This is a genomic window from Gluconobacter japonicus (genome assembly GCF_015244665.1).
Taxonomy (GTDB): domain Bacteria; phylum Pseudomonadota; class Alphaproteobacteria; order Acetobacterales; family Acetobacteraceae; genus Gluconobacter; species Gluconobacter japonicus.
Genome location: NZ_JABCQN010000003.1, coordinates 496989 through 554659 on the forward strand (window position 1 = coordinate 496989; position 57671 = coordinate 554659).

Consider the following 57671-nt stretch of genomic DNA (forward strand, 5'->3'; position numbering starts at 1 on the left):
AAACGTTGTTGATGTTGCGGTTTTCCAGCATTTTTGCTGAAATAACACTAATGGATGTTCCGATGTTCTGCGGACTGTCAGCCTTACGTTCAGATGTTACGACAACATTCTCCACACGGGATGCTTCGTGATCCTGCGGTTTAGAAGCTGGACGTATGTGAGCGGTTTTAGAGGGAGACGCCTCCCCCTTACGCGCACTCACATGTGCTGGCTTTTTGGTTGAAGCACTATCGTCCGCAAATGCTGCAACACTCCAGAACGGTAGCAATGCTACAGTGGAGACAAGAGCAATTCGCCCACGACCGAGGAGGGCATTTCTGCGGTACGGAGCAGTGTAAACGTCGTGCATCGGTTCCGCCTAACAACTAAGTTTATTAGTTATTTTATAAAACAACTATTTAATTGCGTTTAAGGGATAGAAAAACGATTCACAACAGGTTATGTTGTGAGGGCAACATTTTTTTGTGTTTCTGACAGCGATAAGCAAGAGATCGAACGTCTATGGCTCCCCAGATGAAACTCGCCGCATTCCTTCTCCCAACCGGCCATCATGCGGCAGCCTGGCGCCATCCTGGCTCAGATCCTGATGCGGGTAGCAACTTCCAGCGTCAGCTAGAACAGGCACGCCTTGCCGAGCGCGGGCTCTTTGATGCTGTATTTATCGCTGATTTTACAAGCTCCATCGACGAAGCAACAATCGATGGTTTCCGCCGCATGACCTATGCCGCATCCTTTGAGCCTCTGACTCTTCTTTCGGCTCTTGCTGCCACAACCAAGAAGATCGGCCTGATAGGTACTGTCAGCACGACTTATTCCGTACCCTATCATCTGGCTCGACAGTTTCTGTCCCTCGATCAGATCAGCGGCGGCCGTGCGGGATGGAACCTTGTCACGACCGCCAACGTGAAAGAGTCCATTCATTATGGCCGACCAAGCCATGTCCCTCATGCGGATCGCTATCGGCAGGCTCGCGAATTTGCCCAGATCGTGCAGAATTTCTGGGATAGCTGGGACGACGATGCCTTTCAGAGAGACACGGAAAGCGGAGAATTCTTCACCCCGGAAGGCCGACGCCCCTTTGATTTCAAAGGTGAATTTCTTTCAGCCGCAGGGCAGATCGACATTCCCCGCTCTCCGCAGGGCAGGCCTGTGCTCGTTCAGGCCGGGTCTTCCGAGCCGGGCCGTCAGCTTGCCGCAGAGACTGCTGAAATGGTCTTTACGGCCCAGCAGACTCTTGAGGAAGCAAAGGCGTTTCGCCTCGATCTGCATCGCCGTATGCAAGAAATTGGTCGAGACCCGGCGTCTCTGAAAGTCATGCCGGGCGTCTATCCCCTCGTGGGGCGTACACAGATGGAAGCGGAAGATCTGCGGGCGCAGCTCGATGATCTGACACATCCGGATGTCGGCCTGTTTCTTCTGGGGGGCATGACTGGCACTGATCTGCGTGGATTGCCTCTTGATGGCCCGCTCCCAGACGCTCCGGCCGACTTCAACGGCAATCGTAGTCGGCAAACTCTTCTGGTCGAAATGGCAAAACGTCGGAACATGACATTGCGTGACCTGTATCTGGAAGTCAGCGGCGCACGCGGTCACTGGTCCATTTATGGGGGCCCAAAGGAAATTGCGGATCAACTGGAAGAATGGTTTGTGGAAGGGGCAGCCGATGGGTTTAACGTCATGCCCCCTATTCTGCCGCAAAGTCTGGAGCTGTTCGTGGAGCATGTTGTGCCTGAACTACAGCGTCGCGGCTTGTTCCGCACTGCCTATGAAGGCTCGACCCTCCGTGAGCATCTGGGCCTGAAACGTCCGGCACCTGGCGAGACCCCATGAAGTCGTCTTCCGTTCTGATTGTTCTGCTGGGCCTCGGTCTGGCACCGCAAGCCTCGGCTGACCCGCGTGATACCATGAGCATCGGTGTCTCCATTGAACCACCCGGTCTGGACCCGACCCGCACACCGAGTGAAGCCGTCGGAACGATCACTTACAACAATATCTATGAAGGCCTGACGCGTTTGGACCGTGATGGTCATGTTCAGCCTCTTCTTGCGCGCGAATGGACGGTCTCAGACGACGGACGCGTGTATCATTTTACTTTGCAGGATAATGTTCGTTTTCACGATGGATCGCCCCTCACCTGCGAGAATGTCCGTTTTTCACTTCTGCGCGCAGGAGCAGCTAACAGCACAAATCCGGACCGCAATTTCTTCACGAATATTGCCGATATTGCTTGCCTGGACGCGTCTCATGCGGATGTGACGCTGAAAAAACCTCATGGCAGCTTTACCTATGAACTGGCGTGGAATGACGCGTCCATCCTGTCACCGGCATCCGCAGACAAAAATGTCAGCCACCCGATTGGAACCGGTCCTTTCAGGTTTGAGGAATGGCAACGGGGCGATCATGTCACTTTGGCACGAAATCCCGACTATTGGGGAAAAGCCCCTGTTCTGAAGACGGTGACGTTCCGCTTCATGCCCGACCCTCTTGCCGCAAGTAATGCGCTTCTCGCCGGCGAACTGGATGCCTATCCGTCTTTCCCTGCTCCGGAAGTTCTGAGCCGCTTCATTGATCATCCGAGTATCCGGGTTGTGCGTGGCACTTTCCCGTTCAAAGCTATTCTGGCTCTGAACAACGCTCGCAGACCGTTTAATGACATTCGGGTCCGTCAGGCGATTGCATACGCGATTGATCGCAAGGCCCTTGTTCAGGCTGGCGCGGAGGGCGAAGGGACAGTTCTGCAGTCGCACATGGCGCCTAACGATCCGGAGTATGTGTCACTGCCTGATCGATATTCCTACGATCCTGAACATGCGCGCGCACTTCTAAAGCAGGCAGGCATTCGGCCGGGCACGCAAATCACCCTCTCCTACCCGCCTATCACATACGCTCGGGATACCAGCGAAATCGTCGCCGCGTATCTTGAACAGGTCGGGCTGATCGTGACGCTACAGCCTCTTGAATGGTCCGCATGGTTGGGTCAGGTCTTCGGACAGGGGAAATTTGACATGACGGTCATCGCCCATACCGAACCTCATGATATCGGCATCTATGACAGGGATTCCATATATTTTCATTACAAAAGTACAGCGTTTCACACTCTGTTTGAGCAGTACGAAGCAACGGAAAACCCGGAAGAAAGACATCGTTTGTCAGTTGCCATGCAGGACCGTCTTGCACAGGATGAACCCAATGTTTTTCTGTTTTCCCGCCCCCGGGACACGGTCATGAACCGCCATATTCTCGGCCTCTGGACCGACCAGCAGATCGCGGCCTGCCCCATGGCTGATGTATCCTGGGCACCATGATGATCGGGGTTGCTCAAACCGTTTTAGGGCGGATTTCTGTACTGGTTGTGGCCAGTATAATTGTTTTTGCGCTGCTCACCATTCTTCCGGGTGATCCGGCGACTGTTATGCTGGGTCTGGACGCCAGCCCCGAAAGCATTGCCGCTCTTCACCATCAGCTTGGTCTCGATGCGTCTCCTGTCACCCGCTATTTTCGTTGGATTGTCGGTCTTTTCCATGGAAATGCAGGAACGAGTTACGTCTATGACGTGCCGGTTTCCGGACTGATTCTGGAACGATTCCAGAGCACTTTGCCCCTCATCATCTTTGCGACCTGCCTGGCCCTTCTCATCGGCTTGCCCATTGGATCTATCGCTGCGACCCATCGTGGGAAACGGCTGGATCTGGCGCTCATGGCGCTTCTTCAACTCCTGAAATCCATTCCGGATTTCTGGCTGGCCATGATGATGACTTTTCTGTTTTCCCTGACCCTTCAATGGTTTCCCGCAGGGGGTTTCAGTGGCTGGAACCATGGTGTGTTCTCCGCTCTTCGCGCCCTGACCTTGCCAGCCGTCGCCCTCGCGATCCCGCAAGCAGCGATTATTGCGCGATTCATGCGGTCATCCCTGATTGACACATTGGAGCAGGATTTTATCCGCACCGCCCGCGCCCAGGGATATAGCCGCCAAGGTGTTCTCTGGCGGGTCGCACTCCCGAATGCTGTTATTCCCGTTCTGACGCTGATCGGCATTCAGCTTCCCGTTCTCGTGACAGGGTCCATCATTGTTGAAAACGTGTTCAACATTCCTGGATGCGGCAAACTGCTTCTTGAAGCCGTCAATCAGCGAGACATTCCGGTTGTGCAGAACCTTGTCATGCTGATTGTGGCGGGTGTTCTTGTGCTGAACCTGTTCCTTTCGCTCATCATTCGTTGGCTGGACCCGCGTCTTGCAGGAAGTGACGCATGAAATTGCCCCGTGCCCCAAAGAGCCTGATCGCCGGAAGTATCCTGCTTCTTGGATGCCTGCTTCCCGCAACGATTGTCTGGATCTGGCATGGTGGTCATGCGCCGTTCATTGACATCCCGAACCGCTATGCTCCGCCTTCTCTGACCCACCCGTTAGGAACCGACCCTTTCGGGCGTGACCTTGCCAGCTATGTTCTGACGGGAGCTTTCAATACGACGGCGATTGCATTGCTTTCCGTCACGCTTGGGACCGTTATTGGAACCATTCTCGGACTTGTTGGTGCGAACGGTGGAAAGCGGGGATGGGCCGTGATGAGCGCTGCCGATCTTGGGCTGGCCTTTCCTCCCATTCTTATCGCGGCCATGCTCGTGACCGCACAGGGCGCATCCGCGACGGGTGAGATCCTGGCGATCGCCCTGTTCGGTATTCCCGCACAGATCCGCATTACGAAACAGGCTGCACAGTCTATTCTGGTGCTGGATTATATCTCCGCCGCGCGTATGGCGGGCTTTGGTTCCGTAGCTGTCATGATCCGCCATGTTCTCCCCAACATCGCACCGATCCTGATTGTTCACGCTTCAACGTCTCTTGCTCTGGCAATTCTGTCCGAAGCAGGTTTGTCTTATCTTGGACTGGGCGCTCCGCCGCCTCAACCGGATCTGGGGCGGGCTCTGGCGTCCTATCAGATCCATATTTTCGATCATCCTTTTCTGGTTGCTGCACCGGGCATTACGGTCATGGCGCTCGTTCTCGGTTTCAACCTGATGGGAGATGGATTGAGAGATCTTCTTGAGCGCCCCTTCGCCCTTAACGAGGAGCGCCTGTCATGACGGTATGCCTTTCTGTGCAGAAACTGTCGGTTTTGTCGGGCGCGAAACTCATTCTTCACCCCCTATCCTTTACGGTAAGTGCTGGCGAAACAGTTGCCGTGACAGGAGAGTCCGGTTCCGGAAAGTCAACTCTGGCCCGCGCGTTGATGGGGCTACTTCCAGATGGCTTCGAAGCTTCAGGACAAGTGACTTTTGAAGGCCAGAATCTGACCACTCTTCCCGAACGGGCTTTCCGTGACCTGCGCGGACGACGCATTGCCATGGTGTTTCAGGAGCCCATGACCGCACTCAATCCGATCCGCACTATCGGTAAACAGATCGGTGACACATTTAGACTGCACGGCACGGTTTCGTCGCGAGACATTTCGGCGCATGTCCAGCAGTTGCTGGATCGTGTCGGCCTGAGCAATGCTGGTGTCTCGGCAGGAGCATATCCCCATGCCCTGTCTGGAGGACAGCGTCAGCGTGTTCTTCTGGCGATGGCGATTGCCTGTAAGCCTGCCCTTCTCATTGCAGATGAATTTACAACCGCCCTGGATAGCAAAACGCAGGCGGAGATGATGGATCTTGTTAAAGACCTTGCGGTTGATCATGGGATGGCCGTCCTCATGATTTCCCATGATCTGGGTATCATCAGGCGTCATGCGCAACGTGTTCTGGTTCTTCAGCAGGGCTGCCTTGTCGAAAGCAATGAGGCAGAACAACTCTTTAATGCGCCTCGGCATCCTTATACACGGGCACTTCTGAGCATGTCCCTGCATGGAACCAGCCACCCTCCTTTGACGCGCATTCCTGTTCCTTCAGATGCCACTGAAGGCAGCCAGCTATGAGTATTCTTCTGGAAGCGAAACACATTCAGTTCAGTGTGTCCGAACACAAATCTTCCTTTTTCGCACCTCCCAGAAAAACCGTTCTGCAGGATGTCAGCCTTCATGTGGCAGAAAGGGAAACACTCGGTATTGTTGGATCTTCAGGGAGCGGAAAATCCACACTTTCCCGTATTCTGACAGGGCTTCTGAAACCGGAAAAAGGAGAGGTTCTCTTTCAAGGCCAGGCTCTGCGTGATGCTGCGGGGCAAGTCAGGAAAGACGTTCGGTCCCATATCCAGATGATTTTCCAGGATCCCCAGGGAGCGCTCGATCCTCGCCAGACCGTACGACAGATCGTGAAAGAGCCTCTTCATCAGACGCTCCTGAGCACCGAGAAAAAGGAGCGTCGGGTTCGTCAGGTCCTGACGGATGTCGCCCTTCCGGTGGATGCGGCTGATCGTTATCCAAGAATGTTCTCTGGTGGGCAGCGGCAACGCATTGCCATTGCACGAGCCCTTGTGACACGTCCTTCCGTCATCATCGCGGATGAGGCAGTGTCCGCTCTGGATGTGTCGACACAGGCTGTCGTTCTCAACCTGCTGATGGACCTGCAAAACCGATACGGTCTCTCCTACATTTTTGTCAGCCATGATCTGGCGGTTATACGCCATATTTCTCATCGTGTTGCCGTCCTCGACGGGGGCAGGATCGTGGAAACCGGCCCAACTGTCTCTGTGCTGGACCATCCTCAGCATTCCACGACCCGCACTCTGATTGACGCCAGTCTTTGAAACGATTTGAACCATGATTTCCCAATCGCTCAATAATCTCGTGACAGACGTGCCCGGTATCCGCGTCGGCAATGTTCAGAACCTCGATCAGCGGACAGGTGTCACAGCTCTCCTTTTTGATCGACCTGCAATAGCGTCTGGCAGCTTTCTCGGAGGTGCACCGGCATTACGGGAAAACGCGCTGCTGGAACCTGAAATGCTGGTGGCCGGTATTGATGCCATCGTTCTGTCAGGTGGCTCCACCTATGGTCTGGATGCGACCGCCGGCGTGCAGGCATGGCTACGGGAACAGGCTGCAGATCTGCCAACCCCCGACAATCAGGTTCGTGTCCCTATCGTCGTTCAGGCAAGCCTTTTCGACCTTGTGAATGGAGGCAACAAAGAATGGGGCCGGTATTCCCCGTATGCCGAACTCGGCTACCAGGCTGCACAGGCAGCCCGTAAAGGGCAGTTCGCTCTTGGGACCACAGGAGCCGGAACCGGAGCGACGACTACCCTGCTCAGAGGAGGGCTGGGTTCTGCAAGCACCATCACGCCATCAGGGCATACCGTTGCCGCACTGATGGTGGTCAATGCCGTTGGGACTGCGACAGTTGGCAATGGCCCTCATTTCTGGAGCGCTCCGTTTGAACGGGATAATGAATTCGGCGGCTTAGGATTTCCATCACACCTCATGGAAAACGACCTGGCTTTGCGCATGAAGCCAAACTATGTGGCGGGTACCACGATCGGTGTTATCGCCACTGACGCGATTTTGACAAAGGCCGAAGCCAAACGTCTTGCCATCCTAGCGCAGGATGGTATCGCCCGCGGGGTCTTTCCGGCCCATCTGCCGCAGGATGGAGACGCAGTCTTTGGTATCTCTACAGGTCATGCACCAGCCCCTGCCTCTGTAGAAATCTGGACGGAAATCCTGCACGCCGCGACGCAGGTTACAGCTCGTGCCATCGCCCGTGGCGTTTATGAAGCCTCACCATTGCCAGGAAAGCCCTTCCTTCCAACATGGAAGGAACGATTTGGTGACGTGAAACAGGGAAATGTGGATCATGGCTGATATTCTGCCTGCCCCGGCCAATTTCTTCCGCGTTCCCGGGCGACGACTAGCCCTTTCCACGCTTCAAAAAGGTAGCGATACGACACTGATCTTTGTTCATGGATTAGGCGGCAACCGACAGCAGTGGCGTTTGCAGTGGGAACATTTTTCTCAGGAGAACGTCAATCTTATTGCATGGGATGCTTACGGCCATGGCGACAGTGCGCGTTCTCACCATGAACAGGCGTTCGTAAGCTCCTATGCCGTTCAGGATCTTGCTGCAATTCTGAAGGCTTATCCGTCATCAAAGCGCATTCTTGTTGCACATTCCTTTGGATGTCGCGTGACGTTAGAATGGGTTGCGGGTCTGTTGAAGACGGAACAGGCGGTTCCGATTGATGAACTTATTCTTCTTGGACCCGCCTCTCTTGCTCCATCTCTGAAGGGCCCCATGTTTGGAAACTGGATGGACCGGCTACCCTTCTGGTTGTCATCCTTGGCGCGGCCATTTTTGCAGAAACGTTTTGAAGCTCTGGCCTGGGCTCCAACGGTTGATCCAAACCTTCTGAAGGCCGAACGCAAGGCTACAAAACGCAATAGTCTTTTCATGATCAATGCTGTCCGTGCGGGAGCACGGCCCATTGATCATGATGTTTTGAGACAGTTTGAAAAGCCAGTTCACATTCTTGCTGGCCAGCAGGATGGCATCGTACCTCTCGAAGAAATAAAGAAACTTCAATCGCTTATACCCGAAAGTTCCCTGAACATTCTCCCGGAGTGTGGGCATCAGATCATGCTGGAACAGCCTGCAACCGTAAATCGCTGCATTGAAACTGCTCTCAAACACCTTTCCTCTGGGCAGGAGGCGCGCTCATGAGCCAGGACGTTCTCGGCAACGCAGTGTCCACAGACGACAGCAGAGCGTTAAAAGGTATCAACGCTTTTATTCTCGGTTATCTCGGCTACGACCTCAAACTGGTGGATATTCTTGGTGTCGCGGATCAGTCCGATGACTGTCTGGCGAATACTTATGCAGGACTTCTCTGGATGTTGTCCGAAACAGGAGATATCCCTGCTGAAGCATTGCGCTATCGGGACCGGGCGAGCACCTCTTTTGATCGAGCCCTTCCGCGTGAAAAACTGCTCTTTTCGGTTCTGGAAGCTTCGATAGCAGAAGATCCGGATCGAATTATCGCTCTGACGGATACGATCCTGACCGAATGGCCGCGGGATCTAGTGACACTGAAACTCAGGCAGTATCATGATTTTATTCGTGGACGGTTCACGGATATGCTGGCTATCGCCCTGAAGAGCGAAGATGCTGCGGGAGATATTGCCGCACTGCATGGAATGCTGGCGTTTGGTTTTGAACAATGCCACGACTTGGCTGCGGCTGAACGCTCCGCACGAAGCGCTCTTGAGATGGACCCCTCCGAGCCATGGGCGCAACATGCTCTTGCGCATGTTTTCCTGACGCAGGGACGGATTGAAGAAGGTATTGCCTTTCTGGAAGAGCGGTCGGTTGGCTGGGAGCACCTGACCTCTTTCATGTACACGCATCTCTGGTGGCATCTCGCTCTATTCTATCTGGCTCAGGGCCGGGTAGCGGACGCGCTTGATATTTACGATCAGCATTGCTGGGGACGGGAGCGGAGTTTTTCGCAGGATCAGATAGGTGCCGTGTCCCTGCTCGTCCGTCTTGAACTGGCAGGTGCGGATGTGGGGCAGCGCTGGGATGATCTTGCGGAATGGCTTGCCCCCAGGCAGGAGGATGTCAGTCAACCGTTCCTGAGTTTACAATATCTCTATGGCCTTCTGAAAGCACGCCGCCCCGAGGGGGGGCATCTGCTCCAGCGTATAGAGAACCTTTCAGACAAAAACCTTCCAGATCAGCAGGCCTGGACTTTGGTCGGCATTCCTTTGGCTCGTGGCCTGAAGGCTTATCTGGACCATGATCCTGTCACAGCCCAGCGATACTTTGAAGCTGCCCTCCCTCACCTTCAGGATATTGGTGGCAGCCATGCGCAACGTGATCTGTTCATGCAGATCCACAAAGATATCGTCCGTCAGCTAGTCAACCTGTCGCCCTGAAACTTCGACTCGGATTTTAGCTGCAAGTTCGAGAGATCGACACCGGCTGTCATGATCATGAATCGGGACAGCAATCATGAGTTCGTCAGGTTTGTGGCGATCTGCAAAAGCTTGAACCTGCGTAGAAACGCTTTCTCTTGAACCCGAAAACGTACAGGCCAGCGTTTGCCCTAGCATATGCTGCTCTTCTGCTGACCAGGGAGAAGGACCGCTGTTCACAGGCGGTGGAAAGGCGATCGGGCGGCCACGTCTTAACGCCACGAAATATTGATAAAGCGATGTCGCGAGACGTTTGCCTTCTGCTTCCTCATCAGCTGCAATAATATTCACTGTCAGCATCACATGTGGTTTGGCGCATCGTTCAGACGGTTCAAATCTTGACCGATAGAGCGCAATCGCTTCTTCCATCTGTGCAGGGGCGAAATGGGACGCAAAGGCATAAGGAAGTCCCAAATGAGCTGCCAATGAGGCAGAAAACAGAGACGACCCCAAAATCCAGACCGGGACATGAAGGCCCGCTCCAGGCACAGCCCTGATGAGGTGCGTGTCCTCTTCAGAGGACGGTTCGAAATAATGCAGCAGTTCCACAACGTCTTCAGGGAACCTGTCAGCCGCAACTGGATCACGTCGAAGCGCCCGCGCTGTTCTTTGGTCTGCCCCGGGAGCGCGCCCCAGCCCAAGATCAATTCGTCCGGGGAAAAGGGTTTCCAGTGTTCCGAACTGTTCGGCAATCACCAGCGGAGAGTGATTGGGCAGCATGATACCACCTGATCCCACCCGGATACGGGTTGTCGCACCTGCTACCTGCCCGATTAGCACTGCCGTTGCGGCAGATGCAATGCCAGGCATTGCATGATGTTCAGCAAGCCAATACCGATGGAAGCCAAGGCTTTCCGCCCGTTTGGCAAACTCAATCGAATGTCGGAACGCTTCCCGCGGACCCGAACCCCGTGTGATGATCGAAAGATCAAGAACAGAAAATGGAATCATGGTCTTTATCCTCGACAGTCTGTGAGACCAGACAGATCAAAGGCGCACGCACCCGTCACTGCATCCTGATGCTCGTCCATCACATGTGTTGCGTTAAACATCCTGTCATCGCTTAAGTTTTCCGCAAGGCATTAAGGAGCGATCAAAATACCAGAAATATTTGAAGAAACAGTGCTCTTCCATATTTTCTGATGCCTGATCTTCAGCCATTCTGAGGTGTCGATCCCGTTTTCCTGATCCTCATGACGCAGACTTTATAGCGGAATTCGGTTCATCAAAGGATATGGAAAATGATGCTGGCAATCTTCGCGGAGGATCTGATTCCGTCGTTCTTTCACTTTCGTTCCTGACCCTCTTTCTCGTTCTGACGGGGCTGCGTTCCACATGACAACAACCTTTGCCATTCTTCTTGCAACATCTGCGATCATTGCCGTGGTCGTCCTGATTGCGCGTTTTCGCCTGAACCCGTTCATTGTTCTCTTTAGCGTTTCACTTCTCCTTGCCCTCTGCGCCGGTATGCCTCCCAATCAGGTGGTGGCGTCTTTTGAAGCCGGTGCAGGACATGTCCTTGGGCATGTGGGAACCATCATTGCTCTGGGAACCATGCTCGGCAAAATGCTTGCTGAATCCGGAGGTGCGGACCGGATTGCCCTGACCATTTCAGAACGAGCCGGACGGCAGAGAATTGACTGGGCCATGATGGTGATCGGGCTACTGGTTGGTTTGCCGGTCTTCTTTGAAGTTGGCGTTGTTCTACTGTTTCCGCTGGCCTTCGTACTGGCAGCGCGAACCAACACGTCCATTCTTCGGGTGGCTCTCCCCATGGGAGCGGCGCTCTCCGTCACCCATGCCATGATCCCGCCCCATCCAGCGACACTTCTTGCGCTCTCCGCCTATCATGCGAATACAGGAACGACGATTTTCTGGGGGGTCATCCTCGGGACGCCTATTGCAGCCATAGCCGGCCCGCTTTTTGCGCGCTTTATCAGCCCGCGTGTTCCCATCACCGAGACAAATCCGCTAGCAGCGCAGTTCGTGAGTCGCGAAATTCCCGCAAATCTTCCGGGCTTTATCATTACTGTCCTGACCATTACGTGCCCTGTCATCCTCATGCTGATCGGGTCTGCGGCTGATCTGTTTACGACGCCCAGGAGCGCGCCCAATACGTTCCTGCATTTCATTGGAAACACCGATATTGCCCTGCTGCTGGCAACAGTCATGTCCTTTTATGTTCTGGGTCTAGCGCGTGGCTTTTCCCGTGAGACAATCCTGAGATTCACCAATGAATGCCTCGGGCCAACGGCGCTCATCATGCTCCTGGTTGGTGCGGGTGGTGGCTTCGGGCGCGAACTGATCGACAGTGGCGTTTCAAAAGCCATCACGGATGCTGCTGTTAGCGCACATGTACCCCTTCTGGTTCTGGCTTGGCTTTTGGCAGCAATTGTCCGTGTTGCCTGTGGTTCATCCACTGTCGCCATGAGCACGGCTTCCGGTATCGCAGGCCCTATTTTGGCTCATTCACAGGGTGTGTCACCTGAACTGATGGTGATTGCGACGGGTGCAGGATCTGTCGCTTTCGGTCCTATGAACGACGCCGGGTTCTGGCAGATGAAGGAATATCTTGGCCTGACCGTCCCTCAGACCATCAAAACATGGTCGGTTCTGGAAACGATTATTGCGGTTCTGGGGCTCCTGTTCTGCCTCGGGGCGTCCATGGTCATCTGACAGCATCGATTACAGATATACACAGGGAAAAACTCCACCATGAGTACTACTCTTTTCGATCTGACGGGCCGTCGTGCTCTCGTAACCGGCTCATCTCAGGGAATTGGTTTCAGTCTGGCCCAAGGGCTTCAAGCTGCGGGAGCCGAAATTGTTCTCAACGGTCGTGATCCTGAAAAACTGCTTGCTGCGGCTGAGAAACTGGGCGGTGTGAAAACACTCCCTTTCGACGTTACGGATCATGCTTCTGTCAAAGCTGCGATTGATCGCTTTGAGGCTGAAACTGGCCCGATCGACATTCTCGTCAACAATGCCGGAATGCAGCATCGGGCGCCTCTAGAGGATTTTCCGCCGGAGATGTTTCAGAAGGTTCTCCAAACAAACCTGACATCCATTTTCAATGTTGGTCAGACTGTCGCAAAACATATGCTAGGTCGAAAGAGCGGAAAGATTATTAATATCGCGAGTGTGCAGACAGCCCTCGCCCGCCCGAATATTTCGCCGTACACTGCAACCAAAGGGGCCGTTGGAAACCTGACAAAAGGGATGGCCACGGAATGGGCCAGACATGGCCTGCAATGCAATGCAATCGCGCCTGGGTATTTTGATACCCCTTTGAATGCCGCCCTCGTCAATGACGCAGAGTTCTCACAATGGTTGGAGAAGCGCACTCCTGCCGGACGATGGGGTCAGCTGGATGAACTGACCGGAGCCTGCATCTTCTTGGCATCCTCGGCGTCCTCTTTTGTAAATGGTCACGTTCTGTATGTGGACGGCGGGATCACCGTCTCGCTTTAAGAGAAGCTTATCGGCGCAGGAGCAGAGCCAGTAGAAATGCTGCGCCGATTGCTGAAATTACAATCCCGACTGGCAGTTCCTGAGACGGTAACAGGCACCGGCTCAGGATATCTGCCAGGACCGTCAGCATCCCTCCGGCAACCACAATTGGCATGAAACTTCTTTTCAGAGCGCTGCCCCAGCGTGGACGAACAAGATGTGGAATAATCAGCCCGACAAAACCGATAGGACCACACAAAGCGACTGTCATGGCACAGCCAAAAGCGCAAACTACTAGAACACAAAGCCTAAGTTTCTGAACATGGATGCCAAGTGAAGCAGCCGTTTCTTCACCAGCCATCAGGGCATCAAGATCTCTGCGATAGATCAGACCGCCCAATAAAACTGTCAGAAAACCAAGACCGACGATTGGAATTGCTGCCCACGACCCACCGGAAAAACTTCCCATCGTCCAGAAGAGTACGGATTGTGCCGTATTTCGGTCGCCCCAGAAAATCAGAAGATTGGTCAGTGTTGAAAAAACAAATGAGACCGCAAGCCCCGAGAGCAAGACACGCTCAGTCGAGATCACACGATTTTTCTTCCTTCTGACAGCAATCAGCAGAAGCAGGGTAGCCGTAGCAAACAATGCCCCCGTTGAAGCTCCAACTGCTGCTGTCCAGATTCCGAGCATGTCACCACATAAAACGATGACCGCAACGGCCCCTGTTGCTGCCCCAGAGGACAGACCAAACAGAAAGGGATCGGCCAGAGGATTTCGTGTTGCGGCCTGAAGAAGGGCACCTGCCCCGGCAAGCGTAGCCCCTGTCAGAAAAGCGAGAAAAAATCTGGGTATCCGTAATGACCATATAATGCGTGCAGCAACGTCATGACTGTAAGGCCCTGCGCAGAAAGCCGCTTTTAACGCCTGCCAGGATAACGACGCGCTACCAAGCGCAATTTCCAGAAAACAAAGTCCTACAATGATAGGTATGGCAACACAAAGACTATTCTTCCGAATCATGGCTTAGTCTCGGGATGCAGAAATACTGATATTTTTTCAATGGCATCAATATTGGCTGGAGAAGGCGTCATTTCATCATAACGTACAGCCATAATACGATTAGCTTTTAACGCCGCAATATCAATCAAAAGAGGATGACTTTTCAAAAACGCCAGGCTTTGTTGAATACCGTCACCGTAATCGACGATCAAAATAGCTTCCGGATCTCTGACGGCAACGCTTTCCCATGAGGCAGGTCCCCAGTTTGTCGGCAGATCGCTGAAAATGTTCTGCCCACCTCCCAGATGCATCAATTCTGTCGCAAGGGCATATTTCCCGGCCGTAAAAGGACGATCCCGGCCACTATCATAAAGAAACACGCGCACAGGAGGACGCCCTGCCAGCTGCTTCTGAACAGCTTGAACTCGTATTTTCCAGCCATTTACAAGGCTTTGAGCTTCTGCCGTGCGATCAAAAACCTGTCCCAAACGGTCTTCATCACCATACAGCAGGTCCAGCGTCGGAAGAGCAGAGACCTGTCCCGCCCTCATGCAGCTCTCGGAGAGAACAAGCGTCGGAATACCCTGTGCGGCCAACGTCTCCGGTGTGACGTCCCCTCCCACGTGCATTCCATAGTTCCAGCCCGCAAAGAAAAAATCCGTTCCAGCGTTCAGAAGCTGCTCAAGCGTTGGATAATGTGTAGCGATTTCCGGAAGATCGCCGAGCTCTTTCTCGAATACGGGTGTTCGCTTGTTCCAGCCAGAAATTCCGGTCACTCCCGTCATGAATGGCTGTAAGTGAAGCGCAAAAGCCATTTCTGCCATGTTGACATCATGAATGACGGCATGGGTTGGCCTATGCGTTATGGTTACTGGCTTACCACAGCTTTGGATCGTGACCGGATAAGAAAATGCGCTCTGAATACTCAGAAGCGTGCCCAGACCAAATGCTTTCAGACAGTTTTTCACGGCTGTATCGGTCTGAACAAAAGCGACACATGTCCATCGTCGAGCGTAACCTGATGCGCTTTCTGGTTAAATGCCAGCTCGAACATCGGCGAAAACAGAACCTTCCGTGACGCGTCATCCATAATCAGACGTCCCTCTTTCAACAGGAGCGTTCTATCTGCAAAATCAGGAACAAGAGAAAGATCATGCAAAACAGCAAGAATAGTCATGGGAAGCGTTCGAAGCAGGTTCAGCAGTTCTGAACGTGCAGATAAATCCAAATGATTGGTCGGTTCATCCAGCAGTAGGATACGAGGGGTTTGCGCCAGACAGCGCGCCAGCATAACACGCTGGCGCTCTCCGCCTGACAGGCCTCCCATGGTTCGTGGCATTAACGAATTGATACGACAATGATGAATGGCAGTCTGTATTGCGGTCTTCCCTTCCGCCGAATCTTCAATCCCTTGAAAGGGCAATCGGCCAAGAGCAACGTAATCAGAGACAAGAAACTCTGATGCAACATCATCGCTTTGGGACAACCATGCAATCTGCCGAGCAATTTCTCGCCGTGTCAGATTGTGGAGTGGTTGGCCAGCAAGTGTGACGCAGCCACTAGAGGGTTTCAACAAGCCTGCCAGGAGTTTTAGCAAAGTGCTCTTGCCGGCACCGTTCGGCCCGATAATCGCAATATGCTCACCAGCCCTGACGGAGAAATCCGCCAGAGCCAAGGCCTCCTCGTATCCTAATCCTTCAGCCTGCAGCATGATGTCTGACACTGTCAGAAGCCGGCCTGAAGGCTGATGGAAAAGGATCGTGGGGCTCCGAGCATCACTTCGCTTGGATAGCTTGTGTCAGCCCATTGGATGAAGTGCTTGTTACCCACATTGTCAATCCGGCCATACACCGTGACACCACGATAAGCGTGCCATGCAGCAAAAAGATTAACCAGAGCATAATCTTTCAAACTCAGTGTGTTAGCATAATCTCCTTGACGTGCAGAGACGTACCGCATTCCTGCTCCAAGATCGACGGGTAGATCCGCAATGCGGGACCAGACACCCCAGAGATTAGCCGTCACCGCAGGAACATTCGGGACTTGATTGCCTGACGCATTCACCGATGCTGACGGATGGAAAGAGCCATATCGCGACCACGTGTATGCGACGTTTCCGGAGAGGCTCCAGTGTTTGCCAAGTGCCAGATCCCCCTGCCATTCCACACCACGGGATTTCTGCACACCTGCCGTCGCAACGGTATCGACCCCTGTTGCGACCAGAACGTGGGTTCGCCGGATATCGTAGAGGGATAACGTCGAGGTCAGATGCCCTTTCCAGAACGACCCCTTGGCTCCGATTTCGCCCTGTCGAGAGCGGCTCAACTGACTGAACTGATCTTTGTTGACGAGGAAAATATTAGAGCCTGGTGGGTCCTCGGCGGTCGTATAAACACCATAAAGACTGATGTTGTCCGTCAGATCATAAACAGGGCCAATACGGAAATTGGCAGGGTGGTAGGTGCCTTTGAAGCTTGTTCCCGCGTTAAAAGTCCCATTCTGCCTGTAATTCTGACGATCCAGTTTCAGCCAGTCATAACGAAAGCCTCCTACAACCCGAAAGTTATCGCGGATTGTCAGCACATCCTCCATGAAGATACCGGCATCAACCATTGTTGTGGGTGACTTTGTGTAAGGATACTCGCCGGCAAAGCTACCCGTTTGCGTCCGTTCCGGGCTGGCCAAAGAAACGCTGTCTGCATAATTAGCATCAGGAAACCCACGGTTTCGGATCAGCCGTACATAATAGGCATCCCCGCCGACCACGAGACGGTTTTTCATTCCAAAGAGATGGAAATCAAACTGTCCATCCACGTTGTCTCCAACCTGATGCTGGTTCATGTAAACATAGAACCGATCACGACCGACGCGTCCTGGAGCGATTGCGTTTCCGCTCGCATCTGTCTGGCCCGGGGTGCTGATATAGCTATAGGACTCAGTATTGTTCCATGTACGATTGGCATACACGACATAAGTTTTGTTATGAAAAGCTGTATTTACAGTGGGTTGCCACGTTAAATGCAGTGTGGGTGTTACGTTGACAGAGCCTGCTTTGGCGTCCTTTGTATTGTAATATCGCCATAGTGAAGACCGGCTGACCCCAAGCCCTTTGGAGGAAGACAGCAAACCGCCGACCCCATCATGCACCTGGGAGAGTGGAACAAGAGGCGTTCCGTAATAGGTTGAAAGCCGATCTGTGAGATAGTCCACACTCAGACGGGCTGTGAACTTCTTAGACGGATGCCAGAGCAATGTAGTTGTAAAATCGTTACTGTGCGGGTCAGCCCCTGCGACATACCCGTCTGAGGACGTGCGGCTGAAATCACTGCGGATTGCCAAGGTATTGGTGATAGGAACAGAGCCTCCAACACCTGCATTCCAGGTATTAAAGCTGCCATAGGACACAAGCGCATTCGCATGAGGACCATCGAATGCAGGGTCGCGTGTTCGCATGTCCACAGTCCCGCCCACAGCACCCTGTCCGTACAGAACGGATGATGGACCTTTAAGAACCTGAACGCTCTCCAGATTAAAGCTGTTAAGTGGACGGTTCACCATGGTGGTTGGGCCATAATAGATCCCGTCCCGCAGGATCAGAACCTGATTCCCACTGAAGCCACGCATCATCATCTGGGCCGGACTTCCGGGAGAGCCACCAGATGACACGCCCGGAGCACTATCGGCGGCCTCTTCAGCATGAGCATAGCCCCGCTGCTCCATAACGCTTCGCTGGATGACGTTGATGGTTGCAGGGTTATGCTGAACCGTTAGTCCAAGCCGTCCGCCAATTGCCGCTGTGTCTTTAAGAGACTGTACCCGGCCATGTGCGGTGATGTGCTCTTCTTTTGCTTTTGTTTCGGTCTTCCGAACATCTTCCGTCTGGGCAAATGCTGGTTGGCACACGGTGAGTGCTGCGACAGGCAGTACACCAACAAAACTCTTTTTCCTCATGGATAACGCAAACTTCACTCAACAATGCGTCACTACGATGAGTGAGAGAAAGAGACCCTCACTGCGTCCGGTGCACCCCGCCCTTCCGCTTCGTCTGTAACCATTTTCGATGGCAGGTCTCCTGGCTCGCGGATCAATGACAGGTCACAAACCTTCCCAAAGCAGGCGCTCCAGTGGTCGGGCGTAAAAGCCTCCGTGTGGCCTGTCTCACCACTTACAGTTGCGGGGGCAGCCACAGCATTTCACTGCGTTCCCTTTTCATCCCCTCTCGGGGAACCATCCGTGAGCAAGGGACATAACCGAAACTCCAGAACAGTCAAACATATATGTTATAACATAACAATATGCTTTTTTGAATTAAATTTAGTTTTGCTATTGCAATATTGACGAAGTGAGACAAGCCAGCGCGGCAGACCTGCTCTGAACGATTCCCCTATGGGGTATATATATCAAAGGTTTTCCAAGGCTTATGATACCTCTGAAAACTCTTGGAAAATCGCTTCGCAACACTTCTATATTGAAAAAACATTTAACTTTCATATTGCTCTTTCTGAGAATGAGTATCATCTTCATAAAAAGTTCGCAGAAATATATGTAACATTCCCGCGAACACTCATTCTTGCTGGAGGTAGTCAGACCATTCCATGAAACCTGTCCTGTCGGGTTCCTTACCCCGGAAGAAGCTTTATCCTGCGTTGTTCACAGCTTTTTTGCTGTCCGGGTCATGGACTGGCGCATTTGCCGCTACGTCTGATGATACTGGGAAACCTGAAGACGGACATAAAAAACTCCTTCCCACGGCTTCGGCCAAAACCCCTTCCGTTCACCAGGACAGCAAAACACAAGCGCATTCGAACGCCCAGGACGACAACCAGCTTCCCGGAAGCATCGAACAACTTCTTGTAGAAGGTCACCGCAAGGACGCATCTACGGATGGGACCGGCACCTATACTGTCTCGGCTGTTTCTACGACCAAGATGCTGCTTAAGCCCATGGACGTTCCTCAATCCATCTCGGTGCTTAGCAGCCAGCAGATGAAAGATCAGAATCTCAATACGGTTGATGCTGCGCTCAAACAGGTCGCTGGTGTCAACGTCAACATGTATGGAGACGGAACTGGCGGATACACAGCGCGTGGATTTACTCTGCAGGCGCAGTATGACGGCGTTCCATCCATGGGGGGACTGACCCTCAGCCAGCAGTATGATCTGGCAATCTATGACCGTATCGAGGTTCTACGCGGGCCAGATGGCATGCTACAGGGCTCCAGCACACCTGGTGGTAGCGTCAATTTCGTGCACAAGCGTCCAACCAACGATTTCCAGGGAAATGCCTCGTTCTCTGCCGGGTCATGGAATAACTATCACGCCACACTGGATGTGGGTGGACCCATCGCACATTCAAAGATCATCTCTGCCCGTCTCGTATTTGCAGGGACTGATCGCAATCAGTTCTACAACAACGCCTACGACCGTCGTTGGACGATTTATGGCGTGACAGATGTCCATCTGACCCGCCGTGACACGCTGACTGTTTCAGTCACATCCCAGACCAACGACACAACGCGCTACATGGGTCTTCCCCGTGCCAGCAACGGTGCGGATTTGAAGCTGCCAACCAGTACGTTTGTTGGCGCAAACTGGGGGAAATCCGAAGTACCCATGACGGAAGTAGAAGCTCAACTTGAGCATCTGTTTTCACATGGATGGCGCGGGCGCATCAACTATCGGCACCGAACAGCCGATACAATGCTGCAATATGCATATCTCAATGCCTATAACGCTACGGCCCGAACCGGAAATTTTGTCGTCGCCAATACTCGGTATGACGAAACAAATGATGGTCTGGATGCCTATGTCACGGGGCCAGTTCATCTTTTCGGGCAACGACATACCCTGATGATGGGCGCCAATTATGACCGCTACGCCTATGAAGGTGGCGGAGCCAGCGTAAATTCCCGCAGCTATGCTGCGTTGGGAGGAATTCCGCTGACTGCCTCAGGCTCTATTCCATCCCTTGCGCTTCCTACGATCAGCAATCGCTATTGGGAGCCCTCGACCCAGTGGGGCGTGTACGGCCAGGCACAAATCAAACCGATTTCACCTTTTGCTATTCTGATTGGCGGTCGCGTCAGTGGTTACGTCAGCAAGACACGTCGTATTTCCCCAACCGTTGGCACAACCAGCACCGACATTGATCAACAAGGTATTCTGACCCCTTATATCGGCGGCGTTCTCCATCTGCGTCCAAACGTCACGGCTTATGTCAGCTATGTTTCTACCTTCTCCCCGCAATCGGCTTTCGACACAACGGGGCGCCTTGCCCCTGTTCGAGGCAATCAGCTTGAGGGTGGTATCAAGGGTGAGTTCTTTAAAGGCCATCTGGGCATGACCCTGTCAGGCTACAAGATCATCCAGAAGAACGAAGCAATCTACAACAGTACGATTGGTGCCATCTGTGGCCCGGGTGGGGTGGATGACTGTTATGTCGCTACCGGAAAGACCCGCAGTCAGGGCGCTGAAGCCGAACTGATTGGTCGCCCGCTGGAAGGATGGGACATCAACGCCAGCTACACATATAACGACAACAAGATCGTCAATAATGGAAATGCGACCCAAGCCGGCCTAACCTATGCCGGGAACTCACCCAAGCACTTGTGGAAGCTGTGGACGCATTATCGCTTTGAACCTTATCATGGAGCACAGAAAAACATTTGGAGTATCGGAGGTGGTCTGAATGCCCAGACCGGCACTTTTGGTACCAACCGCACCGTCACTCAGGGCGGCTATATCATTGGATCTGTTCAAGCCAGCTATCAGTGGAACAAATATCTGTCCCTGTCTGCAACATTGAACAACATCGCCAACAAACGTTACTACCAGCGCCTCGGTAATCTTTACTACTATAACTACTACGGAGAGCCGAGAAACTTCATGTTTACGCTCCGATCAAACTTCTGACGCCGGCTTTAGGCTGCTCTACAAATTGACTGAAATACACCGTGGCTCAAAGGATACGGAGGCACGGTGTTAAGCGCCTGGGGAGCAGTTTTCTCTGTATGTGTGCCTGCCCCTACCGTACCGGGATCGGTTTGCTTGGACCACATCAACAGCATGATGAGAGCTGCGAGAACGATAATAATTGTTAGAAGAACCCAACGTTTTTCCATGATCTTTCTCCGGCTGCCGCTGGAACACGAGGAATGTATAGTCCTCCATGAAAGAAAACACTCGGGAGAGATAAGTTTTCTTCACACAAAAGAAAATAATGCCTCTTAATACAGGATCGCCTTTTTGCATGAGTGCACGCTTGGGGCAGATCGCACAGACGGAGAAAGTACCGTGTCAGATCTCGTGACATGATACTCCACTCCCCTGGCGACCACGCAGATATCCTTTATCGTTGCCAAAGGATGAAAGGCGCCTCCAGAGGAACGCACAGACCGTCCATAACGGGTATGATACGAAGCGTATAATCAGAGATTTCTCCCTCCAGATTCACATCTGTCTCGTAAGCGATCCACCCATCCTGAAGATCTTCAGTTCGATGGAGAGGCACGATCCGCGCCTTCCCCTCTATTGGTTCGGCATAAAGCTGAACATCGAGCAATTTTGGATCGATCGTTCCGGGATGGATGAAAGCATGAGGAAATGTACCACTCTCCTTATCAGGAATAACCACCTCTCCAATCCGGAGGCTGCTCCATCCTGCCTGAAGCATTTTACTACGGTCAAAAATATCGGGGGCAGAGGAGCTATCGATCTGGTGCCGCTCTCTGTAGCGCTCTGACAGAGGCAGATAGAACGTCTCCGTATATTCGCGAACAGTGCGGTTTGCAGAAAAATGCGGTGTCAGACGAGCCATGCTCTCCCGGATTTTGGCGATCCAGGCCCGAGGAATGCCTTGTTCATCCCGCTCGAAAAACTCTGGCAAAACGTGTTCTTCCAGCAGTCGATACAGTTCCTGCGCATCGGTATGATCGAAAGCCGGGTCGCCTCCATGCTCCAACCCGTCCCCCAAAGCCCATCCGACTTCGGGGGTATAGGCTTCCGCCCACCATCCGTCCCTTTCAGAAAGATTCAGGCCACCATTCACCAGAACCTTCATGCCGCTTGTGCCGCTGGCTTCCCACGGACGACGCGGCGTATTCAGCCAGAGGTCTACGCCCTGGACCATCTTCTGTGCGAGAGCCATATCGTAATCTGCCAGAAAGACGACTTTGCCCACGATATCCTGACGCTGGCAAAAATTGACCCAGCGCGTAATCATGGCCTGCCCCTCCATGTCTTTGGGATGAGCTTTTCCAGCCAGAATGATCTGAACAGGGCGGCTTTCGTCTTTCAGAAGTCTGACAAGTCGTTCCTCATCATGCAGAATAAGATCCGGGCGCTTGTAAGTCGCAAATCGTCTGGCAAACCCGATCGTAAGTGCGTCTGGCCTGAGAGTGGGGGTTGGCAGGCACCACAATCCATCCTCTCCGACGGTACATTGTCGGGATGGAAGCTCTTCGGATAACGCCTGAAGAAGACCACGCCTTGAGGCGTATCTCATCTGCCATAAACTTTCGTCATCCAGATGACGGACAGCGTCTCCCAGGCCTTCGAGCGTTCCCTGCCAGCGTCCCTTCCCCGCTATTCTGGTCCAGAGATCGTCCGCTGCAACAGAATCCCACGTAGGGGTATGAACGCCATTGGTAACGAAGGAAACCGGAACTTCTTTTTGCGGCCAACGAGGAAACAACGGAGCAAAAAGGGAGCGGCTCACCTCTCCATGCAGCTGACTGACACCATTCACGGCACAACTGCTTTTCATGGCCAGATAGGCCATGTTGAAGAACTCATCCGTATTCTCCGGATTGAGTCTGCCGAGGGCCAGAAACTCCTGAATGGGGAGACCGAGGCGCTCTTCAGAATAAAACGTCAGATGGCTTTCGATCAATTTGGGCGGGAAAAGGTCAAATCCGGCAGGAACAGCGGTATGGGTGGTAAAAAGTGTCCCGGCCCGAGCGATAATCTGTGCTTGTGAAAACGGAATATTCAGGTCTTCTGCAATGCAGCGCGCTCTTTCCAATGCGGCGAAGGCTGCATGGCCTTCGTTCAGATGGCAGATCTCTGGTCTATGTCCGAGAACATGCAGAAGCCGCCAGCCTCCAATACCCAGAACCATTTCCTGACGCAGTCGAAGCTCGGCATCCCCTCCGTAAAGCTGCGTGGTAATGCAACGAATAGCCGGAGGGTTGGCAGGGTCATTCGTATCCAGAAGATACAGGGTTGCCCGTCCAATGACGGCCTTCCAGGCGCGGAGCCAGATTTCACCCGTCGCAGTCTGGACGGACAGGCGAAACCACTCCCCCTCAGGGGTTAGAACAGGCTGGATAGGAAGATGGGCGGGATCATTAAAGGGATAAAGGGCTTTTTGCGTACCTTCAGGCGTGATTTCCTGCCGGAAATATCCCTGTGCATACAGGAGCCCTACCGCGACAACTGGTACACCCAGATCACTGGCGGCTTTCAATTGATCGGCGGCTACATTTCCCAACCCACCTGAATAAATGGGAAGAGCCTCGCTAAGCATGAACTCCATGCTGAAATAGGCGACTTCAGACAGACTGCTGTCCGGGTGTTTTTGAGTAAACCAGGTGCGCCGTTCAAGCTCGTACTTCCGGCGCGCCATACTGGCTTTTATCAATGCCTTGGTGTCAGGGTCACTCAGAGCTGTTGCAAGGTCTGATTTGGGCGTTCTGGTCAGCGTAATCCAAGGATTGCGCGTTTTCTCCCAGAGGTCAGGATTGATACTTTCCCACAGAAGATCGGCTTCATGGTTCCAGGTCCAGTGAAGATCTAGGGCGAGAATTTTCAAAGCTGTTTCTGTCGCCCGTGACGGACGGGGTGATGTTGCAGTCATCAGACCGGAACTCCCATGGCTTTTGCCTGAAGGACATTGCCTCACGCAAGCACGTTGACCAGAAGTATAACGCACCAAAGCCAAAGAAAGACGCTTTCAGAACATCACAGACATACTTCGTGATGTCATGCTTTATTCCCGGAAGGAAAATCATATTTTCGACCACTTGCGGCCAGTTTCTCTCCAGTAATCAAGTCACGAACTACACAACGCAGGACTATTCTTGAGCGAGATCCTTCGCAGCCAGAAATGCGTAAAAGCTATTCCTGAAAGGAAAAATAGAAAATAACGCACGGCGTTCCCCTTTTCAGAGGTGATTATGAAGCACAAATCTGTCAGATATATGCGGGAACCGTGGCAAACGTGCTTCCGTGCGTGAAAGTTTCTTTTTTAGGTTGGGAGAAAACAGCATGTCGCTTGGGGTTATTATTGTTATTAGCCTTGTCGCCGCCCTGTTTATTCTGGGACCAATTCTTGTCGCTGTTGGCGCAGCGGCCTGGATCAATGATCGTTTTTTGACCCGCAAGTAATTTCAAAATCTGATTTTTCAGGAGGAAGAGAGAGGGTCTGAAGACGCCAGTGCGTCCGGTAAGAAAGAATGTTCCAGCTTGTCGGTGCGACATCCAGTAGATTTTCCCAAGTCACATCCAATCCAAGACAGACCAGAATCAGGAGCCGGACGATATCGGCGTCCGCCATTACCGCCACTGTCTCATCTTTTGTCTGGATCTTCCGAAGCCACTGCACCACGCGATGATAGACCATGCTGCGGCTTTCTCCGGCCGGCGGCACAAACTTCGGATCATGAAGCCATTTCTCCAGATCTTCTGCTGACATTGTCTTTAAAGGGCGTCCGCTCCACGCTCCATAATGACGAGAACACAACTCCGGAGCGACCGTAACTGGCTGTCCGATAGTTTCTGCCAGTTGTTCTGCTTCTTCTTGTAAAGTCCCTACAACCCATTGATCAGCCCTCGGCAATGCGAGATTTCTTAGCCCCGAGAAGTTTCGCAGAACCTTTTCGTTAGGGAAAACGCTCTGTTTTAGGCTTGGCGACATCGGCAATGCGAAACAGAAAAGCTTCATTTGGGCCGGGACGCCCAGTCAGACAGTGCTCTTTCCAACCGGTGCCACTCTTCCCCATTACGGGGTACTCCCAGCCTCAACTCGACGGGGCGTTGTGGGAAAACGCGCGTCACAATGCCTTTTTGGCACAGGAACATCCAAAGTTCAGACGCCTGTTCTGTATGGATCAAAGTAAACAAACGGGTTGATCCATACACAAGCAGTCCAGCACTGATCAGAGCGGCGTTAAGCCTTGTTCTGTCATCATCAAGACGCTTCTTGATACGGGTAATCCATGTCGTATTGGTGAGCGCCTGATACCCGACGGTCAGTGCGGGAGCACTGACAGCCCAATCACCCATAAATGTGCGCATTTGATCTGCAAGATTCTTGGAGGCCACCAAAAAACCAAGCCTTATCCCTGGCAATCCGTAGCTTTTCCCAAAAGATCTCAAAATGATCAGGCTCGGAGAAGGAAGAAGAGAAACTGTATTTTCTTCTTCAAAATCTGCAAAAGCCTCGTCTACAATCAGATAAGACCCTGATTTAGCGCATCTTTCTGAGAGCTTTCGAAGGTGTGCAATCGAGAGGTATCGTCCGTCTGGATTATTAGGGTTGCAGAGAACACAGACTTGATTCGGCTGATCAGCGGCATTTTCAAAACTGGAACAATCCGTCACGATTGAAACGTCTGCTCCTGCATTACGCCAGGATTGCTCATGTCCAGAGTATGTCGGGCCAAAAATCGTGACACGGTTAGCCTGCAATACTACTGGCAACAGCGCGATAAGCATCTGTGTTCCCGGTCCGGCAACAATCATATCGGAAGATGCAGCGCCGTAAGCTTGAGCAGCAGCCCGCCGGAGCGCTTCTTCTGCTTCCGCTTCTGGTAATCGTGTCCAATCCCCTATCGCCGCCTGATCGACAGGGTAAGCGTAAGGACTGATTCCAGTTGAAAGATCCACGAAGGGCAATGGCGCTTCGGGAAAAGATCGCATGATCTGACGAACCTGCCCGCCATGGGCTGGCATATTTTTCAGCATGGCTGCCGTCATGCTAGATCACGGCATCCGGATGAAATATGCAGGTCCATGAGCGTCTCCTTTCTCTCCCACACGATTTCCGTTGCCTGTCTCGCCTGCGCAATCGAGGCCGTTTTTGGCTATCCGGCCTGGCTGTTTCGTCTGATTGGCCATCCCGTGACGTGGGTTGGCGCTCTTATTGCCCGACTGGATCATCGGCTCAACCATTCCAATGACACTCCACGACGTCGCAAACTCAAAGGTATCATTGTTCTTGGCCTGCTGACGTCCCTTCCTGTCTTGATTGTCTTGTTGTCTCTCAAGCTTTTGAGCCTGATCGCCACTCCTCTGGAAATCCATATTCTGGAAGGGTTGGTCGCAAGTACCCTTATTGCTCAAAGATCCCTCTGGGAACACGTCCGCGCCGTTTTGTATGGCCTGAAGCTCGAAGGCCTGGCAGGAGGCAGGAAAGCTGTTTCCATGATTGTAGGGCGTGATCCCGAGCAACTGGACGAAGCCGGTGTGGTCCGGGCAGCTATCGAAAGTCTGGCTGAAAATTTCTCGGACGGGATCGTCGCACCGCTGTTCTGGGCGGCGCTTGGTGGTCTGCCCGGAGTTGTGTTCTACAAATCTATCAATACTGCGGATAGCATGATTGGCCATCTCACGCCCCGTCATGCTGCCTTCGGATGGGCCTCTGCGAAGCTGGATGATCTGATCAATCTCCCCGCTTCCCGTCTTTCTGCAGTGTGGATCATTCTTGGCGCCATGACGATGCGGCAGGCCAGTCCATTGGGGGCTTTTCAGGCCGTCAGATACGATGCCCGCCATCATCGCTCCCCCAATGCAGGCTGGCCGGAAGCTGCCATGGCAGGTGCACTGGGCCTCAAACTTGCAGGGCCCCGTGTCTATGGTGGCATGATGGTTGAAGACCATTGGATGGGCAATGGCCGATCGGAAGCGACACAGGACGATCTCGCAAGGGCACTCCGGCTCTATCGTCGAGCATGTGGGGTTCAGGGTCTTGTTCTTATCGGCCTAATGCCGTTGCTCTGGCTCTGACGCACATCAAACAGGCTGAGCCAACGATAAAAGCGCGCCCAGATCCAGACAGCTCTCCAGATGGTCAGCCCACTCGTCCAGGGCGTTTTCAACACGCTCATCTTGATCCTGCAAGGAACTGAGTGGTATCCCAAGACGTGCGAGAAGTGCTGCGCGTGCCTTGCCGCCAGAAAGCAGCCCATGCAGATACGTTCCCCAGACCTGCCCGTTTGCAGAAACGGCGCCATCAGGCTGGCCTTCAAGAATAGCAAAAGGCCGGTTGCAATCCGCTCCGGTCGTGCGGCCAATATGAATCTCGTATCCGGACAGTGCAATGTTTTCTGGAAGAAGGGTTCCGCACACTTCGGTCAGACGTTTCTCCTTTGTCAGAACCGTCTTCACATTCAGCAGGCCCAGCCCTTCCACCATTTCGCAGGAGCCTTCAAGGCCCTCTCGATCTTCAATCGTGTGGCCAAGCATCTGATACCCCCCACAGATACCCAGAACTCGACCTCCACGACGGACATGGGCCTTGAGATCTATATCCCACCCCTGTTCCCTGAAGGCCTTCAGGTCAGAAATAGTCGCCTTTGATCCTGGAAGAATAACGAGATCACACACGGGAAGTGGCCGACCCGGCGGAACAATATCCAGAGAAACGCCCGGGTCGGATTTTAAGGGGTCGAGATCATCAAAATTGGCAATTGTCGGCAGGTGCGGCACGGCTATGTGAAGGCCACTCGCAGCACCCGTGGTCGTTATAAGGTCTGAAGCGTCCTCGGCCGGCAGATCTCCGACGCGCGCCAGATGCGTGACAAGTCCAAGAGGCGGCCAACCTGTTTGCTGCGCGATAACGGTCATACCTGCAGCAAACAGCGAGGCATCTCCACGCATTCTGTTGACAATAAATCCCTTGATCCGCGCGGCATCCGTGTCAGGTAGAACAGCTTGTGTGCCCACCAGACTGGCAATCACGCCACCCCGGTCAATATCACCAATCAGAACGACGTTGACATTCGCTGCCTCAGCAAACCCCATATTAGCAATGTCATTCGCCCTGAGATTGACTTCGGACGCAGACCCTGCCCCTTCGATCAAAACAATATCCGCGTCTGCCGCCAGTCGCTGAAAAGCACTGAGAACTTCTGGTAGAAGAGCTTTTTTGACGCTTTGATATTCCCGAGCCCGAACGGTTCCGCGCATCTTTCCACAGACGACCAGCTGTGAGCCGGTTTCGCTTTGTGGCTTCAGCAAAACGGGGTTCATATCGACCGTTGGATCAACACCGCAAGCGCGCGCCTGCAAGGCCTGCGCACGCCCGATTTCACCACCATCGCGCGTTACGGCGGCGTTATTGGACATATTCTGAGGTTTGAAGGGCCTTACCTTTAGTCCACGTCGCGTCAAAGCACGGGCAATACCCGCAACCAGCACCGATTTTCCAACGCTGGAGCCGGTTCCCTGAAACATGAGAGCCCGCGTCTTCGGTACGCTACCCATCAGAATTCAAACCCGGCCTGTGCTTTGACGCCTGCGCTGAAATGATGCTTTACCAATGTCATTTCCGTCACCAGATCCGCTGCTTCCACCAAAGCAGGCTTGGCGTTTCTGCCAGTAATGACGACGTGCTGCATGGCTGGTCTGTCCTTGAGGTCAGACAGAACCTGCTCCAGCGGAAGGTAGTCATAACGCAGGGCAATATTCAGTTCGTCCAGAACCACCAAACCGACATCGTCACGCTTCAAAGCTGCTTTCGCAACCTCCCACGCGCGCTCACAGGCCGCGATATCCCTTGAGCGATCCTGTGTCTCCCATGTAAAGCCCTCGCCCATAGTGTGCCATTCAAGAAGGTCCTCAAAACGCTCCAGAGCGGACCTTTCCCCCGTCATCCAGGCCCCTTTGATGAACTGTACCACCACAACCCGTCGGCCATGACCGAGTGCCCTCAGAGCAAGGCCGAAAGCCGCCGTTGACTTCCCTTTTCCCGATCCGGTGTGAACGGCCAGAATGCCTTTTTCCACGGTCTTGGATGCGACTTCCTGGTCCTGCACATCCTTGCGTTTCTGCATTTTTTCCCGATAGCGGGCGTTTTCATCCGAATTGCTCATATCGCGTCCCTGCCTCTGCCTGCCATAACGTGAAAAAATGAACCTGACACATGCCCACGATATCCGCCTGCTGATCCCAGATCGTTGCCATTCCCATCGCGAAGGAGTGCCAGCGCAGAGTCTGTTCCCGGATTTGTCACACGGGCGTAGTGAAACTCATGCCCGCGGAAAACCGCGCCTTTCGTACCCAGAGCGCAATCCGTCTGGAGAATAGCTTCCCGGTAGCCAAGATTCATTTTCCGCTTTGCGAAACTTGTCTCATGGCTGAGAAGGCCGGTCATCTGATGGATTATGCCATCAGCATCTTCAAGCGCCCGTCCCAACACCATGAAGCCTCCACACTCTCCATGAACCGGGCGAGTTCGGGAGAAAGCTGCAAGACGTCTGATAAACTGATCTGCCGCAGCCAGAGAGCCTGCATGCAGTTCCGGATATCCACCGGGAAGCCAGCAGGCGTCGCAGCTCTTATCAGGCCCCTCATTGGCGAGTGGCGAGAACGGGATCAGTTCTGCACCGGCCTGCCGCCAGCTTTTTGCAACATGTCCGTAAAGAAAGGAAAATGCAGTATCATCTGCAATGGCGATCCGTTGTCCAGGTGGCAGGACGGCAAGCTCTCCTCTGTCCTGCGCGTTCAGTGGGGATGCGGTCTGAAGAACACTATCGAGATCAAGCGATTCTTCCGCTCGCCTTTGAAGGCGCTGGAGAAGCTCTTCTAACGTCGCCTGTTCTCGTGCCTGCACCAGTCCAAGATGCCGTTCTGGCAATTTTAGAGACGAATCACGCATAAAGGCCCCCAGAACCGGGATACCAGCCGCAAGCACAGCCTCACGCGCCATGGAAAGATGACGGGGGGACGCAACCTGGTTCAGAACAACACCCGCAACACGAACATCCGGGTCCAGTGTTGCGAAGCCATGTGCGATGGCGGCGGCTGATTGTCCTTGCCCTGAGATATCCAGCACCAGCACAACCGGAATACCGAAACGTGCCGCGATATCCGATGGTGCTCCGCGCGACTTTTCAGGCCCGAGCAGCCCATCAAACAATCCCATAGCCGCTTCAACCACAAGCAGGTCCGCCTCCTCGGCGGATCGGGCGAGCATGGTTTCCAAAAGGCTGGGCGTCATGGCCCAACTGTCCAGATTGAGACTGGAACGTCCTGTCACAACCTCATGGAACGCAGGGTCTATATAGTCTGGCCCGGTTTTCGCCGCCTGTACGGCAATGTTTCTTCCGCGTAGAGCCGCCAGCAGCCCGAGGGTCGTCGTGGTCTTCCCTCCGCCTGAACGGGGAGCGGCAATCATGATAGCGCGTGTCATTTCTTGCCTTCGTTCAGAGTGTGTGGCTCGCTTTCAGGCATAAATATCGTATTCTGTACATGATGACTGCCCAAGCGCCCCCACTCCGATATGGCTGGACGACCGGAAGCTGCGCTACTGCGGCGGCCAAGGCAGCATGGACGGCTTTGAAGACGGGTCAGTTCCCTGATCCGGTCCTCATTACGCTTCCTGGCGGCAAATCGGCCAGCTTCGTTCTGGCTGGCCACGGCTTCAACGAAAACGGAGCCTGGGCGGCTGTCGTCAAGGATGCGGGCGATGACCCGGATGTGACGCATGGCGCTCTCATTCATGCGGCGGTACGGAAGTGTCCATCGGGAAACGGTGTGACATTCGTAGCGGGTGTCGGTGTCGGCACCATTACCCGTCCCGGTCTGCCTCTGCCGCCCGGAGAGCCCGCCATAAACCCTGTTCCCCGCCAGATGATTATTCGCGCGCTTGAAGACGTTTCCGGATCGGATGTTGCCGCGGAAGTGACTGTGTCCGTCGAAAACGGGATCACTTTGGCGAAAAAGACACTGAACAGTCGGCTGGGGATTGTTGGCGGTTTGTCTATTCTGGGTACAACAGGAATTGTCGTCCCTTTTTCCTGCTCCGCATGGATCGACAGTATCCATCGAGGCATTGACGTCGCGCGTGCCCTTAATCTTCCCCACTTGGCTGCTACCACTGGAAACGTCTCTGAACGTGCTGTTCAGGAACTTTACGGGTTGCCGGAGACCGCTCTGATCGAAATGGGAGATTTTGCAGGCGGTGTTCTCAAATATATCCGGCGCCATCCGGTTCCACGTCTCACGATCGGGGGCGGTATTGCGAAAATGACGAAACTGGCTCAAGGCCGGATGGATCTGCATTCCAAGCGTGGAAGCGCCGACATGACTGCCCTCGCGGCGCTGGCGACGACTGCTGGTGCCGCCTCGGACCTGGCGGAGGCCATTGCCCTCACGCCAACCGTTGCAGAAGCTTTTCTGCTCGCATCCCAGGCGGGGATCCCGCTTGGGGACCATATCGCCAATGTTGCACGACAATTTGCCCTCAGCGTTCTGGAAGGCAGTAATGTCATGCTGGATGTGCTGGTATTTGACCGGCAAGGGCAGTGCGTTGGGCGCAGTCATCCAGTGGGTAACCCACCTCTGAAACGTCTCTGATACTCGGGGTCATACAGCGCACTTTCACGAAATTCTTCCGCGCCAAGAGCAGGCCCCACCAGAACAAGCGCGGTCCGTTCGACGGGGCTTTCGGCCGCTTTTTCCAGCAATGTGCCAAGTGTTGCCCGAATGGTAATTTGGTCCGGCCATGTTGCCCGTGCAACGACTGCCACTGGGCAGTCTGCCCCATAAAACGGCAGCAACTCCTTTACGATCCGCTCAAGCGCATGGACTGCAAGGTGGATGGCGAGCGTTGCTCCCGTCGCTGCATAAGCTGCCAATGTTTCCCGGGGAGGCATGGACGATGCACGCCCGCTGACGCGGGTGAGTACGACAGTCTGCGCCACTTCGGGGACTGTCAGTTCTTTACCGAGAACAGACGCGGCCGCAGCGAAAGCAGGCACACCAGGTGTCATGGTCCAGGGAATACCCAACCTGTCCAGACGACGGGTCTGTTCGGCGATCGCACTGTAAATGGAAAGATCCCCAGAGTGGAGACGCGCAACGTCCTGCCCGGCTTCATAAGCTCGAACATATTCCTGCTCGATCTGGTCCAGAGAAAGCGGCGCAGTGTTTACTTTGCGGACGTCCTGAGGGCAATGCTCCAGCATTTCCTCAGGGACGATGGAGCCCGCATAGAGACAGACTGGGCAGGACGCCAGAAGATCACGGCCACGAAGTGTCAGAAGATCGGCTGCGCCAGGACCAGCGCCAATGAAATGAACCGTCATCCGTTCTCTATCCCTGTCGTGTCTGATGATATCGCAAGTGCGCAGGTCACGTCTCTGTTGCTCTGTCGTGTAACGAGCAGGCAGCTTTTGGGCCCTGCTCCAGCAAGAGCGCACGCCTCGGCCACGGAACTGAAACCGGTTTTTTCGAAAGCGATTGCTGAATGAGTTTCACATTCTACCTGTCGTTCAGCCATGTCCTGCGCGCTAATCCAGACCAGTTCAACTTTCAAAATTTTCGCCAGAGCAGAAATGGCTGACTCCCCTTTTCTGAAGGCCGGAGCAGCGAGCCTGGCCAATGAGTGACCAGCCGAAACACGTTGGACCAGCGACAACAAAGCATCTGTGTTGATGCCTGACCGACAGCCAATACCTGCAACAATCATTCATTGTCCCCTGAGATTGTCGTTCCATACTGGGTGACTCGCATGGCGGGCCGAAATGCATGGAGACGACCTACCGCGTCGAGCCGTTCAATGCCGATGCGCGTTAGTGTGCCACCATATTTCGTATGTTGAGCCGCCAGTATGGCCTCTCCTTCAAGCGTCACAGCGTTGGCGACAAGACGTCCTCCCACGGGGAGTGCCTTGCGCGCCTGCATGAAGATATCCTCGCTGGTGAGGCCCCCGCCAATGAACACGGCATCAGGACGATCCAGAGACACAAGCGCCTCGGGCGCACGACCCTCTACGACCTGCAAACCGGGAACGCCCAGCGTCAGAGCGTTGCGGCTGATCCGGGCTGCGCGTTCTGAATTCTGTTCAATAGTGATCGCGCGATTTGAGGGGTGGCGCAGCATCCATTCAATCGCGACCGATCCGGCCCCTCCTCCAATGTCCCACAGAACCTCCCCCGCTCTCGGCGCAAGCGTGGAGAGGGTGATGGCACGAATTTCGCGCTTGGTAATCTGCCCGTCATGCTCGAACAGATCATCATCAAGGCCAGAAGCCAGTGGAATGATCTGCGCGTCTTTATCTGCCTCGACCTCAATTCCGATCAGATTGAGATCCGAGACAGGCAATGTACCATCTTCTGCCCGGAAACAGTGTATGCGTTCGTCAGGGCCTCCAAGATGCTCCAAGACATGAATTCGGGACTTTCCAAACCCTCGATCCGCTAGAAAGCGGCAGACCATTCCGGGTGTATTCCCATCAGCAGAAAGGACAACCAGTCTCAGAGCAGGTTGTAGGTGCGGTGCAAGTGTTTCCAAAAGTCTCCCGCATAGCGAAAGGACACGAACGTCTTGCTGTGACCATCCAAGACGGGCACAGGCCCAGGCGATTGAAGATGGTGCGGGTATGCAGATCAGTTCTCCGGATTCAAGATGCCTGGAAAGCGTGCTTCCGACACCAAACAAGAATGGATCTCCCGAAGCCAGAACGGTTACGGGTTTTCCGCGCATCTCCAGAACACGCTGTATCCCGTCAGAAAACGGCGAACCCCAAGTTTCTGTTGCTCCCCGGATCACGCTGCCCGCCAGCCTCAGATGACGCTCTCCGCCGAAAACGACTTCCGCCTTAGCGATGATCTGACGTGCCAGAGAGGAAAGCCCCTCGACACCATCCTCGCCAATTCCGATAACGCTGAGCCATGGGGCTGTCATCGGCCGGCTCCGGCAGAGGGACCAATTCTATGCGCGTTCTGATCCTTGGGGGCACTACCCAAGCCAGCCAACTGGCTCAGTTGCTTGGCTCTCATGACGAGTATGACACCATTTTTTCCCTCGCCGGGGTAACGAAAAATCCGGTTTTGCCAACTATTTCGGTGCGAATTGGTGGGTTTGGTGGAGCGGACGGACTGCGTGATTTCCTGCGGGACCAGAGCGTGGGGACCGTTGTGGATGCCACGCATCCTTTTGCAGCCCAGATGAGCCGCCATGCTGCGATGGCCTGTGCCCGCAGCGGTATTCCCTTGCTTCGGATAGACCGCCCAGCTTGGACGGAAGTCGAGGGAGATCAATGGACGCATGTTTCGGGCATTGATGAAGCTGCGGCGGCGCTTGGAGATGCTCCCCAGACCGTCTTTTTGACGACGGGTCGGAAGGATCTCGGCCCGTTTCAACGCGCCTCTCAACATCATTACGTCCTGCGTAGTATTGACGCGCCTGAACCGTCGTCCCTGCCGCAGAATGTGCTGCTTCTTCTGGCTCGCCCGCCATTTACCGTTGCCAGTGAAATGGCCCTCATGAAAGATCACGCCATTGAGGTGCTGGTCACGAAAAATGCGGGCTCCGAGGCGACGTCCGCCAAGCTTGCCGCCGCTCGAAACCTTGGGTTGCCGGTTATCATGATTGATCGTCCGGTATTGCCATTGGCAGAGACTGTCGCGACCGTCGATGAGGCACTTCTTTGGCTGCAAAAGCATCGTCATGCTGGAACTGACCGAGACGTGTAGAGCCAGGCTTCTCCCTGAGGCCTCTTAATCTTCCGGGTCAGTTCACTGCCGATCAAAACCAGTGTGCTCATATCAACACACTCTGGATCAGCATTCGTCAGATCCGTGAGTGTGAGGCGTTCATCGGGACGTCCAATGGCACGGGCAAACGCAACTGGCACTGTACCCGGCAGACAGGTTCGGAGAATATCCAGCGCCTCACCAAGCTGCCAAGGCCTCGCTTTGGATCGTGGATTGTACAGTGCAATCACAAATCCGGCCTCTGCGGCCAGCCTTAATCTGCGGCAAACAACATCCCATGGTTTGAGATTGTCTGACAGGGACATGACACAAAAATCGCCCCCCAAAGGTGCACCGATCCGGGCCGCCGCCGCGAGGACGGCTGACACGCCGGGAATCACAGTGACCTCGGTAGTCCGCCATAGCTCCAATCCATGGTCGATCGCCTCAAACAGCGCGCTGGCCATGCCAAAGACGCCGGCATCACCGCCTGAAACGATCGCGACGCAACGTCCCTGCCCTGCAAGTTCCAGAGCATGTCGGGCGCGATCCAGTTCCACCCTGTTGTCAGAGGGGTGACGCACAACGGTTTCGGGTAGTTCAAGACGGGCTACGTAGGGCCCATAGCCAATCACGTCCGTTACCAGAGATAGCGCCTTGCGCGCTTCTGGCGTCTGCTGATCCGGATTACCCGGCCCGAGTCCGATGACGAAAATGCGACTCATCGGATACCACGGCGTCCTGGCAGGAGAGCAAGGGAAAAATAGGGTGCAGGTTCGGACATGTCCGCCAGAGGCATGACGCGGGCATCATCCTGCGTTCCACGCTCAACGTAGACAGCATCCTGCATCCTGCCAGCGCGTTTCAGAGCTGCCTCAAGTTTGGGAAGATTGCGCCCAAGCTTCATCACGACGGCCGCATCCGCCTTTTCAAGCCAGTGAGCCAGATCATCTTCCGGCATAGTGGCAGGCAGGACGCACAACACATCGTCACCATGGGTCATGGGAAGCGCGGCTTCCGTCCAGCATCCACTCATGCCCGTGATGCCGGGAATGACCTCACAGGGAATACCGGCTTTCAGACGATCAAACAGATACATCGCAGACCCGTATAGAAACGGATCTCCCTCGCACAGGATCGCCACGTCTCGCCCAAGCTGGATTTCGGCTTCGATCCGGGTCGCACAGTCATCATAGAAAGATGACATATCAGGGTGATAGGACGGATCATTGACCTGGCGTTCTATGGTAAACGGATACGCAAATCGCAATTCGCGCGTCCCTTCCACAATATGAGCATCCGCGATACAGCGCGCATGGCCCATCCGGTCATGCCGACAGAAATACGCGATTGTCGGAGACTGGGCGATGACCTTCGCCGCCTTGAGCGTCATGAGTTCCGGATCACCCGGGCCCACACCCACAACATAGACCGTAGCGTCTGTCATTCGGCTTCACTAGCGAGTGCATTGATGGCTGCGGCAGCCATTGCACTTCCTCCCAGACGCCCGCGAACAATCACATGCGGCAAGTCTGATCTTTCAGCCAGGGCATCCTTGGATTCAGCGGCCCCAACAAATCCTACTGGCATACCGATAATGGCTGCAGGTCGTGGGCCGCCCGCGTCAATCAGTTCCAGAAGATGGAACAAGGCGGTCGGGGCATTCCCGATTGCAACAACGGCTCCCTCAAGCTGGTCTCCCCACAGATCGAGAGCAGCGGCTGAACGCGTATTCCCAATGGTCCGTGCGAGTTCCGGCGTGCGGGGATCACGCAGAGTACAGATTACAGCGTTATTCGCTGGAAGCCGTGCTCGTGTCACACCATGTGCGACCATCTCTGAATCACACAAAATGGGCTTACCTGCTTTCAAAGCGTCTCGTGCAGCCCTCACGAGGTCGGCGGTCATGCTGACTGAACCTGCGACATCAACCATCCCGCAGGCATGAATGATGCGAACCACGATCTGTGCCTGTTCGGGTGTGAAAGCAGACAGGTCCGCTTCGCCCCGGATGGTGGAAAAGGATCGGGCGTAAATGGCAGCGCCATCCCGGATGTAGTCGTAAGAATAAGGTCCGGCGCTCAAGCCTGTATCTCCTTCAGTTCGCGGGATAGCAGGCCCCGGATTTCGGGTAAGTCCCTGTCGGCCCACGAGACCGTATCTTTCGTGCACCCATTGCGCACAGCATCATATCGTCCGTTTCTGGCAATGAGCGTCATATCTGCTGCGCCGGGATGAGCGCATCCTTTTACGCAGCCTGAAACATGCAGCACACAGCCAGGAGGAACGTCAGATGCCAGAGCCAGGGCAGTTTCGGCAACATCCTCTGTTGCTCTTTCACATCCTGACACACCGACACATGCTTCAATCCGAAGGCGCGGGTCAGCAGCGTCCACGATAAAATCAGGATGGTTTGTGGTATTTTCAGGCATGATGACACCTCGCCAAGGCGTCACGCGCAAACGGTCTTCTCCGAGCTGTTCGGCCAAAAAACTGAAGTCAGCAGCCTGCAGCCTACCGAACGGAAGCCCCATTCCGACCCGGTGTCCGGGAAGTTTGCCCACAGGAAGCACGAAAACAGGAACAGGTTCGGTTGGAAGATATTTCCGGAACCCTACCTTCTCCAACAAGGCTTTTGTGGCGCCATCATTATGGGCTGGACGCCTGATGTCTGGCTGTCTGGCGAACGCATCAGAGAGGGCTACAACCCTTTGGACCGCCAGTTCTTCGTCCAGGACCTCCGTTGTCAGGCCTCCACAGCGTACGGCCCACCCATCCTGCTGCGCCTGAAGAACTATATCGGCGAAAAGGGCTCCTGGAGGCACAAAACCGCCGCCATCCACACCCCACCCGAACTTGCCACTCAGGCTGTCAAGCCGATCATGCGCTAAGAGCTCGACCTGAAGTCTTCTGGAGACCAGAAGTGTATCAGGATGGCAGGCCGGATCATGTTCAGCCAAGGGGGAAACAAGAACTGCCCGTCTTCGCTCCCGTGCCGGGTTAGGGTCAGCGATTCCGCATTCCACTGCGATGTTACCGGCCAAATGAGCACCGTCCAGCGAGAAACCACGAAGTTGCAGGTTTCCCCGGTTCGTCAGTTCGATTGTACCATTTCCATGTTCAGACGCGATTGCGGCTATCGCGCGCGCCTGCCTTGCATCAAGCCCCTCTATTGGAGGTCTGATCCGCACGAGAAAACCGTCGCGAGCCTTCATCGGCGCAAAAAGATCGGGACACCAGCCACGGATCAGAGAGGTATCGCTCATCCCTGCTCCCCCTCCAGAAACGCTGTTACGCTATTGCTTCGGGGATGCCACAGGCCGCGACGGATCATGCCCTGAAAGCGCTCTCGCATCGCATGTCGCGCCTGCGGATTGGCGCGTTCCAGGAACGTATCGCAGGTTTCGTCTCCAAGTGTAGCCGCAAAGACAAGATCAAATTGGTGATCGAACCGCGTTGGCACCGTTGCCGCGAAGGCGCATAGTGCATCCAGCCCACGCGCCATTTCCGCGGCCCCACGATAATCATGGCGCCGCATACCCTCCAACCACCGCGGGTTTGCCAAGCGCCCCCGGACGATCCGCGCAACTTCCGCTTCAGTATCGCGCAGACGTGGTGCGTCCGGACGGGATGTGTCGCCATGCCAGAGGGCAGGATCTGCTCCAAGCATCTCAGCAGCGGCAAAAAGCCCCCCCTCATGTGCCGCTACGTCAGAGCTCTCTAGAATATCGGTTTCCGCATGGTCCTGAACATGCAGAATAGCATCCGTCTGTTTGAGCTTTTCTGCCAAAGCTGCCGCATTCCGCGTACCGTCACGCCCCCCCCCATACATCCAGTCATTCCCTTCAAGATAGGACTGACCGAGTTCACACCGCGTCTCCCACGTTCCTCTTGCCAGCATTTCCTCAATACCGGTTCCGTACGTTCCCGGAGCGGCTCCGAAGATCCGTGCTGTTGCCGCTTTTCGCTCTTCTCCTTCAAGATCGTGGACACTGGCGGCGAGAGGGTTCCACTCTTCCCCTTCTTCGCGGGCAGAGACGGCCTGAACGGCCTGATCGAACAAGGCAATCTGACCGGGAAAAGCATCTCGGAACAGACCCGAAATTCTGAGTGTGACGTCTACCCGTGGCCTATCCAGAACAGCGATTGGCGTAACCTCAATTCCGGAAACACGCCCACTGGACGCATCCCAGAGAGGTTCAACGCCCATCAGAAGAAGCGCCAGTGCCAGATCCTCTCCACCAGTCCGGAGCGTAGAAGAGCCCCACAGATCCATCACGATGCGCAGGAGTGGTTCGCCCTCTTCCTGAAGATGTCGCAAAAGGATCTGCTGCGACTGCGCTCTTGCCAATTCCACAGCGGATGCCGTTGGCACGGCCCGAGGGTCCATGGTGAACAGATTACGGCCAGTCGGAAGAACATCTACTCGTCCCCGGGTCGGTGCGCCCGAAGGACCAGGTCGAACAAGGCGTCCTTCCAATCCAGCAAGCAGCGAAGCCATTTCCGCGTCCGCACTGGCTTCAATCAAGGAGGCAATCTCGCCCGCTGGCGTCTGAGCGACCGAAGACACCATCGTCGCGAGCCTGTCTGCATGAGGGGCGATTTTCCCGAAAACATGTAGCCCATCCCGGATCTGAAGATCTTTCACATCACAAAGATAGGCATCCAGACGGGCCAGAGCCTCGGCTTCATCCCCCTCGCCCGCTTTTACACCGCTTTCTGCCAGCAAGCCCATTCCGGATGCACGGTCCAGAATGGCACGCCGCAGGATGGCACCCCGTCGGCGGTCCAGGCCGTCGGCTTCCGCGAATTCATCAATCAACTGCTCCAGTTCGGCCATCCCGGCATCGAGCCCCGCCTTCATGACAGGTGGCGTCATGTGACCGATGGTAACAGCACCAAGACGCCGTTTGGCAGCCGCAGCCTCCCCTGGATTATTGACGATAAAAGGATAGAGGACAGGCAATGCTCCCCGCAGAACAGCAGGAGCACAGCCTTGCGACAGTGCAACGGCTTTTCCCGGTAGCCACTCCAAAGTGCCATGCGTTCCAAGATGAACCATTACGTCAATCTGGCACACTTGACGCAGCCAGAGATGAAACGCGACATAGGCATGACGCGGGGGCGTATCAGGATCGTGATACTGTGCCTTGCGGTCCAGTGCTGCGCCACGATCAGGCTGGACTGCGATGACTATATGCCCAAGTCTCAGGGCTTTCAGGCAGAAGCCATCGTCCTGAAAAGCGGCGTCGTCCTCTGGCTCGCCCCATGCGGTCAGAACAGACTGCCGGAACTGGTCCGGCAAAGTTTCAAACGCTTCCCGATACTCCTGAAGGCTCAGAAGCTGTTGGACTGGCTTGTTACATAACGAGTTTGCAAACTGGGTTTTGGACCATGTTTCGGCGCCCCCGCAACTGTACCCTTCGTCTTTCAGTGCTTCCACAATGGCACACAGACTGGCAAACGTATCCAGGCCAACGGCGTGAGCCGACTGGCCCTCTGCGCTTGGATAGTCAGACAGGATCAAGGCCAGATGTCTGCTTTCGGGCTTCAGATTCCTCAGTCTTGCCCACGCATTTGCCTGGGCGACAACAGCCGATATGCCTGCCGGATAAGGATCATGCCTCGCTGCATCCCCGGGAGCCGTTTCTGACTTGAACGAAATAGGTCCTGCCAGAAGCCGCCCATCCAGTTCGGGAAGAACAACCTGCATCGCGAGATCGGATTGAGACAGGCCGCGTCCGCTCTCTTCCCATGACTGACAGGTTGAATTGGGTTGCAACACCTGAAGGACCGGCACATCCGCGTCGTCCAGTGGAGAACATCCGCCCTCTCCTCGAGCAGAAAAGAAGGTTGCATTCAGGATGATGTCGGGGCGTGACTGGGTCAGATGATGACGCAGGTATTCGGCGACGTCAGGATTTTTGAGAGAGGAAACATAGAGCACGTCTGCCGAGAGACCAGCCCTCTCCAAGGCATCTGCCAGACAGTCGATGGGCGCTGTATCTGCGGCAAGAAGATGGGCGCGATAGAAAACAACTGTTGTCTGCAAAGAGAGGTTGGGCTTTCCGGCGCGATATAGCCCGGCATATGGCACAGGCTCCGGCATCCCAGCCAGATCTGCGCCACATCCGGCAAGATGTGCCATCAGAATCAGTGCACGGCGGGTGTTGTCCGGGCCTCCTTCTTTCAGAAAGCCCGTGAGCCGTTCATGATCGGTCGCGTGAACATTGGACCATTCTTCCAGCCTTGCGTCCTGACGAGCATCTCCCGGTAACAAGGCTAGCGAAATGGACTTTCTGGCACAGGAGTTTCTGACTTCTTCCGCACCATATCGCCAGTAATCAATCCCCCCCAGAAGACGCACCACAACACAATGCGCTTCAGAAAGTGTCTGTTCGATATACAGATCGACGGACATCGGATGTCTGAGCCGCGAGAGATTGACCAATCTCAGTGAGAAGCCAGCCCCTCCCTGGGACGAGGCGTTCAGCTTTTCGTAGGCCTGTTCCAGCGCCAGAAGATCACTGTCCGAAAAAGACAGGAACACGACGTCCGTTGGCGCATGGTCGAGATCCTCGGCCACGTCCTGATCGTCTATTCCATGTCGTTCGCGGACAAGAAGATGCATGACGAACTCAGGCGCCCAGTAACGCGGCTTCGATGGCTGCGCGATCCAGACCGGTCTGTCCGATCACGACCAAGCGTCCGTCACGCGTGCCGTCTGTCCAGGGCACATCGAATTCATGACGAAAGCGTGTTCCCACGCCCTGTACAGCCAGGCGCATTTTCTTGCCCTGTACTGCCACAAAACCCTTCATTCTCAGGATATCGAACGTACCCGCCACGTCACTGAGGCGCTTCAGGACCGCATCAACACCGACCTGCTCTGGCATGACAACAACAAAGCTCTCAAAATCATCATGTTCATGATCATCCGCTCCATCGTGATTGGACGGTCGTGCCTGAAGATCATCTTCCGCACTGGCTCCAATTCCAAGCAAAACGGCCGGATCAAGACGTCCTTCAACGGCCCGCAATGTTACGACCTTACGCGGGACAGCCTTGATGATGGCTGCCTCGACAGCATCCGTCTCGACGGTTTCCAGAAGATCGGTTTTGTTGAGAACGATCAGATCTGCCGCATTCAGCTGATCCTCATAGACTTCAGCGAGAGGATTATCGTGATCAAGAGACGGATCAGCCGCCCGCTGGGCTGCTACTGCAGCCGGATCATCGGCAAAACGGCCTGCTGCTACGGCAGGTGCATCCACCAGCGTAATCACGCCATCCACCGTCATGCGTGTACGGATATCAGGCCAGCTGAACGCTTTCAGGAGAGGCTTGGGGAGCGCAAGACCGGACGTCTCGATGACAATATGTTCCGGCGGATCAGGACGATCAATCAGGGCCTGCATGGTGGGAATGAAATCGTCTGCAACGGTGCAGCACAGGCAGCCATTTGTCAGTTCGACAATATCTTCGTCCGGACAGTTTTCGATGCCACAGGAGCGCAGAATTTCTCCATCGATCCCAAGAGAACCAAATTCGTTGACCACAATAGCGATCCTGCGCCCGTTCGCTTGCGCCAGTAGATTGCGCAAAAGCGTCGTTTTTCCGGCACCGAGGAAGCCTGTGATAATCGTAACGGGAATTTTGCGGCCGATACCTGAAATGGACTGGGACATCATGAAAGTTCCTGTGAGACAGAAAGAGACGCTGGCAGACGAGCGAGGATCATATCAGAAAGAGAAGCCGGGCGCTTTGACGGCATGACTGTTCCCGTTTTTGAGGCTCGATAGAGGCCTAGGAACGTCCGTAGGTCCTCGATTTTCTCTGGACCAAGTTGCCCAAGGATCAAGGTCCATTTTTCCGGCATCGACACAGCCGCGACGCAGCCGCGACTACATGTGGCCATGCAATCTACAGGCTGGATACTGAAATTGTCTTTCTCGGCATGCCGGGCAAGTGCCTCGTAAAGCTGACGCCCCTGAACGGGATCGTCAGTCAGTGGCAATCCACGACGGCATGTTACGCAGACATGCAGGACGGGTCTGGTCTGAGGCAGGGTTTCTGCCATGGCTTCGTCTCTCTTGCAGCCCGGACGGGCATAACAAAAGGCGCAGTAAAAGGCCTCCGGAGTTCGGAGGGGACCCACCGCAACGGCGCGCCCTCACAGTCCGGGCACCCCGCCGGATCATGACACTTGGCTCCGATGGCAGGTCTCCTGACTTACGGCCGAGACGCTTTCAGCGCCTCCTCTCCTGCCAGACCTTCCCGGACGTATTTCCAGTGGCTGCATGGCCCAAAAGCCATGCTGGCAGGACAGATAACCGTCCACAGTTGCGGGGGCAGTGCTGGATTTGATCCACAAGATCGCACCAGCTTCCCTTTTCATCCTCCTTTCGGAGGAACCATCACTTTCTTTCCTATCGCTGCTATTCTGGAGTGTCAAAAGCCTTGTAGGGCACCTACTTGAGTTTCAGCGATAACCCCGCAGCAACGAAGAGCACCTCGTCCGCGATAGCAGCAATCCGCTGATGCAGAAGACCCGCCTCATCCCGAAAACGCCGTGCCAAAGCATTCTCCGGAACAATTCCCAGCCCTACTTCATTGCCCACCAGAACGGTCTGATGCGCGCGCTCTGAGAGCGCGGACAACAGGTCTTCTACCGCTGCGCTGACATCTCTTTCATCCAGAACAAGATTGGTCAGCCAGAGTGTGAGGCAATCGACCAGAACAGGTTCCGGCCCTGCATTCCGAAGTACGTTCGCGATATCATAAGGTTCTTCGATCGTCTGCCATCCCAAGGCTCCCCGACTGGCACGGTGTAAAGCAATCCGGGTGCGCATCTCTTCGTCGTAGGCACGACCGGTCGCCAGATAGATCCATGGCGCAGGTTGGCTAGTGACAAGGGCTTCAGCAACGCTACTTTTCCCGGATCGAGCCCCTCCCAAAACAAACGAAATTTGACGCTGGCCTGTTGGGCCATCCGAATGCATCACGTCTTCTCCCGTCTCATTATCTTGCATGTGCCCGGATAACAGCACAAAAGACACCTCATGCCGACTGATGCTTCATTTTCCGTTCCAGACATTTCTTTCCCCAGCATGAAGGACCTCAGGACGGCCTGCCTGTCGCTACCTGAGCCAGATCGTGCCTGTGGAGACCGCATCAGGCAACGGGATGCCCTGCTGACCAAACCTCCCGGCAGCCTGGGGCGACTTGAAGAACTTGCGCTCTGGCTTGGTGAATGGCAGGGCACGGACAGGCCTGTTTTGGATAAAGTCCAGATCACAATTTTCGCGGGCAATCATGGTGTTGTTCAGCGTGGCGTCTCCCCCTGGCCCTCGGACGTTACAAGCCAGATGGTTGCGAACTTCGAGCATGGTGGGGCGGCTATTAATCAGCTTGCCCGCAATGCCGGAGCTGATCTGAGCGTGGTTTGCCTTCAGAACCTGCAGGCAACGGAAGACCTTTCACAGACCGCAGCAATGACGGAAGAAGATTTTCTGTCTGCTGTTTCAGTCGGGTACAGAGCTGTGCCCAAGGACGCAGATTTGTTTTGCCCCGGTGAAATGGGAATTGGCAATACAACACCCGCCGCCGCTCTATGCGCGGCCCTTCTGGGCGGAACAGGCAAAGACTGGGCTGGTCGTGGGACGGGACTTGACGATGACGGGCTCAAGCTGAAAGCAGCGGTCATTGATGAGGCCATCACGCTTCACAGGGGCACTCTGAGTGACCCATTAGAGGTCGCCCGCCACCTTGGTGGATACGAGCTGGCAGCTATCATGGGAAGCGTTCTGGCCGCGCGTCATCATGGCATTCCCGTCTTGCTCGATGGATTTGTATGTACCGCGGCAATTCTTCCTCTTGTGAAGATAGTCCCGGAAGCACTTGATCATACACGTCTTTCCCATTGCTCCGCAGAAGCGGGGCACCGCAACCTGGCTGCATCTCTCATGCTGGAACCTCTTCTGGATTTCGGACTGAGACTGGGAGAAGCATCAGGATCAGGTCTGGCCATTCCGCTTCTGCGCGGCGCCATAGCCTGCCATAATGGCATGGCAACATTCGCGGAAGCTTCTGTTTCCCAGAAGTCCGCGCCCTCAACAGAATGAAACTCTGGCGAACCATTCGGGAAGATATTGCCTGTGGTGCCGGGTTATTGACGCGTCTTCCCTTGGGATGGCTGCGCGTCACGGGAGAGGAATGGTCCTTGTCCCGGTCGGTCTGGTGCTGGCCACTTATTGGCGCTTTTGTAGGTGTTTTAACCGGCCTTGTTTTTCTGGGCCTATGCGCTGTTCATGTGCCGGTTACCGTCGCGGCAGTCTGGAGCATTGCAATACAGATCCTTCTGACAGGAGGCCTGCATGAAGATGGTTTGGCCGATATGGCTGATGGCTGTGGCGGCGGTTATACTGCAGAGCGACGACTGGAGATCATGCGTGATAGCAGGATTGGAAGTTACGGAGCATTGGCACTCGGGGTCTGCCTTCTGATCCGTGTTACAGCACTTGCTGCATTACCAATCATTCTGGTCATTCCTGCTCTTGCCCTGACAGGCACCTTATCGAGAGCTGTGCTGCCACTTCTGCCTTTTACTTTGCGTCCCGCTCGGGACAATGGCCTGGCACGACAATTGGAGAGGTTGACGCGGAATCAGGTCCTGGGATGCCTGTTCTCGGCGTTTTGTGTCACGGTGCTCTGCGTTTCATCCCGTATCGCTGTATTAACGTGTCTATTGTCTCTGTGCGTCGCAGCGGTCTCAAGAGCTACGGCAAAGCGGTTTTTAAACGGATATACAGGTGATGTTCTGGGAGCCACAGCCAGCATCACGGAGTGTGTTATTCTGACAGCACTCGTTGCGACAGGGAACAGTTGACACGCCTGTGTGGAAGATTACTTTGATAACCAGAAAAATAAGGGGAAACCGGTGTAAACCCGGTGCGGTCGCGCCACTGTAACGCATTTGCCATCTCAATGCGGAGTCAGACCTCCTTTTCCGAAGCAGTTTTCACCGCAGAACGCACATTTTCCTTGCGGAGCCCATCATGAGCCAGAGCCTCTCCTCACTTTCCAGCAGCACCCCAGCACCGATTGCTATTCCCGTTCGTGCTCTTGTGCCGTGGACTGTTTTTACAGTCATACTGAGCCTGATACTGCTCTACTTTGTAGGCGCAGAACAGGGTGCAACATCCCTGATCTCAGGCCACGAAGTGCATGAATTCGTTCATGATGGCCGTCATCTGCTTGGCTTCCCCTGCCACTAACGGCAGGTCTTAAACATGGCTGGTCGCCTTCTGACCCGCGGCATGATGGCCGGGGTTGCTGCTGCTTTTCTCGCATTTCTGTTCGCTCGTATCTTTGGGGAGCCTCAGGTCAATCTGGCCATCGCTTTCGAAAGTGCTAAAGATCTTGCTTCTGGGGAGTTACCCGAACCTGAACTGGTCAGCCGATCCGTACAGGCTTCCTTTGGGCTTCTAACGGCTGCTGTCATGTACGGTGCAGCGTATGGCGGGATTTTCGCAACGGTTTTCGCTTTTTCCTACGGTCGTATCGGGCGCTTTTCGCCGCGCGCACTTTCAGCCCTGCTGGCAGCCGCTGCCTTCGTAATTTTTGTGCTTGTCCCGGATCTGAAATATCCTCCCAACCCTCCTGCCGTAGGTTTACCTGAAACGATCACGCTCCGAACTGAAACCTATTTCGGGATGATCCTTCTTTCGCTCTGTGCAGCCACCGCCGCTTTCATGACCAGCCGACCTCTTATCCGGCGCCTTGGTCAATGGAATGGCATACTTGTGACCATTGCAGTGTTCATCAGCCTTATCGTGGCAGCTCAAGCTGGAATGCCTGATATTGATGAAGTGCCTACGGATTTTCCTGCGACGGTTCTCTGGCGGTTTCGTGAAGCGGCGCTTGGAATGCAGGCCGTTCTGTGGATTACGCTCGGATTACTTTTTGGTCCGCTGGCGGCTGGCGTCCTTCAGAAACAAGTCGACTGAAAAGTTCGGAAAAGAAAAAACTGTGACAACTGCTGCATTTTCTGAAGATTTTCGGCTTGATCTTGAGCGTCTTTTTACCTGGCGCCGGGATGTCCGTCATTTCAGACGTGAACCTGTTGCTCCTGCACTTCTGGATGATCTGCTTCAGGCGTCAACGCTCGCTCCTTCTGTAGGATTGAGCGAGCCGTGGCGTTTTGTTCTTGTGGAAGATCAAACCCGGAAATCAGCGGTTCGAAAAAGCTTCGAAACGTGCAATGCCCGCGCACTTGAGGGATATGACGGAGAACAGGCAGCTGGATATGCCAGTCTCAAACTGGCCGGGCTGGATGATGCTCCTCACCATGTTGCAGTTTTTTGCGAAACCACACCAGATCAGGGGCATGGCCTTGGACGCGCAACAATGCCCGAAACCACGACATGGTCTGCCGTCATGGCAATCCATACCTTCTGGCTTGCGGCAACAGCATCGGGGGCCGGGCTCGGATGGGTGTCAATTCTTGATCCTGAGACCGTTTCAACAATACTGAACGCTGAACCCAACTGGGATCTCGTAGCCTATCTCTGCGTAGGATACCCGACAGAACAAGCTGATACGCCTGAGCTGGAGCGCATGGGCTGGGAAAAACGGAATCCGGAACGTCGTCAGTGGATCAGACGCTAACGTAGTACAGTCGGCTGCTTCCCTGCGGCATGGAGGGCGCCAGAAGATCCGGCTGCTTTATTCCGCGGGCCAGACCGTCCAGCAGGCGTAATGGTCCACCATGAGAAATGACCAGAGCTGGTCGCGCTAGCCGAAGCAGGTCCGACCAGAAAGCCTGCACTCTCTCCTGAAGGCTTTTTCCGTTTTCTCCTCCGGGTGGAGAAAAACCCTCTGGATCGCTAGCCCAGTGGTCCAGAGCCTGACGCGGAATATCAGCCCAAGCCAGCCCCTCCCAACATCCAAAATACAGTTCCTGAAGACGATCATCCTGCAACACTGGCAAACCGCTTCGCTCTGCCATTTTTTGCGCGACAGCCAAACAACGCGAAGACGGGGATGTATAAATAACTGAGCTGCCAATTCCCTTGGCTAGCGTCAACAGGCCAGCCGCAACTGGCTCCCATCCTGCCATCAGCGTCATATCCTTTCGTCCGTAACAGACGCCTTCGGCATCTGCGACCTGTGGATGACGTGAGAGAAGAACCGGGAGTGTGGCAAGTTTCATGTGTGGAAACATGGGGGTGGCGCATGTTTTTCGTCAACCCGCCCTACAAGCGATTTTAGACCATTTCCGGAACGGCCGTGTGATGTGTAAAGTGCCTGTTATCTCATTAGACCTATCTTCAAAACACACTGAGGACATGATGCACACATTGTCTTTCCGCCAGCGTTTACGACTGGCCACCGGGTTGGCGGCTTTCGCTTCAACTTCTTTTTTAATTGGCCTTTCCACCGCGCAGGCAGCTCCCAACACCGGCGCCTCCGGCCCCATTGATCCCACGCGGATGTCCGAGACAATGCGTGTGCTGTCGTCGGATGAGTTCGAAGGCCGGGCACCGGGCACGCCGGGAGAAGCCGTTACGGTCAAATGGCTGATCGAGCAGTATCAGAAGATCGGTCTTGAACCGGGTGGCGAGAACGGCGGCTGGACGCAGAACGTCCCGATGATCCGCACCCGTCCTGACCCGAAAGCCACAGCGACCGTCACCACGCGCGGTCATACTTTGGAACTGCACCAGCTTAAGGACGTGGCCCTCTCCACGTTGCAGCCCATCCAACGTCTGCGCCTGTCCCATGTTCCGATGGTATTTGTTGGATATGGCGTTACGGCTCCCGAGCGTCGCTGGAACGATTTCAAACAGGTTGATCTGCACGGCAAGATTGCGGTCTTTCTTGTCAACGATCCGGATTTTGACGCTGGACCAGAAGAGCCTGTAGCCGGACGTTTTGGCGGCAAGACCATGACCTATTATGGCCGCTGGACGTACAAGTTCGAGGAAGCAGCCCGTCGCGGTGCCGCAGGTGCGCTCATCATTCATGACACGCCGGGCGCATCCTATCCGTGGAGCACCGTTGTTGCGCCGCAGGGTGAGGAATATGACATCCTGCCTGACGACAAGGATCTGAAGTCCGTTCCGCTGATTGGCTGGATCGAAGGCAATGCGGCCCATGCGCTCTTTGCCCAGACCGGTCTGGATCTGAATCGTCTGCGTCGTCAGGCCCGTTCGCCAGACTTCCACCCGGTCAATATTCATGACACGACGTTCTCGCTTGATATGTCGGTCAAGGTGGATCATCTCCAGAGCCAGAACGTGATCGGCAAGATCACAGGTTCGACCTATCCGGATGAAACCGTCATGTTCGGTGCTCACTGGGATGCATTTGGCAAGAGCACCGATGCACAGGGTAACACCGTCATCCGCCGTGGCGCGATCGACGACGGTTCCGGCATTGCCGCTGTTCTTGAAATCGCGCGTGCTTTCAAAAACGGCCCGAAGCCAAAGCGCACTGTGAGCTTTGCATCCTGGACGGGTGAAGAGCGTGGTCTGCTGGGATCAAGCTGGTATGTGGCGCATCCGCTCGCCCCGCTGGACAAGACTGCTGCCAATCTGACGATGGATGTTCTTCAGATGGCGGGACCGGCCCATAATGCCTTCATCATCGGCGCGGGTCAGGATACCCTTCAGGATGACTTTTCTGCAGCAGCTCTAAAGCAGGGCCGTACAACGCAGCCGGAAGCCATGCCGGAACGTGGCGCATTCTATCGTGCAGACCACCTGCCCTTCGCGCGAGCTGGCGTGCCCGTTCTCGCCGTGATGGACATGGCTGGCCCGTTCGATCTGCTCAATGGCGGAACAGCAGCAGGCAGCAAGTGGCTGACGTCTTATATGGCCTGCTACCATCAGGCCTGTGATGCCTGGAGCGCCGACTGGGATGTGCGCGGCGCGGCGCAGGACGTTGAAGTCGTGCGTCAGGTTGGCTATAGCGCCGCCTTCTCGCATGACTGGCCGACCTGGAAGGGTGGTTCGGAATTCCGGGCCATTCGGGAGAAGAGCGACAACACCCGCTCGGCTCACTAAGAGAAAATATCCGAGCGGTTCGTTCCACTCGGATATTTTCAGGCAAGATCCTGCCGGATCCAGTCCGTCAATGAACGATGGGCTGGTGTCCAGCCAAGTTCCCTCCTCGCTTTGTCAGCCCGGACACGGCTGTTGGAACTCAGGCCAAACACTGCAAGTTCACGGCCCCAGCGCTTGATCGCCTCTTCAGGGGCCCAATCCTTCGATGGCCCAAGGCCTAAAGCGGCACCAATCGCATCCGTGATTTCACGAAACGATGCTTCGCCGTTTTCAACAAAATAAAAACTGCCAGCTGGCGCTTTCGTAAGAGCCAGTTCGTATAACACGGCAACGTCTGCAATATGGACGTTTGACCAGCGATTGAGACCACGGCCGATATGTCGGCTGATGCCGCTTTCCCGGGCCTGCGCCACGAGAGGCGGAATCTGAACACTTTGCGAAACTGGCCCCAGATGGCGTCCGTAGATCATGGTGTTGCACAGAACCACTGAGCGGATATCAGGTGCGGCATTCCGAATGAGAGTATCGATTGCGATACGCGCGACCTTGTCAGGTGCCGGAGTTACAGGAGTTTCTTCCGTAAAAATCGCATCGGAAGGTTCACCGAGGGCTTCGTCTCCGACCAGAGAACTGCCACTTGTATGCAAAAACGGCTTTCCGCTGCCTTCGAGCCCCTTCAAGAGCGCTTCAACTGCACCACGGTGATCACTGTCAGCTGCATTGATCACGGCATCTGCATTCTGTGCCTCGACCATCAGAAGGTCGCTATCGTCGAGGGTACCCACAACGGGTTCGATGCCGAAAGATCGAAGTTCTCCCGCGCGGGATTGATCGCGGATCAGGCCTCGGATCTGATGGCCATTTGCGGCGAGATGGGCTGCGACGGAACCCCCGATATAGCCACTTGCGCCGGTGATGAAGATTTTCATCTGTTTTGCCTCTGCTTCAGTAAAGCTAGAACGTGAGGGGAAGATGATCTTTTCTTTGAGACTTGATAATTCCCTCAGATTGCACAAAACCTATGAAAGGAATTCATAGGTGGCGTTGTGGATAATCGCGTCCGCGAAATGCAGGTTTTCGTGCGCGTTGTGGAAAGTGGCAGTTTTTCAGAGGCAGCGCGTCTTCTGAGAATGACGCCTTCGACGGTCAGCAAGCTGATTGCACGCATCGAGGCACGTCTGGGATTGCGTCTGATTGAACGATCCACACGTCGCCTTTCCGTGACACAGGAAGGGCAAGCTTATTACGCACGGGCCACAGCCCTGATTGCGGACCTTGATGACATTGAACGCAGTCTAACGACCGGCAACATGCAGCCACAGGGTACGGTTCGGGTGAATGCTTCGGTTGCATTCGGAACGCTTGGGCTTGAACCCCTTCTGCCTGCTTTCTGGGAGACTTACCCGGATATTGTGATTGACCTCTCCCTGTCAGACGAAATGACCGACCTTTATCTGGATCGAACGGATGTTGCGTTCCGGGTAGGGCGTTTGCAGGATTCAGGATTGACCGCCCGGCATCTTGGATCTGCTCCACGCAAGATCGTGGCCTCTTCTGCCTATCTGGCCCGACATGGAACGCCTCAGACTGTCAGAGATCTGAGCCATCACCGGTGTCTGGGTTTCAATTTCCAACGATCAGCGCCTGTCTGGCCTCTTCATGAAAAAGGTTGATTGGTTGATCGGCTAGTGCGCGGGCCGCTTCTGGCCAACAACGGGGAAACCGTACGCAGGCTGGCCGTTCAGGGTGCGGGATTGGCACGGTTAGGCGAATATCATGTGCGGAATGATATTCAGGCAGGGCGGCTGATCGAAGTGTTGGCTGATGCAGGCGTGCAGGATGAAGAAGACATTCATGCGCTCTATCCGGGAGGCCGTCAGAGCCCACCCCGAGTAAGAGCCTTTCTGGATTTCATGGTCCCTCGCCTTCAGTATTATCTGGCGGCATCCTGAGTGTCAGAATTTTTCTCTTTTCGCGGGCGGCCAGCCCAGACTGTGGCGAGAACAGACCCTGACACGTTGTGCCAGACCGAGAACACAGCTCCTGGAAGGGCTGCAACGGGGGAGAAATACAGACGGCCCAATGTGGCTGCGAGTGCAGAATTCTGCATCCCGACCTCAAGAGCCAGTGTTCGGCAAACGGATTCATCAAAACCCAGAAGTCGCCCTCCCCAGTACCCTCCCGCAAGCCCGATAGCATTGTGCAGAACGACACCCAGCATGAGCAGCGGACCAGCTTGAGCAAGGGAAGGCCCTGCTCCAGCCACCACACAGCCAATAATCAGCAGGATGGACACCATGGCGATGGGTGGAAGAGCAGCCTCAACGCGCTTCACCATGCGCTGGCAGAGTGTATTGACAATAACACCCGCCAGAACAGGCAACGCCACCATCGTAATGATACTGCGAAACAGGCCCCAACTATCAACTGATACGCCAGCCGAGACATAAAGGCGGGTCAATAATGGTGTCGCGAAAATCCCAACCAGTGTGGAGAGCGCACTGATGCTGACAGACAGTGCGACGTCCCCTTTGGACAAGAAGATCATGACATTCGAAGCAGTACCGCTCGAAACGCATCCAACGAGGATTATACCAGTCGCCAGCGCAGGCGGCATCCCGAGCAGATGAGCAATACCCCAGGCGGCGAGAGGCATCACCAGATAATGAAGGCCCACCCCCGCCAGAACGGGATAAGGGCGGCGAGAGATCCGGGAGAAATCCTGCACCGTTAGGGAAACGCCCATCGTGAACATGATGAAAGCGAGAAGCGGCGTGATGATGGGCAGAAGCTTCAGGAATGGTGCAGGAAATACAATAGCACCGACCGTCACCAGAATGGCCCAGACAGGGAAAAGGCGTGTCATCATCTAACGGGACGTCTCCATTCTCGCGCAGTGGACTTCCTCATACCGGCATCGGGGAGATTTTGACACATGCCAAGATGGAGAGGTCCGGCAATCTCACTTCCACCCTTTCCTGTCCTAACCGAGTATGCAACGTTCAGATCACCATTGAAACACAGCGTCATACGCCGTTTTCGCTATTCCTTTTACCGATCAAGGACAGACTTCATGATGCGTCGCCTTCTGGCTCTTAGTACACTTCTTGCCGGCCTGCCCTATGCGATGGCTCATGCCGAGGGCACTTTCTCGTTCCAGCAGACCCCGGGAGAACTTCCAAAGACGGTTGCTCCGGAAACCTATGTCATTGATCTTGAAACTGATCCTGAGCACCTGACCCTCAAAGGGCAGGAAAACATTGACGTGAACGTCCTGACCGATACGCAGGATATCGTCCTCAATCAGGCTGGCCTGAAACTCTCAGCAGCCATTCTGGATGGAACCCATCACGCCACCATCAGGCAGGATGATGCCGCGGAAACAGCGACGCTTCATTTTGAACAGGCGGTCCCTAAAGGCCCGCATACGCTCGCCATCAGCTACACGGGACCGATCCTCAAGACACCGAACGGCCTGTATATTAACGACTACACCTCAGCCAAAGGCGAGAAGCGCCGGATGCTGGTGACGCAGTTTGAAGTTGCCGATGCACGCCGGATGTTCCCCGGCTGGGACGAGCCCGCGTTCAAGGCCAGCTTCCAGCTTAACGTGACCCTGCCGTTCGATGATGCCGCCGTCAGCAACATGCCCATCATCGGCACTACACAGCAGGATACAAAAACCAAGCGCGTGTCTTTCGCTCCTACTCCCCGCATGTCCAGCTATCTTCTGGCGCTTGTTGCGGGTGATATGGGTGCAGTCCATGGCGGCGCTGACGGCACGGACATGAGCGTGTATGCGCCAGCAGGCCTTGAGGAACAGGGCCGTTACGCCCTTGAATCCGCCGAGAAGATCCTGCCGTATTACAACACCTATTTCGGTGTAAAATATCCTCTTCCCAAGATGGATATGCTGGCTATTCCCGGCAATTATCAGGCCGGTGCGATGGAGAACTGGGGCGCCCTCACATACATCGACAATGTTCTTCTTTTTGATCCGAAAAACAGCACGCCCCGGACCCGTGAGCTGATCCACGAAGTCGTTGCACACGAAATGGCCCATCAGTGGTCGGGCGATCTCGTGACGATGGGCTGGTGGAATAACATTTGGCTCAATGAAGGTTTCGCGTCCTGGATGGAAATCAAGGTCACGGACAAGCTGAACCCTCAGTGGGACATCTGGCCGCGGCAGCATGAGACCCGCGAAGAGACGATGGCGATTGATGCTCTCGCCACCACACATCCGATCCAGCAGACAATCCATAACGTCAGCGAAGCCAATTCGGCGTTTGACAGCATCAGCTATGGCAAGGGTGAACTCGTCATCCGGATGCTGGAAGGCTGGCTGGGCGAAGACAAGTTCCGCGATGGAATGCGCGCTTACATGAAGGCTCATGCGTACGGAAACGCCACCAGTCAGGATCTGTGGAACGCCTTGTCCTCCACATCTGGCGAGGACGTTGCCAAGGTCGCCCGCAGCTTTACGGAACAGCCGGGTATTCCGCAGGTCAATGTGACGTCGTTCTGCCAGAACGATCAGGCGACTTATACGCTAACGCAGAGCCGCTTCACCATTCATGACCCGCAGGCCCAGCTCTTGACGTGGAGCATCCCGGTTGTTTCTGGTGGCCCCGGACTTCCCAGCAAGACGATCGTTCTGGGAACGGAACCTGTTACCATCACGACGCCGCATTGTGATGCACCGTTCAAGCTCAATCTTGGCGAAAGTGGCTACTATCGTGTGTCCTACGACAAGGGCGCGTTGGCTGCACTGGCGGCGTCCATCAGCAAATTCTCGCCTGTGGACCGCGCCAATCTGCTTGGAGACCAGTATGCCCTCTTCCGGTCAGGTCAGGCGGGGCTGGCTCCGTATCTGGATCTCGTGGACCGTCTGACGACGGCGCATGAGAGCGATATTGCGGTTCTTGAAGAGATTATCGACCGTCTGGAAACGATTGATCTTTATGAAATCGGCAACTCGGATCGCGCTGATTTTCAGGCTTATGCCCGAAGCCGTCTGGCCCCCGTTCTGGCGCGTCTTGGCTGGGACGAAAAGCCCCACGAGACTATTCTGGATACGATGCTGCGCCCATCGGTCATCAGCGCGCTCGGAGCCTTCAACGATCCAAAGGTAACCGCGGAAGCCAAGCGTCGCTTTGCGCTTTGGAAGGCCAACCCGGCATCCCTGCGCCCTGATCTTGTCGCTGCCGTCACAACGATTGCCATGAAAAACGCTGACGAGCAGACATGGGCCTTTATGGCTGACAAGGTTCGTACGACGCAGGCCACCGAGCTGAAGCTGCGCTATTTCGCTGCACTCGCCAGCGCAACAAACCCGGATCTGATCCGCAAGACTGTCGAACTGGCTTATAGCGGCGCTATTCCGAATGGACGGATTGCCCGTTCGCTCGCGGTCGTTGCAGTCTCCAGCGAAAACCCGGATCTGGTTTGGAAGTTGGTGAAGGAACACGAGGCCGATATCCGCACCCATCTTGCACCTTGGTCGCAGGACGACTTCCTCGCCACCATCGCCGCTCACTCCAACAGCCCGCAGGTTCTGGCCGCTCTACAGAGTGATCCATGGGCCACGAAGACAACCGGATCCAAGATTGCGACAGCCAAGGCGGTCAACACAATCAATGCCCGTCAGGACGCCATCCGTGCCACCCAGACACAGATCCACGACTGGCTTTCAACGCATCACTGATTTTTAGAAAAACAGAGTTTGGGAGGATCCGATGATCCTCCCATTCTTCAAGCTTCGGCTTTGGATCGAGGCGCGACAAGCTTGAACATCGGGCCTGTCAGGACTGTGGAAATCACAGCCAGAACCATCAAAGATGCAAACGCAAACTCCGAGATCATGCCCTGAGCATGAAAGATCGTTGCGGCGACAATCTCCATCAACCCTTTGCACTGCAGAAGCACGCCAACACTCAACGCCTGACGGCGGCTGAGGCCTGCTGCAGGAGGGAAAATGTACACAGCTACAATCTTGGTCACGATCGAAATGGCAACCAGAGACAGCGAAGCAATGACGGAAGGCCATGTCAGGGCGTCACCATCAATATTCAGGCCGCTATGGCCGAAGAACATTGGAGCAAGCCAGATCAAGGAGAATGCCCCGACCTTCTCAACAGGCAGGCGACGGACCCACGATGGGGGCATGATCGCACCCGCGAAATAGGCGCCAATCAGTTCATGAAGACCAAGCTGCATACTCGCCCAGGACCCGGCGGCAAGATAGACAGGAACGGCGAGCCAGATCACGGCCAGAGGCGGATGGCGGAAATGGCGGGACGCCCAGTTTCCAAGCAGCGCCAGCCCGACCAGTAGTGCAATCGCCAGTACTTCCAGACCGGTCCAACCATGCAACGCGGCAGTGCCCCGTTCTGCAACCTGCAAGGCAGCCAATCCGATCCAGAGCGCAGCGTCATCAATCACTGCGAGTTTGAGCGCAAGCTGACCCAGTGGGCGCTGCGAAGGATTAAGCTCCCTGACGACACCAATCAAAACAGGCAGCGCGCTGACCGCAATACATAGCCCGATCGACGCTGCGGCAACCCATAGCTGGGCATGCGGAGGATGCCATCCCGGCAGGGGCAGGAAAAATTCGTAAGCGAGAACAGAACCTACCAGCAGCGGCCCGCCAAGGGCCACAGCAGCTCCGCCCAGAAGCCGCCCCAAGGAGGGATCTGGCAATGCATGGTCTGCCGCTGTCTCTTCGGGGGGCTGCCACATCTCCAGCCCGGCAGTAAACGCCAGAACAAGAACAGCAACCCAGCCAATATCACTTCCGTACACAGACGGGATGCCCAGTGATTTAACCGGGAGATGCCAGGCGGAGATCACTATACCGATAAGTATAGGAAGAACAACAATCGGTATTGCTCTGTAAAGAAGGTGCCACAAAACCCATGGGAGAAAAACGAAAACCGCAGCATCTGCAAAAAGTGCCGTAATGTTTGTCATCAGCCTCCCCTATTGTACCTGTATGAAAGGATAGGGTACGCGATTATGAGCCCTATGTGCAAACCGATACAACCGGGGCAGAGCACATGACCAACCTGCATAATCTACGAAGCGTTATCTTCCACTCCGGTAGTATGGTGTTCCAAGAGCCGCCGGTGCGGCCATCGCGGACCTGAGTTTCGCAAATGCCAGCATCGGCACAATGATGCAGGCGACCGTTCCGAGATACGGTAAGGTATTGAGAATGGCTGGCGCCACCGGCCACCCTCTCGCCTGCCCCATGAAACCGACAGCTGTTACCAGCCCGAACAACAGGCCAGACAGCACAGCCACCACAGGGCGATAACCCGCAAAGATCACAAGTGCGACGGCAATCCACCCTCGCCCGGCAATCATTCCATCTGACCAGACCGGAACCACAGCCAGGGTCAGATCAGCACCCGCCAGACCGGCCAGAACGCCTCCCAGAATGACAGCCAGCGCTCTCAGCTGCATAACAGGTACACCGACCGCATCGGCAGCGGCCGGATTTTCGCCAACAGCACGAAGATCCAGCCCGGAACGTGTTCGGAACATCCAGAAATGCACCAGACCCGGCAGAACCAGATAGATCAGATAAACCAGCACATTCTGGC

At 54.8% G+C, this 57671-nt stretch carries 50 protein-coding genes, 1 pseudogene and 3 riboswitches (2 of these 54 cut by a window edge); of the genes and pseudogenes, 23 read left to right on the forward strand and 28 right to left on the reverse strand.

Annotated elements, in window-relative coordinates:
- Positions 1-349, reverse strand: the start of a protein-coding gene (locus HKD32_RS08730; RefSeq protein ID WP_194257857.1) for a TonB-dependent receptor. The gene continues 2009 nt to the left of window position 1, outside the view; only the first 349 of its 2358 coding nucleotides appear in the window; the start codon lies at positions 347-349; its stop codon lies off the left edge, out of view.
- A 152-nt stretch (positions 350-501) separates the two neighbouring features.
- Here HKD32_RS08730 and HKD32_RS08735 point away from each other — a divergent pair, with 152 nt between their 5' ends.
- Genes HKD32_RS08735 through HKD32_RS08775 form a run of 9 tightly spaced genes read left to right on the forward strand, consistent with a single transcriptional unit; the run spans position 502 to position 9806 of the window.
- The gene (locus HKD32_RS08735) at positions 502-1830 is read left to right on the forward strand and encodes an LLM class flavin-dependent oxidoreductase (RefSeq protein ID WP_061930761.1); all 1329 of its coding nucleotides are present in this window, start codon (positions 502-504) and stop codon (positions 1828-1830) included.
- Positions 1827-3305: an ABC transporter substrate-binding protein gene (locus HKD32_RS08740; RefSeq protein WP_194257858.1), complete on the forward strand. Its 1479-nt coding sequence runs from the start codon at positions 1827-1829 to the stop codon at positions 3303-3305. Before HKD32_RS08735 ends, HKD32_RS08740 begins: the two co-directional genes overlap by 4 nt.
- A complete protein-coding gene (locus HKD32_RS08745; protein WP_061930754.1) occupies positions 3302-4252 on the forward strand; it encodes an ABC transporter permease in 951 nt (316 codons plus the stop codon). Before HKD32_RS08740 ends, HKD32_RS08745 begins: the two co-directional genes overlap by 4 nt.
- Positions 4249-5082, forward strand: coding sequence for an ABC transporter permease (locus tag HKD32_RS08750; protein ID WP_061930751.1), 834 nt, complete (start codon positions 4249-4251; stop codon positions 5080-5082). The genes HKD32_RS08745 and HKD32_RS08750 overlap by 4 nt, the downstream gene beginning before the upstream one ends.
- The gene (locus tag HKD32_RS08755) at positions 5079-5912 is read left to right on the forward strand and encodes an ATP-binding cassette domain-containing protein (protein WP_061930748.1); all 834 of its coding nucleotides are present in this window, start codon (positions 5079-5081) and stop codon (positions 5910-5912) included. Before HKD32_RS08750 ends, HKD32_RS08755 begins: the two co-directional genes overlap by 4 nt.
- Complete coding sequence (locus tag HKD32_RS08760) at positions 5909-6682, forward strand: ATP-binding cassette domain-containing protein (protein ID WP_061930745.1); 774 nt, start codon at positions 5909-5911, stop codon at positions 6680-6682. Before HKD32_RS08755 ends, HKD32_RS08760 begins: the two co-directional genes overlap by 4 nt.
- 13 nt (positions 6683-6695) lie before the next feature.
- Complete coding sequence (locus HKD32_RS08765; protein WP_061930742.1) at positions 6696-7736, forward strand: P1 family peptidase; 1041 nt, start codon at positions 6696-6698, stop codon at positions 7734-7736.
- Positions 7729-8592: an alpha/beta fold hydrolase gene (locus HKD32_RS08770; protein WP_061931070.1), complete on the forward strand. Its 864-nt coding sequence runs from the start codon at positions 7729-7731 to the stop codon at positions 8590-8592. The genes HKD32_RS08765 and HKD32_RS08770 overlap by 8 nt, the downstream gene beginning before the upstream one ends.
- A complete protein-coding gene (locus HKD32_RS08775; protein WP_061930739.1) occupies positions 8589-9806 on the forward strand; it encodes a tetratricopeptide repeat protein in 1218 nt (405 codons plus the stop codon). The genes HKD32_RS08770 and HKD32_RS08775 overlap by 4 nt, the downstream gene beginning before the upstream one ends.
- Here the strand turns inward: HKD32_RS08775 and HKD32_RS08780 are convergent.
- Positions 9786-10796 carry an LLM class flavin-dependent oxidoreductase gene (locus tag HKD32_RS08780; protein ID WP_061930736.1) on the reverse strand — a complete coding sequence of 337 codons (1011 nt, stop codon included), beginning with the start codon at positions 10794-10796 and terminating at the stop codon, positions 9786-9788. The two genes, HKD32_RS08775 and HKD32_RS08780, sit on opposite strands and share 21 nt — an antisense overlap.
- Before the next feature lie 384 nt (positions 10797-11180).
- On the opposite strand from HKD32_RS08780, the gene HKD32_RS08785 reads away from it, so the two are divergent.
- Positions 11181-12521 carry a GntT/GntP/DsdX family permease gene (locus HKD32_RS08785; RefSeq protein ID WP_061930733.1) on the forward strand — a complete coding sequence of 447 codons (1341 nt, stop codon included), beginning with the start codon at positions 11181-11183 and terminating at the stop codon, positions 12519-12521.
- 39 nt (positions 12522-12560) lie between these two features.
- The gene (locus HKD32_RS08790) at positions 12561-13316 is read left to right on the forward strand and encodes an SDR family oxidoreductase (RefSeq protein WP_194257859.1); all 756 of its coding nucleotides are present in this window, start codon (positions 12561-12563) and stop codon (positions 13314-13316) included.
- Positions 13317-13323: 7 nt separating this feature from the next.
- Here HKD32_RS08790 and HKD32_RS08795 read toward each other — a convergent pair whose 3' ends face one another.
- The 4 genes from HKD32_RS08795 to HKD32_RS08810 are packed head-to-tail and all read right to left on the reverse strand — an operon-like array spanning position 13324 to position 18249.
- The gene (locus HKD32_RS08795) at positions 13324-14319 is read right to left on the reverse strand and encodes a FecCD family ABC transporter permease (RefSeq protein ID WP_194257860.1); all 996 of its coding nucleotides are present in this window, start codon (positions 14317-14319) and stop codon (positions 13324-13326) included.
- Positions 14316-15266, reverse strand: a complete 951-nt coding sequence (locus tag HKD32_RS08800; RefSeq protein ID WP_061930726.1) for an ABC transporter substrate-binding protein — start codon at positions 15264-15266, stop codon at positions 14316-14318. Before HKD32_RS08800 ends, HKD32_RS08795 begins: the two co-directional genes overlap by 4 nt.
- Positions 15263-16009, reverse strand: coding sequence for an ABC transporter ATP-binding protein (locus HKD32_RS08805; RefSeq protein WP_167347215.1), 747 nt, complete (start codon positions 16007-16009; stop codon positions 15263-15265). The genes HKD32_RS08800 and HKD32_RS08805 overlap by 4 nt, the downstream gene beginning before the upstream one ends.
- 14 nt (positions 16010-16023) lie before the next feature.
- Entirely contained in the window at positions 16024-18249 is a 2226-nt protein-coding gene (locus HKD32_RS08810; RefSeq protein WP_194257861.1) for a TonB-dependent receptor, read from the reverse strand.
- A gap of 94 nt (positions 18250-18343) precedes the next feature.
- Positions 18344-18545: riboswitch (cobalamin riboswitch) on the reverse strand.
- A 348-nt stretch (positions 18546-18893) separates the two neighbouring features.
- Between HKD32_RS08810 and HKD32_RS08815 the strand changes: the two genes are divergently transcribed.
- Positions 18894-21209 carry a TonB-dependent siderophore receptor gene (locus HKD32_RS08815; RefSeq protein WP_194257862.1) on the forward strand — a complete coding sequence of 772 codons (2316 nt, stop codon included), beginning with the start codon at positions 18894-18896 and terminating at the stop codon, positions 21207-21209.
- 436 nt (positions 21210-21645) lie between these two features.
- Here HKD32_RS08815 and glgP read toward each other — a convergent pair whose 3' ends face one another.
- The 3 genes from glgP to cobD all read right to left on the reverse strand — a co-directional run bounded on the left by glgP (position 21646) and on the right by cobD (position 26273).
- On the reverse strand, positions 21646-24153 hold the full coding sequence (glgP, locus tag HKD32_RS08820; RefSeq protein WP_061930710.1) for an alpha-glucan family phosphorylase: 2508 nt from the start codon (positions 24151-24153) through the stop codon (positions 21646-21648).
- Between the two features lie 501 nt (positions 24154-24654).
- A complete protein-coding gene (locus HKD32_RS08825; protein ID WP_337905508.1) occupies positions 24655-25239 on the reverse strand; it encodes a histidine phosphatase family protein in 585 nt (194 codons plus the stop codon).
- Entirely contained in the window at positions 25236-26273 is a 1038-nt protein-coding gene (gene cobD / locus HKD32_RS08830) for a threonine-phosphate decarboxylase CobD (protein WP_061930705.1), read from the reverse strand. The genes HKD32_RS08825 and cobD overlap by 4 nt, the downstream gene beginning before the upstream one ends.
- 36 nt (positions 26274-26309) lie before the next feature.
- Here cobD and cbiB point away from each other — a divergent pair, with 36 nt between their 5' ends.
- Positions 26310-27302, forward strand: coding sequence for an adenosylcobinamide-phosphate synthase CbiB (cbiB, locus tag HKD32_RS08835; RefSeq protein ID WP_061930702.1), 993 nt, complete (start codon positions 26310-26312; stop codon positions 27300-27302).
- Positions 27303-27308: 6 nt separating this feature from the next.
- On the opposite strand, the gene HKD32_RS08840 is transcribed toward cbiB, so the two are convergent.
- Genes HKD32_RS08840 through HKD32_RS08850 form a run of 3 tightly spaced genes read right to left on the reverse strand, consistent with a single transcriptional unit; the run spans position 27309 to position 30708 of the window.
- On the reverse strand, positions 27309-28751 hold the full coding sequence (locus tag HKD32_RS08840) for a cobyric acid synthase (RefSeq protein ID WP_061930698.1): 1443 nt from the start codon (positions 28749-28751) through the stop codon (positions 27309-27311).
- A gap of 29 nt (positions 28752-28780) precedes the next feature.
- Entirely contained in the window at positions 28781-29389 is a 609-nt protein-coding gene (cobO, locus tag HKD32_RS08845; protein ID WP_194257864.1) for a cob(I)yrinic acid a,c-diamide adenosyltransferase, read from the reverse strand.
- Complete coding sequence (locus tag HKD32_RS08850; RefSeq protein ID WP_061930151.1) at positions 29386-30708, reverse strand: cobyrinate a,c-diamide synthase; 1323 nt, start codon at positions 30706-30708, stop codon at positions 29386-29388. Before HKD32_RS08850 ends, cobO begins: the two co-directional genes overlap by 4 nt.
- On the opposite strand from HKD32_RS08850, the gene HKD32_RS08855 reads away from it, so the two are divergent.
- Positions 30702-31874, forward strand: coding sequence for a cobalt-precorrin-5B (C(1))-methyltransferase (locus HKD32_RS08855; RefSeq protein WP_061930148.1), 1173 nt, complete (start codon positions 30702-30704; stop codon positions 31872-31874). The genes HKD32_RS08850 and HKD32_RS08855 overlap by 7 nt on opposite strands.
- Here HKD32_RS08855 and cobM read toward each other — a convergent pair.
- From cobM to HKD32_RS08870, 3 genes are read right to left on the reverse strand one after another with little or no spacing between them, the layout of a single operon-like run.
- Positions 31838-32605: a precorrin-4 C(11)-methyltransferase gene (cobM, locus tag HKD32_RS08860; protein ID WP_061930145.1), complete on the reverse strand. Its 768-nt coding sequence runs from the start codon at positions 32603-32605 to the stop codon at positions 31838-31840. The two genes, HKD32_RS08855 and cobM, sit on opposite strands and share 37 nt — an antisense overlap.
- Positions 32602-32988 (reverse strand): cobalamin biosynthesis protein, encoded by a 387-nt coding sequence (locus HKD32_RS08865; protein WP_082905308.1) that lies wholly within the window; start codon positions 32986-32988, stop codon positions 32602-32604. The genes cobM and HKD32_RS08865 overlap by 4 nt, the downstream gene beginning before the upstream one ends.
- Complete coding sequence (locus HKD32_RS08870; RefSeq protein WP_061930143.1) at positions 32985-34205, reverse strand: bifunctional cobalt-precorrin-7 (C(5))-methyltransferase/cobalt-precorrin-6B (C(15))-methyltransferase; 1221 nt, start codon at positions 34203-34205, stop codon at positions 32985-32987. The genes HKD32_RS08865 and HKD32_RS08870 overlap by 4 nt, the downstream gene beginning before the upstream one ends.
- Before the next feature lie 29 nt (positions 34206-34234).
- Here HKD32_RS08870 and HKD32_RS08875 point away from each other — a divergent pair, with 29 nt between their 5' ends.
- The gene (locus HKD32_RS08875) at positions 34235-34996 is read left to right on the forward strand and encodes a cobalt-precorrin-6A reductase (protein ID WP_061930139.1); all 762 of its coding nucleotides are present in this window, start codon (positions 34235-34237) and stop codon (positions 34994-34996) included.
- Here HKD32_RS08875 and cobJ read toward each other — a convergent pair.
- The 8 genes from cobJ to cobU form a co-directional block, all read right to left on the reverse strand.
- Positions 34969-35721 (reverse strand): precorrin-3B C(17)-methyltransferase, encoded by a 753-nt coding sequence (gene cobJ / locus HKD32_RS08880; RefSeq protein WP_061930136.1) that lies wholly within the window; start codon positions 35719-35721, stop codon positions 34969-34971. The two genes, HKD32_RS08875 and cobJ, sit on opposite strands and share 28 nt — an antisense overlap.
- Positions 35718-36443: a precorrin-2 C(20)-methyltransferase gene (locus tag HKD32_RS08885; RefSeq protein WP_061930132.1), complete on the reverse strand. Its 726-nt coding sequence runs from the start codon at positions 36441-36443 to the stop codon at positions 35718-35720. Before HKD32_RS08885 ends, cobJ begins: the two co-directional genes overlap by 4 nt.
- Positions 36440-37081, reverse strand: a complete 642-nt coding sequence (locus HKD32_RS08890; protein ID WP_061930129.1) for a precorrin-8X methylmutase — start codon at positions 37079-37081, stop codon at positions 36440-36442. The genes HKD32_RS08885 and HKD32_RS08890 overlap by 4 nt, the downstream gene beginning before the upstream one ends.
- Positions 37078-38262, reverse strand: coding sequence for a precorrin-3B synthase (gene cobG, locus HKD32_RS08895; protein ID WP_061930126.1), 1185 nt, complete (start codon positions 38260-38262; stop codon positions 37078-37080). The genes HKD32_RS08890 and cobG overlap by 4 nt, the downstream gene beginning before the upstream one ends.
- Positions 38259-41627 (reverse strand): cobaltochelatase subunit CobN, encoded by a 3369-nt coding sequence (gene cobN / locus HKD32_RS08900; RefSeq protein WP_061930123.1) that lies wholly within the window; start codon positions 41625-41627, stop codon positions 38259-38261. The genes cobG and cobN overlap by 4 nt, the downstream gene beginning before the upstream one ends.
- Positions 41628-41634: 7 nt before the next feature.
- Positions 41635-42687, reverse strand: a complete 1053-nt coding sequence (gene cobW, locus HKD32_RS08905) for a cobalamin biosynthesis protein CobW (protein ID WP_061930120.1) — start codon at positions 42685-42687, stop codon at positions 41635-41637.
- Positions 42684-43076, reverse strand: a complete 393-nt coding sequence (locus HKD32_RS08910) for a DUF1636 family protein (protein ID WP_010503290.1) — start codon at positions 43074-43076, stop codon at positions 42684-42686. Before HKD32_RS08910 ends, cobW begins: the two co-directional genes overlap by 4 nt.
- Positions 43077-43196: 120 nt before the next feature.
- Positions 43197-43430, reverse strand: a riboswitch (cobalamin riboswitch).
- A gap of 37 nt (positions 43431-43467) precedes the next feature.
- Positions 43468-43998 carry a bifunctional adenosylcobinamide kinase/adenosylcobinamide-phosphate guanylyltransferase gene (gene cobU, locus HKD32_RS08915; protein ID WP_194257906.1) on the reverse strand — a complete coding sequence of 177 codons (531 nt, stop codon included), beginning with the start codon at positions 43996-43998 and terminating at the stop codon, positions 43468-43470.
- Positions 43999-44058: 60 nt separating this feature from the next.
- Between cobU and cobT the strand changes: the two genes are divergently transcribed.
- The 5 genes from cobT (at position 44059) to bluB (ending at position 47665) form a co-directional block, all read left to right on the forward strand.
- Positions 44059-45120: a nicotinate-nucleotide--dimethylbenzimidazole phosphoribosyltransferase gene (gene cobT, locus HKD32_RS08920; RefSeq protein WP_194257865.1), complete on the forward strand. Its 1062-nt coding sequence runs from the start codon at positions 44059-44061 to the stop codon at positions 45118-45120.
- Positions 45117-45884, forward strand: a complete 768-nt coding sequence (cobS, locus tag HKD32_RS08925) for an adenosylcobinamide-GDP ribazoletransferase (protein WP_194257866.1) — start codon at positions 45117-45119, stop codon at positions 45882-45884. Before cobT ends, cobS begins: the two co-directional genes overlap by 4 nt.
- Positions 45881-46018: riboswitch (cobalamin riboswitch) on the forward strand. Its footprint overlaps the gene before it by 4 nt.
- A gap of 35 nt (positions 46019-46053) precedes the next feature.
- The gene (locus HKD32_RS08930; protein WP_194257867.1) at positions 46054-46272 is read left to right on the forward strand and encodes a CbtB domain-containing protein; all 219 of its coding nucleotides are present in this window, start codon (positions 46054-46056) and stop codon (positions 46270-46272) included.
- A 15-nt stretch (positions 46273-46287) separates the two neighbouring features.
- The gene (locus HKD32_RS08935) at positions 46288-47004 is read left to right on the forward strand and encodes a CbtA family protein (RefSeq protein WP_194257868.1); all 717 of its coding nucleotides are present in this window, start codon (positions 46288-46290) and stop codon (positions 47002-47004) included.
- Between the two features lie 22 nt (positions 47005-47026).
- On the forward strand, positions 47027-47665 hold the full coding sequence (bluB, locus tag HKD32_RS08940; protein ID WP_194257869.1) for a 5,6-dimethylbenzimidazole synthase: 639 nt from the start codon (positions 47027-47029) through the stop codon (positions 47663-47665).
- On the opposite strand, the gene HKD32_RS08945 is transcribed toward bluB, so the two are convergent.
- Entirely contained in the window at positions 47655-48209 is a 555-nt protein-coding gene (locus HKD32_RS08945; protein ID WP_228118878.1) for a histidine phosphatase family protein, read from the reverse strand. The genes bluB and HKD32_RS08945 overlap by 11 nt on opposite strands.
- 136 nt (positions 48210-48345) lie before the next feature.
- Between HKD32_RS08945 and HKD32_RS08950 the strand changes: the two genes are divergently transcribed.
- A complete protein-coding gene (locus tag HKD32_RS08950; RefSeq protein ID WP_194257870.1) occupies positions 48346-50064 on the forward strand; it encodes a M20/M25/M40 family metallo-hydrolase in 1719 nt (572 codons plus the stop codon).
- A 38-nt stretch (positions 50065-50102) separates the two neighbouring features.
- On the opposite strand, the gene HKD32_RS08955 is transcribed toward HKD32_RS08950, so the two are convergent.
- Positions 50103-50993, reverse strand: a complete 891-nt coding sequence (locus HKD32_RS08955; RefSeq protein WP_061930101.1) for an NAD-dependent epimerase/dehydratase family protein — start codon at positions 50991-50993, stop codon at positions 50103-50105.
- Positions 50994-51110: 117 nt separating this feature from the next.
- On the opposite strand from HKD32_RS08955, the pseudogene HKD32_RS08960 reads away from it, so the two are divergent.
- Positions 51111-52016 (forward strand): annotated as a pseudogene (locus HKD32_RS08960) (LysR substrate-binding domain-containing protein).
- On the opposite strand, the gene panS reads toward HKD32_RS08960, so the two are convergent.
- Positions 51998-52933 carry a ketopantoate/pantoate/pantothenate transporter PanS gene (gene panS / locus HKD32_RS08965; protein WP_061930090.1) on the reverse strand — a complete coding sequence of 312 codons (936 nt, stop codon included), beginning with the start codon at positions 52931-52933 and terminating at the stop codon, positions 51998-52000. The pseudogene HKD32_RS08960 and the gene panS overlap by 19 nt on opposite strands.
- 204 nt (positions 52934-53137) lie before the next feature.
- Here panS and HKD32_RS08970 point away from each other — a divergent pair, with 204 nt between their 5' ends.
- Complete coding sequence (locus HKD32_RS08970; protein WP_194257871.1) at positions 53138-55771, forward strand: M1 family metallopeptidase; 2634 nt, start codon at positions 53138-53140, stop codon at positions 55769-55771.
- Positions 55772-55818: 47 nt separating this feature from the next.
- Here the strand turns inward: HKD32_RS08970 and HKD32_RS08975 are convergent, their stop codons facing one another.
- On the reverse strand, positions 55819-57036 hold the full coding sequence (locus HKD32_RS08975; protein ID WP_061930084.1) for a cation:proton antiporter: 1218 nt from the start codon (positions 57034-57036) through the stop codon (positions 55819-55821).
- 114 nt (positions 57037-57150) lie between these two features.
- Positions 57151-57671, reverse strand: the 3' portion of a protein-coding gene (locus tag HKD32_RS08980; protein ID WP_061930081.1) for an ABC transporter permease. Its footprint extends 415 nt past the window's final position; 521 of the gene's 936 nt are visible here — the last part of the coding sequence; its start codon lies beyond the right edge, outside the window; the stop codon is at positions 57151-57153.

What these genes read in the sequence shown, in the direction of transcription:
- HKD32_RS08740 (WP_194257858.1), top strand. Translation starts at nt 1,827, where the DNA reads ATGAAGTCGTCTTCCGTTCTGATTGTTCTGCTGGGCCTCGGTCTGGCA.
- HKD32_RS08945 (WP_228118878.1), bottom strand. Translation starts at nt 48,209, where the DNA reads ATGAAACTTGCCACACTCCCGGTTCTTCTCTCACGTCATCCACAGGTC.
- HKD32_RS08810 (WP_194257861.1), bottom strand. Translation starts at nt 18,249, where the DNA reads ATGAGGAAAAAGAGTTTTGTTGGTGTACTGCCTGTCGCAGCACTCACC.
- cobO (WP_194257864.1), bottom strand. Translation starts at nt 29,389, where the DNA reads ATGAGCAATTCGGATGAAAACGCCCGCTATCGGGAAAAAATGCAGAAA.
- HKD32_RS08825 (WP_337905508.1), bottom strand. Translation starts at nt 25,239, where the DNA reads ATGAAGCTTTTCTGTTTCGCATTGCCGATGTCGCCAAGCCTAAAACAG.
- HKD32_RS08775 (WP_061930739.1), top strand. Translation starts at nt 8,589, where the DNA reads ATGAGCCAGGACGTTCTCGGCAACGCAGTGTCCACAGACGACAGCAGA.
- HKD32_RS08970 (WP_194257871.1), top strand. Translation starts at nt 53,138, where the DNA reads ATGATGCGTCGCCTTCTGGCTCTTAGTACACTTCTTGCCGGCCTGCCC.
- HKD32_RS08875 (WP_061930139.1), top strand. Translation starts at nt 34,235, where the DNA reads ATGCGCGTTCTGATCCTTGGGGGCACTACCCAAGCCAGCCAACTGGCT.
- HKD32_RS08975 (WP_061930084.1), bottom strand. Translation starts at nt 57,036, where the DNA reads ATGACAAACATTACGGCACTTTTTGCAGATGCTGCGGTTTTCGTTTTT.
- HKD32_RS08795 (WP_194257860.1), bottom strand. Translation starts at nt 14,319, where the DNA reads ATGATTCGGAAGAATAGTCTTTGTGTTGCCATACCTATCATTGTAGGA.
- HKD32_RS08805 (WP_167347215.1), bottom strand. Translation starts at nt 16,009, where the DNA reads ATGCTGCAGGCTGAAGGATTAGGATACGAGGAGGCCTTGGCTCTGGCG.
- HKD32_RS08735 (WP_061930761.1), top strand. Translation starts at nt 502, where the DNA reads ATGGCTCCCCAGATGAAACTCGCCGCATTCCTTCTCCCAACCGGCCAT.
- cobW (WP_061930120.1), bottom strand. Translation starts at nt 42,687, where the DNA reads ATGATGTCCCAGTCCATTTCAGGTATCGGCCGCAAAATTCCCGTTACG.
- cobJ (WP_061930136.1), bottom strand. Translation starts at nt 35,721, where the DNA reads ATGAGTCGCATTTTCGTCATCGGACTCGGGCCGGGTAATCCGGATCAG.
- HKD32_RS08955 (WP_061930101.1), bottom strand. Translation starts at nt 50,993, where the DNA reads ATGAAAATCTTCATCACCGGCGCAAGTGGCTATATCGGGGGTTCCGTC.
- cobM (WP_061930145.1), bottom strand. Translation starts at nt 32,605, where the DNA reads ATGACGGTTCATTTCATTGGCGCTGGTCCTGGCGCAGCCGATCTTCTG.
- cobD (WP_061930705.1), bottom strand. Translation starts at nt 26,273, where the DNA reads ATGACGGCAGCCATGCTGAAAAATATGCCAGCCCATGGCGGGCAGGTT.
- HKD32_RS08850 (WP_061930151.1), bottom strand. Translation starts at nt 30,708, where the DNA reads ATGACACGCGCTATCATGATTGCCGCTCCCCGTTCAGGCGGAGGGAAG.
- HKD32_RS08930 (WP_194257867.1), top strand. Translation starts at nt 46,054, where the DNA reads ATGAGCCAGAGCCTCTCCTCACTTTCCAGCAGCACCCCAGCACCGATT.
- HKD32_RS08770 (WP_061931070.1), top strand. Translation starts at nt 7,729, where the DNA reads ATGGCTGATATTCTGCCTGCCCCGGCCAATTTCTTCCGCGTTCCCGGG.
- HKD32_RS08745 (WP_061930754.1), top strand. Translation starts at nt 3,302, where the DNA reads ATGATGATCGGGGTTGCTCAAACCGTTTTAGGGCGGATTTCTGTACTG.
- HKD32_RS08935 (WP_194257868.1), top strand. Translation starts at nt 46,288, where the DNA reads ATGGCTGGTCGCCTTCTGACCCGCGGCATGATGGCCGGGGTTGCTGCT.
- HKD32_RS08950 (WP_194257870.1), top strand. Translation starts at nt 48,346, where the DNA reads ATGATGCACACATTGTCTTTCCGCCAGCGTTTACGACTGGCCACCGGG.
- HKD32_RS08870 (WP_061930143.1), bottom strand. Translation starts at nt 34,205, where the DNA reads ATGACAGCCCCATGGCTCAGCGTTATCGGAATTGGCGAGGATGGTGTC.
- HKD32_RS08785 (WP_061930733.1), top strand. Translation starts at nt 11,181, where the DNA reads ATGACAACAACCTTTGCCATTCTTCTTGCAACATCTGCGATCATTGCC.
- HKD32_RS08865 (WP_082905308.1), bottom strand. Translation starts at nt 32,988, where the DNA reads ATGATTGTTGCAGGTATTGGCTGTCGGTCAGGCATCAACACAGATGCT.
- HKD32_RS08790 (WP_194257859.1), top strand. Translation starts at nt 12,561, where the DNA reads ATGAGTACTACTCTTTTCGATCTGACGGGCCGTCGTGCTCTCGTAACC.
- HKD32_RS08780 (WP_061930736.1), bottom strand. Translation starts at nt 10,796, where the DNA reads ATGATTCCATTTTCTGTTCTTGATCTTTCGATCATCACACGGGGTTCG.
- cobG (WP_061930126.1), bottom strand. Translation starts at nt 38,262, where the DNA reads ATGAGCGATACCTCTCTGATCCGTGGCTGGTGTCCCGATCTTTTTGCG.
- HKD32_RS08815 (WP_194257862.1), top strand. Translation starts at nt 18,894, where the DNA reads ATGAAACCTGTCCTGTCGGGTTCCTTACCCCGGAAGAAGCTTTATCCT.
- cbiB (WP_061930702.1), top strand. Translation starts at nt 26,310, where the DNA reads ATGAGCGTCTCCTTTCTCTCCCACACGATTTCCGTTGCCTGTCTCGCC.
- cobS (WP_194257866.1), top strand. Translation starts at nt 45,117, where the DNA reads ATGAAACTCTGGCGAACCATTCGGGAAGATATTGCCTGTGGTGCCGGG.
- cobU (WP_194257906.1), bottom strand. Translation starts at nt 43,998, where the DNA reads ATGCATTCGGATGGCCCAACAGGCCAGCGTCAAATTTCGTTTGTTTTG.
- HKD32_RS08760 (WP_061930745.1), top strand. Translation starts at nt 5,909, where the DNA reads ATGAGTATTCTTCTGGAAGCGAAACACATTCAGTTCAGTGTGTCCGAA.
- HKD32_RS08910 (WP_010503290.1), bottom strand. Translation starts at nt 43,076, where the DNA reads ATGGCAGAAACCCTGCCTCAGACCAGACCCGTCCTGCATGTCTGCGTA.
- HKD32_RS08885 (WP_061930132.1), bottom strand. Translation starts at nt 36,443, where the DNA reads ATGACAGACGCTACGGTCTATGTTGTGGGTGTGGGCCCGGGTGATCCG.
- HKD32_RS08750 (WP_061930751.1), top strand. Translation starts at nt 4,249, where the DNA reads ATGAAATTGCCCCGTGCCCCAAAGAGCCTGATCGCCGGAAGTATCCTG.
- HKD32_RS08755 (WP_061930748.1), top strand. Translation starts at nt 5,079, where the DNA reads ATGACGGTATGCCTTTCTGTGCAGAAACTGTCGGTTTTGTCGGGCGCG.
- HKD32_RS08765 (WP_061930742.1), top strand. Translation starts at nt 6,696, where the DNA reads ATGATTTCCCAATCGCTCAATAATCTCGTGACAGACGTGCCCGGTATC.
- HKD32_RS08840 (WP_061930698.1), bottom strand. Translation starts at nt 28,751, where the DNA reads ATGTTTCAGGGAACCGGCTCCAGCGTTGGAAAATCGGTGCTGGTTGCG.
- cobN (WP_061930123.1), bottom strand. Translation starts at nt 41,627, where the DNA reads ATGCATCTTCTTGTCCGCGAACGACATGGAATAGACGATCAGGACGTG.
- cobT (WP_194257865.1), top strand. Translation starts at nt 44,059, where the DNA reads ATGCCGACTGATGCTTCATTTTCCGTTCCAGACATTTCTTTCCCCAGC.
- glgP (WP_061930710.1), bottom strand. Translation starts at nt 24,153, where the DNA reads ATGACTGCAACATCACCCCGTCCGTCACGGGCGACAGAAACAGCTTTG.
- panS (WP_061930090.1), bottom strand. Translation starts at nt 52,933, where the DNA reads ATGATGACACGCCTTTTCCCTGTCTGGGCCATTCTGGTGACGGTCGGT.